45 protein-coding genes, 1 tRNA gene and 3 pseudogenes are annotated in these 52,783 nt (G+C 66.5%); 30 read left to right on the top strand and 19 right to left on the bottom strand.

All coding sequences use genetic code 11. The annotated features are described in order from the left end of the window. Positions 1-155: 155 nt before the first annotated feature. From ACRDTL_RS02530 to ACRDTL_RS02520, 3 genes are all read right to left on the bottom strand, one after another. Complete coding sequence (locus tag ACRDTL_RS02530; RefSeq protein ID WP_431505141.1) at positions 156-2,342, bottom strand: acyl-CoA dehydrogenase; 2,187 nt, start codon at positions 2,340-2,342, stop codon at positions 156-158. A 111-nt stretch (positions 2,343-2,453) separates the two neighbouring features. Further along, positions 2,454-3,575 (bottom strand): alpha/beta hydrolase, encoded by a 1,122-nt coding sequence (locus ACRDTL_RS02525; RefSeq protein ID WP_431505140.1) that lies wholly within the window; start codon positions 3,573-3,575, stop codon positions 2,454-2,456. A gap of 1 nt (position 3,576) precedes the next feature. Continuing rightward, the gene (locus ACRDTL_RS02520) at positions 3,577-4,215 is read right to left on the bottom strand and encodes a TetR/AcrR family transcriptional regulator (RefSeq protein WP_431505149.1); all 639 of its coding nucleotides are present in this window, start codon (positions 4,213-4,215) and stop codon (positions 3,577-3,579) included. A 128-nt stretch (positions 4,216-4,343) separates the two neighbouring features. On the opposite strand from ACRDTL_RS02520, the gene ACRDTL_RS02515 reads away from it, so the two are divergent. Continuing rightward, positions 4,344-4,928 (top strand): VOC family protein, encoded by a 585-nt coding sequence (locus ACRDTL_RS02515; protein WP_431505139.1) that lies wholly within the window; start codon positions 4,344-4,346, stop codon positions 4,926-4,928. Positions 4,929-4,932: 4 nt separating this feature from the next. On the opposite strand, the gene ACRDTL_RS02510 is transcribed toward ACRDTL_RS02515, so the two are convergent. Continuing rightward, entirely contained in the window at positions 4,933-5,571 is a 639-nt protein-coding gene (locus ACRDTL_RS02510; protein WP_431505138.1) for a TetR/AcrR family transcriptional regulator, read from the bottom strand. A gap of 81 nt (positions 5,572-5,652) precedes the next feature. Between ACRDTL_RS02510 and ACRDTL_RS02505 the strand changes: the two genes are divergently transcribed. After that, positions 5,653-6,543: an oxygenase MpaB family protein gene (locus ACRDTL_RS02505; protein ID WP_431505137.1), complete on the top strand. Its 891-nt coding sequence runs from the start codon at positions 5,653-5,655 to the stop codon at positions 6,541-6,543. On the opposite strand, the pseudogene ACRDTL_RS02500 reads toward ACRDTL_RS02505, so the two are convergent. From ACRDTL_RS02500 to ACRDTL_RS02490, 3 genes and pseudogenes are all read right to left on the bottom strand, one after another. Beyond that, positions 6,518-6,776: pseudogene (locus ACRDTL_RS02500) on the bottom strand (type II toxin-antitoxin system VapC family toxin); the annotation flags it as partial. The gene ACRDTL_RS02505 and the pseudogene ACRDTL_RS02500 overlap by 26 nt on opposite strands. Before the next feature lie 78 nt (positions 6,777-6,854). Continuing rightward, positions 6,855-7,112, bottom strand: a complete 258-nt coding sequence (locus tag ACRDTL_RS02495; RefSeq protein ID WP_431505136.1) for a ribbon-helix-helix protein, CopG family — start codon at positions 7,110-7,112, stop codon at positions 6,855-6,857. A gap of 35 nt (positions 7,113-7,147) precedes the next feature. Continuing rightward, positions 7,148-7,759: a TetR family transcriptional regulator gene (locus ACRDTL_RS02490; protein WP_431505135.1), complete on the bottom strand. Its 612-nt coding sequence runs from the start codon at positions 7,757-7,759 to the stop codon at positions 7,148-7,150. Positions 7,760-7,911: 152 nt separating this feature from the next. On the opposite strand from ACRDTL_RS02490, the gene ACRDTL_RS02485 reads away from it, so the two are divergent. From ACRDTL_RS02485 to eccE, 13 genes are all read left to right on the top strand, one after another. Continuing rightward, positions 7,912-8,163: a sigma factor-like helix-turn-helix DNA-binding protein gene (locus ACRDTL_RS02485; protein WP_431505134.1), complete on the top strand. Its 252-nt coding sequence runs from the start codon at positions 7,912-7,914 to the stop codon at positions 8,161-8,163. A 91-nt stretch (positions 8,164-8,254) separates the two neighbouring features. Then, positions 8,255-9,157, top strand: coding sequence for a class I SAM-dependent methyltransferase (locus tag ACRDTL_RS02480; RefSeq protein WP_431505133.1), 903 nt, complete (start codon positions 8,255-8,257; stop codon positions 9,155-9,157). Between the two features lie 558 nt (positions 9,158-9,715). Continuing rightward, entirely contained in the window at positions 9,716-11,536 is a 1,821-nt protein-coding gene (gene eccA / locus ACRDTL_RS02475; RefSeq protein WP_431505148.1) for a type VII secretion AAA-ATPase EccA, read from the top strand. Beyond that, positions 11,533-13,134: a type VII secretion protein EccB gene (gene eccB, locus ACRDTL_RS02470; RefSeq protein ID WP_431505132.1), complete on the top strand. Its 1,602-nt coding sequence runs from the start codon at positions 11,533-11,535 to the stop codon at positions 13,132-13,134. Before eccA ends, eccB begins: the two co-directional genes overlap by 4 nt. Beyond that, entirely contained in the window at positions 13,131-17,081 is a 3,951-nt protein-coding gene (eccCa, locus tag ACRDTL_RS02465) for a type VII secretion protein EccCa (protein ID WP_431505131.1), read from the top strand. The genes eccB and eccCa overlap by 4 nt, the downstream gene beginning before the upstream one ends. Positions 17,082-17,105: 24 nt before the next feature. Then, complete coding sequence (locus tag ACRDTL_RS02460) at positions 17,106-17,414, top strand: PE family protein (protein ID WP_431505130.1); 309 nt, start codon at positions 17,106-17,108, stop codon at positions 17,412-17,414. 3 nt (positions 17,415-17,417) lie between these two features. After that, positions 17,418-18,866, top strand: coding sequence for a PPE family protein (locus ACRDTL_RS02455; protein WP_431505129.1), 1,449 nt, complete (start codon positions 17,418-17,420; stop codon positions 18,864-18,866). A gap of 54 nt (positions 18,867-18,920) precedes the next feature. Beyond that, complete coding sequence (locus ACRDTL_RS02450; protein ID WP_431505147.1) at positions 18,921-19,214, top strand: type VII secretion protein EsxS; 294 nt, start codon at positions 18,921-18,923, stop codon at positions 19,212-19,214. Positions 19,215-19,229: 15 nt separating this feature from the next. Further along, positions 19,230-19,520 (top strand): WXG100 family type VII secretion target, encoded by a 291-nt coding sequence (locus tag ACRDTL_RS02445; RefSeq protein WP_431505146.1) that lies wholly within the window; start codon positions 19,230-19,232, stop codon positions 19,518-19,520. A gap of 17 nt (positions 19,521-19,537) precedes the next feature. Beyond that, on the top strand, positions 19,538-20,410 hold the full coding sequence (locus tag ACRDTL_RS02440) for an ESX secretion-associated protein EspG (protein WP_431505128.1): 873 nt from the start codon (positions 19,538-19,540) through the stop codon (positions 20,408-20,410). Between the two features lie 53 nt (positions 20,411-20,463). Continuing rightward, on the top strand, positions 20,464-21,900 hold the full coding sequence (eccD, locus tag ACRDTL_RS02435; protein WP_431505127.1) for a type VII secretion integral membrane protein EccD: 1,437 nt from the start codon (positions 20,464-20,466) through the stop codon (positions 21,898-21,900). After that, positions 21,897-23,282 carry a type VII secretion-associated serine protease mycosin gene (gene mycP, locus ACRDTL_RS02430; RefSeq protein ID WP_431505126.1) on the top strand — a complete coding sequence of 462 codons (1,386 nt, stop codon included), beginning with the start codon at positions 21,897-21,899 and terminating at the stop codon, positions 23,280-23,282. Before eccD ends, mycP begins: the two co-directional genes overlap by 4 nt. After that, entirely contained in the window at positions 23,279-24,262 is a 984-nt protein-coding gene (gene eccE, locus ACRDTL_RS02425; RefSeq protein WP_431505125.1) for a type VII secretion protein EccE, read from the top strand. Before mycP ends, eccE begins: the two co-directional genes overlap by 4 nt. 104 nt (positions 24,263-24,366) lie before the next feature. On the opposite strand, the gene ACRDTL_RS02420 is transcribed toward eccE, so the two are convergent. Next, complete coding sequence (locus ACRDTL_RS02420; protein WP_431505124.1) at positions 24,367-25,563, bottom strand: alpha/beta hydrolase family protein; 1,197 nt, start codon at positions 25,561-25,563, stop codon at positions 24,367-24,369. Continuing rightward, on the bottom strand, positions 25,538-26,491 hold the full coding sequence (locus ACRDTL_RS02415) for an amidohydrolase family protein (protein ID WP_431505123.1): 954 nt from the start codon (positions 26,489-26,491) through the stop codon (positions 25,538-25,540). Before ACRDTL_RS02415 ends, ACRDTL_RS02420 begins: the two co-directional genes overlap by 26 nt. 88 nt (positions 26,492-26,579) lie before the next feature. Between ACRDTL_RS02415 and ACRDTL_RS02410 the strand changes: the two genes are divergently transcribed. Continuing rightward, a complete protein-coding gene (locus tag ACRDTL_RS02410) occupies positions 26,580-27,347 on the top strand; it encodes a trans-aconitate 2-methyltransferase (RefSeq protein ID WP_431505122.1) in 768 nt (255 codons plus the stop codon). 2 nt (positions 27,348-27,349) lie between these two features. Here ACRDTL_RS02410 and stf0 read toward each other — a convergent pair whose 3' ends face one another. After that, on the bottom strand, positions 27,350-28,147 hold the full coding sequence (gene stf0 / locus ACRDTL_RS02405; protein ID WP_431505121.1) for a trehalose 2-sulfotransferase: 798 nt from the start codon (positions 28,145-28,147) through the stop codon (positions 27,350-27,352). Positions 28,148-28,182: 35 nt separating this feature from the next. Next, on the bottom strand, positions 28,183-29,550 hold the full coding sequence (locus tag ACRDTL_RS02400) for a sulfatase family protein (RefSeq protein ID WP_431505145.1): 1,368 nt from the start codon (positions 29,548-29,550) through the stop codon (positions 28,183-28,185). A 173-nt stretch (positions 29,551-29,723) separates the two neighbouring features. Here ACRDTL_RS02400 and ACRDTL_RS02395 point away from each other — a divergent pair. Both ACRDTL_RS02395 and tnpB read left to right on the top strand, forming a co-directional pair. Next, a pseudogene (locus ACRDTL_RS02395) lies at positions 29,724-30,307 on the top strand (IS607 family transposase). Further along, positions 30,307-31,686, top strand: a complete 1,380-nt coding sequence (gene tnpB / locus ACRDTL_RS02390) for an IS607 family element RNA-guided endonuclease TnpB (protein ID WP_431505120.1) — start codon at positions 30,307-30,309, stop codon at positions 31,684-31,686. Before ACRDTL_RS02395 ends, tnpB begins: the two are co-directional and overlap by 1 nt. Before the next feature lie 10 nt (positions 31,687-31,696). Here the strand turns inward: tnpB and bluB are convergent, their stop codons facing one another. The 3 genes from bluB to ACRDTL_RS02375 all read right to left on the bottom strand — a co-directional run bounded on the left by bluB (position 31,697) and on the right by ACRDTL_RS02375 (position 35,420). Beyond that, positions 31,697-32,359, bottom strand: coding sequence for a 5,6-dimethylbenzimidazole synthase (bluB, locus tag ACRDTL_RS02385; protein ID WP_431505119.1), 663 nt, complete (start codon positions 32,357-32,359; stop codon positions 31,697-31,699). 82 nt (positions 32,360-32,441) lie between these two features. Further along, on the bottom strand, positions 32,442-32,924 hold the full coding sequence (locus ACRDTL_RS02380; RefSeq protein WP_431505118.1) for a hypothetical protein: 483 nt from the start codon (positions 32,922-32,924) through the stop codon (positions 32,442-32,444). Between the two features lie 30 nt (positions 32,925-32,954). Beyond that, a complete protein-coding gene (locus tag ACRDTL_RS02375; RefSeq protein ID WP_431505117.1) occupies positions 32,955-35,420 on the bottom strand; it encodes an ATP-binding cassette domain-containing protein in 2,466 nt (821 codons plus the stop codon). A 196-nt stretch (positions 35,421-35,616) separates the two neighbouring features. On the opposite strand from ACRDTL_RS02375, the gene ACRDTL_RS02370 reads away from it, so the two are divergent. After that, complete coding sequence (locus ACRDTL_RS02370; RefSeq protein WP_431505116.1) at positions 35,617-36,282, top strand: L,D-transpeptidase family protein; 666 nt, start codon at positions 35,617-35,619, stop codon at positions 36,280-36,282. Between the two features lie 23 nt (positions 36,283-36,305). Here ACRDTL_RS02370 and ACRDTL_RS02365 read toward each other — a convergent pair whose 3' ends face one another. Further along, complete coding sequence (locus ACRDTL_RS02365; protein WP_431505115.1) at positions 36,306-36,779, bottom strand: nuclear transport factor 2 family protein; 474 nt, start codon at positions 36,777-36,779, stop codon at positions 36,306-36,308. A 67-nt stretch (positions 36,780-36,846) separates the two neighbouring features. Between ACRDTL_RS02365 and ACRDTL_RS02360 the strand changes: the two genes are divergently transcribed. The 5 genes from ACRDTL_RS02360 (at position 36,847) to ACRDTL_RS02340 (ending at position 42,855) form a co-directional block, all read left to right on the top strand. Next, entirely contained in the window at positions 36,847-38,076 is a 1,230-nt protein-coding gene (locus tag ACRDTL_RS02360; protein WP_431505114.1) for a hypothetical protein, read from the top strand. A 111-nt stretch (positions 38,077-38,187) separates the two neighbouring features. Further along, complete coding sequence (locus tag ACRDTL_RS02355) at positions 38,188-40,023, top strand: Hsp70 family protein (RefSeq protein ID WP_431505113.1); 1,836 nt, start codon at positions 38,188-38,190, stop codon at positions 40,021-40,023. A gap of 171 nt (positions 40,024-40,194) precedes the next feature. Continuing rightward, positions 40,195-41,559, top strand: coding sequence for a DUF7159 family protein (locus ACRDTL_RS02350; RefSeq protein WP_431505112.1), 1,365 nt, complete (start codon positions 40,195-40,197; stop codon positions 41,557-41,559). Positions 41,560-41,568: 9 nt separating this feature from the next. Next, positions 41,569-41,952 carry a hypothetical protein gene (locus tag ACRDTL_RS02345; RefSeq protein WP_431505111.1) on the top strand — a complete coding sequence of 128 codons (384 nt, stop codon included), beginning with the start codon at positions 41,569-41,571 and terminating at the stop codon, positions 41,950-41,952. 90 nt (positions 41,953-42,042) lie between these two features. Next, positions 42,043-42,855, top strand: coding sequence for a glycoside hydrolase family 16 protein (locus ACRDTL_RS02340; protein WP_431505144.1), 813 nt, complete (start codon positions 42,043-42,045; stop codon positions 42,853-42,855). Between the two features lie 3 nt (positions 42,856-42,858). Here ACRDTL_RS02340 and ACRDTL_RS02335 read toward each other — a convergent pair whose 3' ends face one another. Next, positions 42,859-44,355, bottom strand: a complete 1,497-nt coding sequence (locus ACRDTL_RS02335; protein ID WP_431505143.1) for a glycosyltransferase family 39 protein — start codon at positions 44,353-44,355, stop codon at positions 42,859-42,861. Between the two features lie 144 nt (positions 44,356-44,499). On the opposite strand from ACRDTL_RS02335, the gene ACRDTL_RS02330 reads away from it, so the two are divergent. Next, positions 44,500-45,345 carry a glycoside hydrolase family 16 protein gene (locus ACRDTL_RS02330; protein WP_431505142.1) on the top strand — a complete coding sequence of 282 codons (846 nt, stop codon included), beginning with the start codon at positions 44,500-44,502 and terminating at the stop codon, positions 45,343-45,345. 9 nt (positions 45,346-45,354) lie between these two features. On the opposite strand, the pseudogene ACRDTL_RS02325 reads toward ACRDTL_RS02330, so the two are convergent. Beyond that, positions 45,355-46,332: pseudogene (locus ACRDTL_RS02325) on the bottom strand (AMP-binding protein). A 174-nt stretch (positions 46,333-46,506) separates the two neighbouring features. On the opposite strand from ACRDTL_RS02325, the gene ACRDTL_RS02320 reads away from it, so the two are divergent. Both ACRDTL_RS02320 and ACRDTL_RS02315 read left to right on the top strand, forming a co-directional pair. Beyond that, positions 46,507-47,181: a hypothetical protein gene (locus ACRDTL_RS02320; protein WP_431505110.1), complete on the top strand. Its 675-nt coding sequence runs from the start codon at positions 46,507-46,509 to the stop codon at positions 47,179-47,181. A 186-nt stretch (positions 47,182-47,367) separates the two neighbouring features. Beyond that, complete coding sequence (locus ACRDTL_RS02315; RefSeq protein ID WP_431505109.1) at positions 47,368-47,931, top strand: hypothetical protein; 564 nt, start codon at positions 47,368-47,370, stop codon at positions 47,929-47,931. A gap of 139 nt (positions 47,932-48,070) precedes the next feature. On the opposite strand, the gene ACRDTL_RS02310 is transcribed toward ACRDTL_RS02315, so the two are convergent. Together ACRDTL_RS02310 and ACRDTL_RS02305 are read right to left on the bottom strand one after the other, a co-directional pair. Next, a complete protein-coding gene (locus ACRDTL_RS02310) occupies positions 48,071-48,877 on the bottom strand; it encodes a L,D-transpeptidase (RefSeq protein ID WP_431505108.1) in 807 nt (268 codons plus the stop codon). Between the two features lie 177 nt (positions 48,878-49,054). Further along, a tRNA-Gly gene (locus ACRDTL_RS02305) sits at positions 49,055-49,128 on the bottom strand. 83 nt (positions 49,129-49,211) lie between these two features. Here ACRDTL_RS02305 and dcd point away from each other — a divergent pair. The 3 genes from dcd to ACRDTL_RS02290 all read left to right on the top strand — a co-directional run. Next, the gene (gene dcd, locus ACRDTL_RS02300) at positions 49,212-49,784 is read left to right on the top strand and encodes a dCTP deaminase (RefSeq protein ID WP_431505107.1); all 573 of its coding nucleotides are present in this window, start codon (positions 49,212-49,214) and stop codon (positions 49,782-49,784) included. Between the two features lie 161 nt (positions 49,785-49,945). Continuing rightward, entirely contained in the window at positions 49,946-51,382 is a 1,437-nt protein-coding gene (locus ACRDTL_RS02295) for a DUF7159 family protein (RefSeq protein ID WP_431505106.1), read from the top strand. A gap of 90 nt (positions 51,383-51,472) precedes the next feature. Further along, a partial coding sequence (locus ACRDTL_RS02290; RefSeq protein WP_431505105.1) for a DUF7159 family protein occupies positions 51,473-52,783 on the top strand: 1,311 nt, incomplete at its 3' end.

The raw sequence follows: 52,783 nt of genomic DNA, 5'->3' as shown, positions 1-52,783 counted from the left end.
CCTTCCTCACCAAACTCGCTTGCACGCTGTCGGGGCACGTAGACCCCGCTTGGTGAACTACGTAGAGACGAGGAACGGGCAGGCCCCCCAACTCATTGACAAAAACCTCTTACGTTGGTGTCGGCCGGCGACACGCACGCTCGGCCGAGGGGGGTCTACGGGTCGCGGGGGAGACCCAGCAGCCGCTCGGCGATGATGTTGAGCTGCACCTCCGAGGTGCCACCGTAGATGGTGGTCGCGCGGCTGGCCAGCAGGTACTCTTCCCACTTGCCGGGCAGTTGCTCCGGATCGCCGATCGCGGCGTCGGTGCCGAACGTGGATACCGCGAACTCGGCGTAGCCCTGCCCGGTGCGCATCGACAACAGCTTCGAGATCGCCGCCGAAGGCATCGCGTCCCCGCCGGCGAGCGTCAACAGCGTCGAGCGCATGTTGAGCACCTTGGCGGCGTGGCCCTCGGCGATCAACTGTCCGGCCCGGTTCTGGGCGACCTGGTCGAACTTCCCGTCGCGGACGAACTCGACGAACTCGTCGAGGGTGGCCAGGAAGTTCGCGTCGCTGCCGCCGATCGAAACCCGTTCAGCGGTCAGCGTGTTGCGGCTGACTTCCCACCCCCGGTTCACCTCTCCCAGTACGAGGTCATCGGGCACGAAGACGTCGTCGATGAACACCGTGTTGAACATCGCGCCGCCGGTGAGCTCGCGCAACGGCTTCACTTCCACGCCCTCGCTGGTCATGTCCAGCAGGAAGTAGGTGATGCCGTTGTGTTTCGGGGCGTTCGGCTCCGTTCTGGCCAACAGCGCCCCCCACTGCGAGAACTGTGCGGCGGTGGTCCAGATCTTCTGGCCGGTGATCCGCCAGCCGCCGTCGACTCTGGTGGCCTTGGTGGTCAGCCCGGCCAGATCGGATCCCGCGCCCGGCTCGGAAAACAGCTGGCACCAGAATATTTCGCCGCGGAAGGTCGGCGGCAGGAAGCGTTGCTTTTGTTCCTCGGTGCCGAACGCAACGATCGACGGGACGATCCAGGCCGCGATGGCGATCTGCGGGCGGCGGACCCGTCCGGTGGTGAATTCCTGGGCGATGATGATCTGCTCGACCGGGCTGGCCGCCCGGCCCCACGGTGTGGGCAGATACGGCAGCACCCACCCGCCCTCGGCGATGGCGGTTTTGCGTTCCTCGCGGGGCATCGCCTTGAGTGCGGTGACCTCGTCGCGGATTTCGGCTCGTAGTTTTTCGGTTTCGGGGTCCAGGTCGATGTTGAGTTCGCGCATCCCGGCGCCGGTCGCGGTGTCGACCACCCGTTGGGGGTAGTCGGTGCGACGGCCAAAGGATGCGGCCAGGATCAATGCCCGCCGGTAGTAGACGTTCGTGTCGTGTTCCCAGGTGAAGCCGATACCGCCGTGCACCTGAATGCAATCCTGCGTGCAGCGCTGGGCGGCGGCCGGGGCCAGCGTCGCCGCCACCGCGGCAGCGAACTCGACCGCTGAACTTGCTCCGGTGCCGGCCTCGTCGATCGCGCGGGCGGCATCCCACACCGCGGCGGTGGCCCGCTCGGTGTCGGCGATCATCTCCGCGCACTTGTGCTTGATCGCCTGGAATTGCCCGATCGGCCTGCCGAACTGTTCGCGGATCTTGGCGTATCCCGACGCGGTGTCGGTGGCCCATCGTGCCACCCCGACGGCCTCGGCGGACAGCAGCGTGGACACCACGGCGTGTGCGGTGGTCATGGGCAGGCCGCTGAGCACGGCGTCGTCGCCGACCTCCACGGCGTTGGCACGCACATGGGCGATCGGCCGCAGCGGATCCACACTGCGGACCGGCTCGATCTCGAGTTGATCGGCGCGCAGCACAACCCACTCTTCACCGCTGTCGATCGCCACCGGCAGCACCAGCACCGAGGCCTGGCCCGCCGCGGGTACCGCCCGGGCTTCACCCCGGATCACCAGCGTGTCGCCATGCCGCGTCGCGGTCAGTCCGGACTCCAGGGCGTAGGCGGCGACCGACACGCCGGACGCCAGGTCGCCCAGCACTTTGGCTTGCTCGTCATGCGCGGCGATGAGCGCGCTGGCGATTGCCGACGGCACGAACGGCCCGGGCACCGCGCCGTAGCCGAACTCGGCGAGCACGATTGTCAGCTCGAGCATGCCGAAGCCTTGTCCCCCAACGGATTCAGCGAGATGCAACCCCTGCAGCCCTTGTTCCGCAGCGGCCTGCCAATAGGGCGGGGGATTGTCGATCGGTGTTTCCAGCGCGGCGTGCAAGACCTCCGACGGCGCTACCCGCGCCACCAGGGACCGCACCGACTCGGCCAGATCTTCATGCTCAGGAGTTATCGCGATCGGCATCGCTTGCCTTTCCTTGTCGCTGGTTCAGCCGGCCATCCCCAATCTAATAACCGGTCGGTTGGTTTACCACATGGGCCGCTCCGGACCCCGGGACGACGTGGGCGAGGACCCTCAGCGCCACCGCTTGGCAATCCACTTAGCGATCGTGTCGGCCTGCTCAGTGCGCGCTCCCGGGGTGGTGAAGTAGTGGTCGGTGTCGATCGCACACAGTGACTTGTCGATGGCGGCCACTGCGTCATAGATGCGTTGGGCGTCGGACGGGAAGACTCCGGTGTCGGCTTCGGCGTTGATCACCAGCGCCGGGCAGGTGATGCGCGCCAGGTGCGGCTCGGCCCGGGTCTGCGAGGTCCGCAGGCTCCACATCCCAAGCCAGTTGCGCAGGGTGCAGGCCGCCGCGATTCCATGCGCGGAGCGATTGGCCCCGGCCGGGACGCCGGCGTAGCACATATTGGGCTGACGCTTGGTCGGTTCGATCGTCGGGTCGACCATGCGCGGGTCGGCCCAGGTGCGCATCACCGTGAACGGTCGATCGGAAAACCCGGCGGCGCGAACACGTTTCAGTTCCTTTTCGGCCCAGTCTGTGATGGCCTGGTTGCGAGCAACCTGGGCCGATCGGTAACGCCTGACGAACTCTTCAGTGAACGGGGGGCCGTTGCTTTCGTGGAAGAGGTCAAGGTCGGGATCGGTTTCCACCGGGTCGTTTTCGTCGACGACGGCGGCGTCCATCCACGCGGTCAGCACGTCGGGGCGGCCGGGATGTGCCGCGCTGGCGACGTAGCCGTCGGCGGGGGGCAGGTCGGCCAGCCCGGCCGCCGGTCGCATACCCGACAGTGGTGTCACGTTCGGTTCTACTGCCTGTGACTGGTAGGCGGCCATCAATGATCCTCCGCCGGAATTACCCAGCAGCACAACTGTCTCCACCCCTTGTACTTCGCGCAGCCAGCGCACCCCGACGCCGATGTCGACCAGCGCGTGGTCGAGCAGAAAGCTGCTCTCAAAGCCTCGAAACCGGGTGTTCCAGCCCAGGAAGCCGATGCCGCGGGTAGCGACGTAGTCGGCGAGGTAATGCTCGGAGAAGTCGATTTGGTAATGGGTGGCGATCATCGCCACCTTCGGCTTACGTCCCACGCCGCGGTGATAAAGCCCCTGGCAGGGATGTCCGCCCGCGCCTGCACGCCGGGCAGTCGGTGATGGCAGTCCGATGAATTCGCGAATCACTCCAGGTGTGGCCACCTCAGCTGACCTCCTTGCAGTAAATGGCTCGGTAGAAGATGTTGGCCAGCGTGCCGATGCACGCCTCGTCATCGGGGTCACCGGTCACCTGCGACCGGGCACCGCTGAGCTGGATGTAACAGAACTGGTTGAACATCGCCACGATCGCCACTGCGATCAATTCCGGGTCGTCGCCGGCGCAGTAACCGTCGGCCTGGGCGCGTCGGACCGTTTCGGCGATGAAAGAAACCGGGATTGCGCATATTTCGGCCCAGTACTGCGCGAAGTCGTCGTTGACCATCGCCAGTTGCGACACACTGATCATCTCCGCGAGCCGGTTGCGGTAGCTGTGCCAGTGCGCGGACGCCGCCTCGTGAGCCCGCTCGCGATTAGACAGCCCGTGCCGGATGACGGTCGTGGCCCGCCGGTTGGCTTCGTCGCGAAACCGCAATGCCCACTGGCGAACCATTGCCTCTTTGGAGTCGTAGTAGTTGTAAAACGACGCCGTCGATCGCCCCGCCTCCGCGGCGATGTCGGCGATCGTGGCGGCCAGTATTCCTTTGCGGGCAATGACCGCCCGGGCGGCGGCGTCGATGGCGGCCTGCGTCCGTCGGCCGCGATGCGTCGGTAACTCCGCGCGCTGAGGGGGCTGTTCGGACACCGTCGACACCGACTTCGCCTCCTCTCGTCCGACCCGGTAACCCCTAGAAGAGAAGTGAACCTGATGTTAGATTCAGATCCAGATCTTCGCCACGGATCAGCGATACGGGTACGGACGGGAGCCGGGAGATGATCAAGCCGTACAACCCCAACACCGAGTTCGAACTCGGTGGGATCAACCATGTCGCGCTGGTGTGCTCGGACATGGCGCGAACGGTCGACTTCTACAGCAACGTCCTGGGCATGCCGTTGATCAAATCCCTCGATCTGCCGGGCGGGTCCGGGCAGCATTTCTTCTTCGACGCCGGCGACGGTGACTGCGTCGCGTTCTTCTGGTTCGCCGATGCACCCGAGAGGGTGCCGGGCATCTCGTCGCCCGCGGCCATCCCCGGCATCGGCGAAATCACCAGTGCGGTCAGCACGATGAACCATCTCGCCTTCCATGTCCCGGCCGAGAAATTCGATGCCTATCGACAGCGGCTCAAGGACAAGGGCGTTCGGGTCGGTCCTGTGCTCAACCACGACGAGAGCGAGATGCAGGTCTCGGCAACCGTGCATCCCGGCGTCTACGTGCGCTCGTTCTACTTCCAGGACCCCGACGGTATTACACTTGAATTCGCCTGCTGGGTAAAAGAATTCACTGATAGCGACACACAGGCTGTGCCCAAGACGGCGGCCGACCGGCGGGTGCCGGCCGACACGGTGAAGAGTTAGGCCGCTAATCCCGGTACAGCTCCGGGTCGGCCAGGTGGTCCAGGACCGACGTGAGCTGGCCGACTAGCTCCTCGGGGCCCAGCGACACGTCACCGGCCAGCCAGGCGCTGAGCGTTTGGCCGACACCCCCTACGGCGAAATGTGCCGCGGCCTTGATCCGGTCGTTTTGCCGAACCCGCAGGACACTCTCGACGTGCTGACCGGAGAGCATGGCGAACAGCGCACTGGACTCCCCGCGCTTGCGCACCAGCACCGGGTTGGCCGGTTGCGAGCTGAACAGCAGACGGCCGACGCGAGGGTCGGCGTCGATGGTCCGCACGATGTTGGCCATGCCGGCCCGCGTTTGCGCCACGGGCGCTGCCGCGGCCACGGCGGCCTGGGTGGTGGCGGCAAGGTCGGCGATTACCCAGTCGAAGACCGCGCCGACGAATTCGTCCTTGTTCGCAAAGCTCTCGTAGAAGTAGCGGGCGGCCACGCCGGCCCGGCTGCAGATGCCGCGGACGGTTAGCTCGGGGATCTCCTGCTGCTCGGCGCCCAGCAGATCCAGGCCCGCGGCCAGCAGGCGATTACGGCGTCCGGCCAGCCGGTCGGCGGGTCTCACGCCCCGATAGGGCCGCACATTCGTCGCCGCCACTGAACCCATGGGCACCATCTTGACATCCCGCGCCATTGCCGGGCAATATCAGGAAACAAGCGTTCTCACAATTAGCGAGCAGGTGTGGTGATGGCAGTCCAGCATGTCGAGCGTGCGGTAAGCGATCCGCCGATCCCCCGATTGGCGCGCCGCCGGCCGCGGCGCGCACCCAGCATCGACGACCAATTGATGGGTATGGCGCTGCTGCTCGGGCCGGCCAACGTGATCATGCAGTTGGCACTGCCGGGCGTGGGCTACGGCGTGCTGGAGAGCCGGGTGGAGAGCGGCCGGGTGGATCGTCATCCGATCAAGCGGGCCCGCACCACGTTCACCTACCTCGCAGTGGCCATGGCGGGCAGTGATGCCCAGAAAGCGGCGTTTCGCCGGGCGGTGAACCGCGTGCACGCCGAGGTCTTCTCGACCGACGACAGCCCGGTCAGCTACAACGCGTTCGACCCGGAGCTACAGCTGTGGGTGGCGGCATGCCTGTACAAGGGCGGCGTCGACTTCTATCGGATGTTCGTCGGCGAGATGGACGAGGACGACGCCGAACGGCATTACCGCGAGGCTGTGGTGCTCGGCACCACGCTGCAGGTGCCGCCGGAGATGTGGCCGGCGGATCGCGCGGCGTTCGACCGGTACTGGCAGGAGTCGCTGGACAAGGTCCACATCGACGACACGGTCCGCGATTATCTCTATCCGATCGCGGTGGGCCGGGTGCGTGGCCTGACGTTGCCCGGTCCACTGCAGCGGTTGGCGGACAAGCCCGGACTGCTGATAACCACCGGTTTTCTGCCGCAACGGTTCCGCGACGAGATGCACTTTCCGTGGGACGCGGCCAAGCAGCGGCGGTTCGACCGGCTGATCGCCGTGCTGCGCACGGTCAACAACCTGATGCCGCCCTTTGCTCGCCAGTTCCCGTTCAACCTGCTGCTGTGGGATCTGGACCGGCGCATCAGGACCGGTCGGCCGTTGGTCTAAACACGCGCACTGACGTGAACCGCGCGAAGTCTCGGTCCAGAGTTACGACTTCACAGTGGTGCTCGACGGCGATGGAACCAGGACAGCGTCGGGAATCAGGTCGCCGGACGCGTCGGCATTGTCGCAGACTGCCGCAACAGTGTGAGGTGTCGTGGGCCGGGGTTCGTCGGCAGATGGTGGGGTTGCGCGATGGTGGCGTCGAGGAACGCGAATGCATCGGCCCGGGTGGACGGCTTGGTGATTCGCATGGTCACGGCGGTGGACGGCCAGCAGCACGTTGACGTCTAGCAGAAACATTCCTTATTCAAAGCTCACTTGCGCGAGTTCAGGTCCATGCCCTCGTCGAGAACCTCATATAAGGGCCTGTTCGAGGTCAGGTCGACTCCCGGCTGGGGACCGGTGCCACCGTCGAACACGGGAACCGTAGGCCGCGCGTCCGCGTCGGGACGAGTAGCCAGTTCACGGCGAAGAGCATCCTCAATCACCGAGCCCAGCGATTGACCCCGCTCGCGAGCCCGACGCTTGGCCGCCGCGAGTAGCTCATCGGCGATCGACACGGTGGTGCGCATGATGCTGAGGGTATCGCGTCAACATCATCGCCCAGTCAAGCTGCCGCCGCGGCCTCAAATAACGCGCGCAGGGTTGTGGAGATCTGCTGGACGGCCTCATCGATGGTGCTCATGGGCTGCCACAGATGGCTGAATGTTAAGCGGAAGTCGACTTCGACGATCGACTTCAACTGCCGGTCGACTGGATCGGGAACATCGTAGAACTCCCGGACGGCTGTCGCGATTGTTTCCATCGCACCGCCCCAGATCGGCCGTGGTCCCGTGATCAGTAATGGAGTCAGGCCGACCTCCGCATCGCGTGCCCTGGCCAACATCGCTTTGACCAGGGCATCGTCGGCGCCGGCGCGCAAGGTGAAGGCTGCGCCGGCCGTAAGACCGGCCACCACGTCATCGGGGTGGGCCCGCATCGCGGAAATGACCCCGGTGATGAATCGGTCGGTCTCCCGTTGGACCAGGGCTTCGCCCAATGCCTGCTTCGCGCCGATCTCCTTGTACAGCACTTGTCGACTGATACCGACCGTGGCGGCGATCTGCGACATGTTCACCGCGCGCCAGCCCTCCGCACAGATGAGCGCGTACGCGGCATCCAAAACCCGGTCGCGCAATAACTGGCGCACCTCGGCCTGAAAATTCGGCGCATTCGACATACCCAGAGAGTACGACAGAGATATCGATGATGTCGGTATTGACACAAGTATCCCAATGTTGTATACAATCAGAACAACGATGGCAAAGTTGTAATCAGGAGCGGGTCGCGAGAGTCAATCGGGATGATGCGTGGAATCGGGACACGTGCGCCGTGAGGTGTCTAGAGGCGGAGATGGCGCGGCGGGCCCAGTGGCAAGCCGCTGACGGAAACCTGGTCAGAGATGCGGTAGCCAATCTGTCCCGCGAGCACCGCGCGATGATCTACCGGTCCTACTACCTCGGACAGACAACGACGCAAATTGCAGCCGAACTGCGTACCAAGGACGACATCGTCAAGCACGAACTGCACCGCGCGCTGCACGCGTTACGGGCGACCCTGCACGAGAGCGACATGCTCCGGTGACGGTGTCGCTGCGGCGCCGGTAGGCGCGTCCAGAACGTTGTCGATGTGCATGACGAGTTGCCACCAGACACCGTGGCGTAGCGTCGGTTACGTGCGTACTGAAGGTGACAACTGGGACATCACAACGAGTGTCGGAATGACCGCGTTGAACGTGGCAGCCGCGCGAGCATTGGAAGCACAAAAGGCCGACCCACTGGCCGTCGACCCGTTTGCCGAGGGGTTCTGCCGCGCGGTCGGCGGTGATTGGGCGGCCGTGCTCGACGGCGAGGCTCCCCGTCACCAGTTGGCGAGCGAATGGGGCCAGCATTTCGTCAACTTCCAAGGCGCCCGCACCCGGTATTTCGACGACTACTTTCGGCGGGCCGCCGGCGCCGGCGTCCGGCAGGTGGTCATCCTGGCGGCGGGTTTGGGCTCGCGGGCCTACCGGCTGCCGTGGCCCGACGGGACGACGATCTTCGAGTTGGACCGTCCGCAGGTCCTCGACTTCAAGCGTGAGGTGCTCGCAGGGCAGGGCGCCCAACCCAACGCCGAGCGCCGGGAGGTTGCCGTCGACCTGCGTGAGGACTGGCCACAAGCGTTGCGGGACGGCGGATTCGACCCCGCGAGACCGTCGGCCTGGATCGCCGAGGGTCTGCTGATTTATCTCCCGGCCGCCGCGCAGCAAAAGTTGTTCACCGGAATCGACTCGCTGGCCGCGCCCGGCAGCCATGTCGCCATTGAGGACGGCCAGCCGATGGCACCCAACGAGTTCACAGCCGCCGTCGAGGAAGAGCGCGCAGCGAATGCCCAGGGCGACCAGCGGCTGTTCTTCCAGCTGGTCTACAACGAACAGCACGCTCCGGCCGAGCAGTGGTTCGGCGAGCACGGCTGGACCACGTCCGCGACGCCGTTGGCCGATTATCTGCGTTCGGTTGGCAGGCCGGTGCCCGGGCCGGGCACCGAGGCCGGGCCGATGATCGCCCGCAACACGCTGGTCAGCGCCGTCAAGGCGTGATCCGGCGCGCGTAATCGGACCCGGCGCGCTGAGTGGTGCGTGATAGACCTGCAGTTCCGTAGATACGGATTGAATAGCCAGCCAACGTAGCTTTCGCGGAAACGTGCGATATTCAACTCCGCATTTGCAGATAGGATCTGATGCGTGCCAATCACCCGCGCTTCCCGAGGTGTGGAAGTGCTCATTCCCAGCGACGGCACCGCCGAAGCGATCGATTGGTGCCGCCACTCATGGAACCGATCCGCCCCCTCCGGCCGACTACTTGTCCGAAATCGGTCTACCTAATGACACCCATTTTCATTAGTAGCCGACCGGTGCGGTACTGTCCCGACGGAGCCGCATCGAAAATGATTTTCATTATGATCCGGAAAAGAGCCAGTAGGGAGGCTGCGATGCCCGCTCATCCGCGGCGGTTGGGTCCTGGCGTGGACGTGACCGAGGCCGGATATTGGCGCATCCCGTGTCTCGACACTTAGCTTATGCAATGCTAACTTCAGCCAAGTTAGGTAGCACTAACAAGAAGAGGAGACTGGGCGCGTGGACAGCGCTGATGCCGACATGCTCGTGACACGGCGCGTCACCCCGCGGGTGGACGACGACGTCGTCAGCCGATTCGCCACCTGCTGCCGGGCGCTCGGTCTGACGGTCTACGAGCGACGACGCCCGGCAGACCTGGCCGCCGCTCAATCCGGATTCGCCGCGCTCACCCGTATCGCGCACGATCAGTGCGATGCCTGGACCGGGCTGGCTGCCGCCGGTGACGTATCCGCCGTTGTGCTGGAAGCGGTTTGGCGCAACGCGGCCACCGCCGGCGTGCTGCAGCGCCACGTGGAGCTGGCACCCGGCGCCCTGGGTTTCCACTACGACACCGGACTGTATCTACGATTCCGGGCTACCGAGCCCGACGATTTCCACCTCGCGTATGCCGCGGCACTGGCCGCCGAGCGGCGCTACGCCGACGCATATCAACTGGTCTCCGACATCATTGGGCGCCGGCCGGGCTGGCGGGATGCCCGCTGGGTTGCGGCCGCGATCCAGTACCGCAGCCAGCGCTGGTCGGATGTCGTCAAGCTGCTGACCCCGATCGTCAACGATTCCGGCCTCGACGTCCTCTACGCGCACGCCGCGAAGATCACCCTGGGCATCGCGCTGGCCCGGCTGGGCATGTTCGCGCCGGCGTTGTCGTACCTCGAGGAGCCGGAGGGGCCGATCGCGGTCGCCGCGGTCGACGGCGCACTGGCCAAAGCGCTGGTGCTGCGCGCGCACGTCGACGAGGACAGCGCCGGTGAGGTCCTGCAGGATCTCTACGCGGCCAATCCCGAGAACGAGCAAGTCGAGCATGCGCTGACGGACTCCAGCTTCGGGATCGTCACCACCACCTCGGCCCGCATCGAAGCCCGCACCGATCCCTGGGATCCGGAGTCCGAACCCAGCGCTGAGGACTTCGTCGATCCCGAGGCGCGTGAGCGTAAGGCGATGCTGCTCACCGAGGCCGAACGTCAGCTGGCCGAGTTCATCGGTCTGGACCAGGTCAAAAACCAGGTGGCGCGGCTGAAGAGCTCGGTGGCCATGGAATTGGTGCGCAAGCAGCGCGGGCTGACGGTCGCGCAACGCACCCACCACTTGGTCTTCACCGGGCCGCCGGGGACGGGCAAGACCACCATTGCCCGGGTGGTCGCCAAAATCTATTGCGGTCTGGGCCTTTTGAAGAAGGAAAACATCAAAGAGGTGCACCGCGCCGACCTCATCGGCCAGCACATCGGCGAGACCGAGGCCAAAACCAATGCGATCATCGACAGCGCCCTGGACGGGGTGCTGTTCCTCGACGAGGCGTACGCGTTGGTGGCCACCGGCGCCAAGAACGACTTCGGTCTGGTAGCCATCGACACGTTGCTGGCCCGGATGGAAAACGACCGCGACAGGTTGGTGGTCATCGTCGCCGGCTACCGCGCCGACCTCGACAAGTTCCTCGACACCAACGAAGGCCTGCGCTCGCGTTTCACCCGCAGCATCGACTTCCCGTCCTACACACCGGCGGAATTGGTCGAGATTGCCCACAAGATGGCCGAGCAACGCGACAGCGCCTTCGAACAAGCGGCCCTCGATGATATGGAGGGGTTGTTCGGGCACTTGGCCGCAACATCGAAGCCCGACTTCAATGGCGTTTCGCGGCGCTGCCTGGATATCGCGGGCAACGGCCGGTTCGTCCGCAACCTCGTGGAAAAGTCCGAGGAGGAACGCGAATTCCGGTTGGATCACTCCGAGCAGGCCGGCACCGGTGAGTTCACCGACGACGAGTTGATCACGATCACCGCCGGTGATGTCGTCAACACTGTGGAGCCGCTGCTGAGTGGTCTCGGGCTGGAGGTCCCGGCATGACCGGTAATGAGCCGGACGACGAACGGCGCTCGTTCGCCTCCCGCACCCCGGTCAACGATAATCCCGACAAGGTCGTCTATCGCCGCGGTTTCGTCACCCGTCACCAGGTCAGCGGCTGGCGGTTCGTAATGCGCCGGATCGCCTCGGGGGTGGCGCTGCATGACACCCGGATGCTCGTCGAGCCGTTGCGCACCCAGACCCGCGCACTGTTGATGGGCGCGCTGATCGTGATTACCGCACTGGTGGGCTGTTTCGTGTTCTCGCTGATCCGGCCCAACGCGTCGGTGGCCAATAACGCCGTGCTGGCCGACCGGTCCACCGCCGCGCTGTACGTGCGGGTGGGCGAGCAGCTGCACCCGGTGCTCAACTTGACCTCGGCCCGGCTGATCGTCGGCCGACCGGTTAACCCGACCACAGTCAGAAGCAGTGAGCTGGACCAGTTTCCGCGCGGCAACCTGATCGGCATCCCGGGCGCGCCGCAGCGGATGATGCAGAGCACCGCCAAGGACGCCGACTGGACGGTATGCGACGCCGCAGCCGGCCTTGCGGTCGGCGTCACGGTAATCGCGGGCCGGCCCGACAGCAGCGGCGTGCGAGCCGCGCCGCTGGGCCACCAGGACGCGGTGCTGGTCGACGACGGCAAGAGCAGGTGGCTGCTGTGGGACGGCAAGCGCAGCCGGATCGACCTGGCCGACCGGGCCGTGACCAGCGCGCTGGGCTTCGGTAGCGAGGTGCCCGCAACGCGGCCGATCGCCGCAGGCCTGTTCAACGCGATTCCCGAAGCGCCGGCGTTGACTGTTCCGACCATTCCCGGCGCGGGCGACCCGCCGAAATTCAGCCTGCCGCTGTCCGCGCCGGTTGGAACTGTGGTCGTGGCGCACGCGTTAGCCGAAAACACCGCTGACACCATGCTGTACTACGCGGTGCTGCCCGATGGCCTGCAACCGATCTCGCCGGTGCTCGCCGCGATACTGCGCAATGCCGATTCCCACGGTTTCGAGCAGCCGCCGCGGCTGGCCGCCGATCAGATCGCCCGGCTGCCGGTGTCACGGTCCCTGGACACCGGCCGCTATCCCGAGCGGCGGATCAGCCTCATCGACGCCGGCCGCAATCCGGTCACCTGCGCGCTCTGGAGCAAACCGAACGGGGCAGCCATCAGCTCACTGACTCTGCTGTCCGGCTCGGCACTTCCGGTGTCCGATGGCGTACACACCGAAGATCTGGTCGGGGCGGGTGTCGGCGGCGTGGCGACCCGCGTCGCACTGCCGCCCGGCACCGGCTATTTCACTCAGACCGTCGGCCAAACTGCGACATCGCCGACCGCCGGTTCGCTGTTCTGGATCGCCGACACCGGCGTGCGCTACGGCATAGATAACGAAGCGGACACCACCGGGCACGGCAAAAGCGTTGAGGCCCTTGGCCTGAACCCACCTCCCACTCCAGTTCCGTGGTCGATGCTGTCGCTGTTCGCGCCCGGTCCGACGCTGTCGCGCGCCGATGCGCTGCTTGCCCACGATGGCCTGGCGCCCGACACCCGGCCCGGTCGCGCACCCTCAGCCCTAGGGGTAGCACCCGCTAGCGGGGGAGAGACCCGATGAGCCGACTGATCTTCGAAACGCGTCGCCGGCTGCCGTCGCCGGGGACGCGCAAGGGCACCATCACCATCGAAGCGCCCCCCGAGCTGCCCCGGGTGATTCCGCCGTCGTTTATGCAGCGTGCACTGCCCATCGTGATCGTCTTGCTGATCGTCGGCATGATCATCGCGATCGTTGCCGCCGGCGTGCGGCTGTTCTCACCGATGATGCTGTTTTTCCCGTTCGTCATCCTGTTGGCTGCCACCGGGCTTTACCGCGGCGGCGGCGACAAGAAAGCCCGCACCGTGGAGGTCGATGCCGAACGGGCGGACTACCTGCGTTACCTGTCGGTGGTGCGGGACAACATCCGGGCGCAGGCGGCCAGCCAACGCGCCACCGCGCAATGGTCGCATCCGGCGCCGGCCGACCTTGCCGCGATACCGGGCTCGCGGCGACAGTGGGAGCGTGACCCGCACGACGCCGACTTCCTGGTGGTGCGAGCCGGGCTGCATTCGGCCGCATTGGACGCCGCGTTGCGTGTCAGCGACACCGCTGACGAAATCGATCTGGAGCCGGTGTCACACAGCGCATTACGCAGCTTACTGGAGACCCAGCGCACCGTGCGCGAGGTGCCGACCGGTATCGATTTGACCAAGGTGTCGCGCATCACCGTGCTCGGCGAACCCGACGAGGTACGCGCTGCGCTGCGCGCCTGGATCGCTCAGGCAACCACCTGGCACGACCCGACGGTGCTCGGCGTCGCGACGGCCGCACCCGGGCTGGAGGCACCGCAGTGGTCATGGCTGAAGTGGTTGCCGCATGCCGATATTCCCGGCCGGCTCGACGGGGTCGGCCCGGCCCGCTACCTGACCACCAACCCCGACGAACTGGCCTCGTTACTCGGCCCGGCGCTGGCCGATCGCCCGGCATTCACCGGCGGGCCGGCCGACGCGCTGCGGCACTTGCTGGTTCTCGTTGACGACCCGGACTACGACCTGGCCGCCTCGCCGCTGGCCGTGGGCCGCGCGGGAGTCACCGTCGTGCAGCGTTCGACCACGCCGCCGCACCGCGAACAGTATTCGGATCCGGAACGACCGATCCTGCGCATCGCTGACGGCGCCATCGACCGCTGGCAGACCGGCGGATGGCAGCGGTACATCGACACCGCCGACCAGTTCGGGGCCGACGACGCCGCCCACCTCGCGAGGCGGCTGTCCCGCTGGGACTCCGACCCGACGCACAGCGGGTTGCAGTCGGCAGCCATTCGCGGTGCCACTTTCACTACCTTGCTGGGTATCCGGGATGCGTCTCAACTCGACGTGCCGACACTGTGGGCGACGCGACGCCGCGACGACGAATTGCGAGTCCCGATCGGGGTCACCGCAACCGGCGAGCCGCTGGTCTTCGACCTCAAGGACGAAGCCGAGGGCGGGATGGGCCCGCACGGCCTGATGATCGGTATGACGGGCTCCGGCAAGTCGCAGACCCTGATGTCGATGCTGTTGTCGCTGTTGACAACCCACTCCGCTGACCGGCTGATCGTAATCTACGCCGACTTCAAGGGTGAGGCCGGCGCCGACAGCTTCCGGCACTTCCCGCAGGTCGTCGCGGTGATCTCGAACATGGCCGAGAAGAAGTCGCTGGCGGACCGGTTCGCCGATACGTTACGCGGCGAGGTGGCCCGTCGCGAGGTGCTGCTGCGTGAGGCCGGCCGCCGGGTCCAGGGCAGCGCGTTCAACTCGGTGACCGAATACGAGAACGCGATCGCAGCCGGACATGACCTGGCGCCGATCCCGACGCTGTTCGTGGTTGCCGACGAGTTCACTCTGATGCTGGCCGATCACCCGGAATACGCGGAGCTGTTCGACTACGTTGCCCGTAAAGGCCGCTCGTTCCGCATCCACATCTTGTTCGCGTCCCAGACGCTGGACGTTGGAAAGATCAAGGACATCGACAAGAACACCTCCTACCGAATCGGTCTGAAGGTGGCCAGTCCCGCGGTTTCCCGCCAGATCATCGGTGTAGAAGACGCCTATCACATCGAGTCCGGTAAAGAACACAAGGGCGTGGGCTTTCTGGTGCCGGCCCCGGGTGCGGCGCCGATCAAGTTCCGTAGCACCTATGTCGACGGCATCTACGATCCGCCACGCTCAGCCAAAACACTTGTGGTGCAGTCGGTCCCCGAGCCGAAGCTGTTCAGTGCCGGGTGGGTGGAGCCTGATCAGAACACCATCGTCGCCGACAGTGACGAAGACGAACCGGCCGGTCCGCCACGCAAACTGGTCGCCACGGTTGGTGACCAGTTGGCCTCCTACGGTCCGCACGCCCCGGAACTGTGGCTGCCGCCGCTTGACGAGCCGATCCCGCTGGCTGCGGTGCTGGCACGCGCCGCGATCCCCCAACAGCAGCGGCGCTGGCCGCTTGGTGAAATCGACAAGCCTTTCGAGATGCGGCGCGATCAGCTGGTGTTCGATGCTCGGTCGGCAGCCGGCAACATGGTAATCCACGGCGGTACCAAGTCCGGTAAATCGTCGGCGCTGCAAGCGTTTATCCTGTCAGCAGCCAGCCTGCACTCACCCCGTGAGGTTAGTTTCTACTGCCTGGACTACGGTGGCGGACAGCTGCGGGCAACCGAAGATCTGGCCCATGTCGGCAGCGTGGCCACGCCGCTGGAACCGGAACGCATCCGTCGCACCTTCGGCGAGCTCGAGCAGCTGTTGCGGTCGCGTCAGCAGCGTGAGGTGTTCCGGGACCGGCAACTGTCCGATGACGGGTTCGGTGAGGTGTTTTTGGTCATCGATAATCTGTATGCCTTCAGCCGGGACAACACCGATCAGTTCAACACCCGAAACCCGTTGTTGGCCAAGGTCACCGAACTTGTCAACATCGGACTGGCCTACGGCATCCACGTGATCATCACCACCCCGAGCTGGCTGGAGGTGCCACTGGCGATGCGGGACGGCCTCGGGCTGCGATTGGAGCTCAAGCTGCACGACGCCCGCGACAGCAATGTGCGGCTGATCGGCGCGCTGCGGCGCCCGGCCGAGGCCGTGCCGGCGGACCAGCCCGGTCGTGGACTCACCATGGCCGCCGAGCACTTTCTGTTCGCGAAGCCCGACCTGAACCAGGTGGCGGCGATCAACGCCCGGCATGCCGGCGTGACCGCGCCGCCGGTGCGGTTGCTGCCCGCCAACCTTGCAGCGGCAGCGGTCGGCACCCTGTACCGGGGCCCCGACCGGGTCGTCATCGGGCAGCGCGAAGAGGACTTGGCGGCAGTCGAACTCAACTTGGCCGCCAACCCGTTGCTGATGGTGCTCGGTGACGGCAAGTCCGGTAAGACGACGTTGCTGCGCCACATCATCCGCACTATCCGGGACAACTCCAGCCCCGAGCGCGTGGCGTTCACCGTGCTGGACCGGCGGCTACACCTCGTCGACGAGCCGCTGTTCGCCGACAACGAATACACCGCGAACGTCGACCGCGTGATCCCGGCGATGCTCGGCCTGTCCGCACTGATCGAGAAGCGGCAACCGCCGGCCGGCCTGTCGGTGTCCGAACTTTCCGGATGGTCATACACCGGCCACACCCACTACCTGATCATCGACGACGTCGATCAGATCCCGGATACTCCGGCGATGACCGGTCCCTTCGTCGGACAGCGACCATGGTCCCCGCTGATCGGGTTGTTGGGGCAGGCCGGTGATCTGGGCCTGCGGGTGATCGTCACGGCACGTGCCAGCGGGTCGGCGCACGGGCTGATGACCAACCCGCTGCTGCGCCGGTTCAACGACCTGCAGGCGACCATGTTGATGCTGTCGGGCAATCCGGTCGACGGCGGCAAGATCCGCGGCCAGCGATTCGATCGGCTGCCGCCCGGGCGGGCGGTCTTGTTGGACGACAGCGATGGTCCGACGTACGTGCAATTGGTCAACCCCCTCGTCGACGAAGGTGTGACCGTCGATGGTCGATGAGGTTCAGCGAAAGGAGTATCTGTCATGACGCTGCGAGTTGTTCCCGAAGGCCTGGCCGCGACCAGCGCTGCGGTGGAAGGGATCACGGCCCGCCTGGCGGCCGCGCATGCGGGCGCAGCCCCATTGATCACGGCGGTCGTGCCGCCGGCGATTGATCCGGTGTCGCTGCAGACCGCGGTCGGGTTCAGCGCCCAGGGCAACGAGCACGCCGCAATGGCCGCCGAAGGTGTCGAAGAACTGGGCCGGTCCGGAATCGGAGTTGGCGAATCCGGCATCAGTTACGCCACCGGTGATGCTGCCGCGGCGTCGTCGTACCTGGTTGCCGGCGGCTGAGAAATGACCGCGCCGATCTGGATGGCCGCACCGCCGGAGCTGCATTCGGCGTTGCTGAGCAGTGGCCCGGGACCGGGACCGCTGCAGGCAGCCGCAGCGGCGTGGACGTCATTGAGCACCGAATATGCCTCGGCAGCAGGAGAACTCACCACCTTGCTCGGCGCAGTGCAGGCCGAAACCTGGGAGGGCCCGAGCGCGGAGCGCTACGTGGCCGCCCACGTGCCGTACCTGGCGTGGCTGACCCAGGCCAGCGCGAACAGCGCCGGAGTCGCGGCCCAGCACGAGACCGCGGCGGCGGCCTACACCACCGCGTTGGCCGCAATGCCGACGTTGGCCGAGTTGGCCGCCAACCACACCATTCACGCGGTGCTGATGGCAACGAATTTCTTTGGGATCAACACGATTCCGATTGCCGTCAACGAGGCCGACTATGCGCGGATGTGGACCCAGGCGGCCACCACGATGGCCACCTACCAGGTGATTTCCGGAACGGCGTTGGCGTCCGCACCGCGCACCGTGCCGGCGCCGCTGCTCACCAAACCCGGCGTGGGCGAGGCCGGTAATACCTCGGCCACCGCCGCGCAGACCATGGCGCACGCCCAGGCGGCCCAATCCGGCTCGTCGCAAAACCAGTCCGACCTGCTGTCGGAACTGCTGAGATTCTTCGGCGACATACTCGGCTTTTTACTGTTGAATCCGGTGGGGCTCCTGTTCTTCGTCAGCTATGAGGTGTTCTCGCCCATCGCCACGTACGGTCCCATGCTTTTGGCGTTGTCGCTCGCGTTACCGCTCGGCATCGCCGCGGCGCCGCCCTTGGCCACACCGGTCGAGCCGGTCGCCGTACCCGACGCCATCGGGGCCCCGGTAGCCGTGGCGGCCACCGCCCCCGAACAGTCCAGCGGATGGCCGGCCGCCGGACTGGCCCCGAATGTCGCCGCGCCGGCGGCGCCCACCGCGCCCGCAACCGGGGGAGCTGCCGCGACCGGTGCCGCGCCCGCGGCACCCGCGACGGCAGGTTTCGCCTACGCGGTGGGGGCTATCGGTTCAGACGAAGGGCCGGGGCCTACATTGATTGATCGTCGTGGGGCCAAGGCACCGGCTTCGCATATTCCCGCCGCGGCTGCGGTGGGGGTGTCGAGTCGGGAGAAGGCGCGGACACGGCGGCGTCGGCGGGCGGCCCTACACGATTACGGTGACGAGTTCGCTGATATGAACGTCGAGGTCGACCCGGACTGGGGCGCACCGGCGGGTGATGAGCCAGGCGCGTCCACGGTGACCTCGGAGCGAGGTGCGGGGCCATTGGGGTTCGCGGGCACAGTACGCAGCGAAGCCGTCGAGGCCGCCGGGCTGACCACGCTGGGCGGCGATGAGTTCGGTGGGGGACCGGCGGAACCGATGGTGCCGGGCACGTGGAGTGATGACGACGGAGGGGAGGCGGGTGCCGGGGAGTAAACGGCGGGATCAGAGGAATCGAGCAATCGGTCGCGAGATGAGAAAGGGATGGCAATGAGTATGTTGGACGCGCATATTGCGCAGTTGGTGGCGTCGCAGTCGGCGTTTGGGGCTAAGGCGGGGTTGTTGCGGTCGACGATCAGTCAGGCTGAGCAGGAGGCGGTTTCGGCGCAGGCCTTTCATGTGGGGGAGTCTGCGGCGGCGTTTCAGGCTGCCCATGCCCGGTTCGTGGAGGTGGCCGCGAAGATCAACACGTTGCTCGATATCGCTCAGCTGAATTTGGGCGATGCGGCGGGCACGTATGTGGCTGCCGATGCGGCCGCCGCGTCCGGTTACACCGGGTTCTAAACGAAGGGATTGATGATGTCGCAGATTATGTACAACTACCCGGCGATGCTGGCGCATGCCGGGGATATGTCGGGGTATGCCGCGACCATGCAGGGGTTGGGCGCCGATATCGCCAGTGAGCAGGCGGCGCTGTCGGGGGCTTGGCAGGGTGATACCGGGATGACCTATCAGGCCTGGCAGACGCAGTGGAATCAGGCAATGAGCGATCTGGTGCGTGCCTATCACGCGATGGCGCGCACCCATGAGGCCAACACGGTGTCGATGCTGGCCCGCGACCAAGCCGAAGCCGCCAAATGGGGCGGCTAACCACCGCGACCACGTAGATGGGCGCCGAGCCTAATGCCATTGAGCTGACCGTCGAGCAGGCGTGGTTTATCGCCGAAACCATTGGCGCGGGGACATTCCCGTGGGTATTGGCGATCACCACGCCCTACACCGACGCTCGGCAACGCGGCGCATTCGTCGATCAGCAGACCGCCGAGCTGACCAGGATGGGCCTGATGTCTGCCGACGGCACGATCAACTCGGCGGTCGCCGACTGGGTGCGGGTGGTGTGTTTCCCGGACCGATGGCTGGACTTGCGCTACGTGGGACCCGTGCAGGCCGCCGGCACCGCCGAACTACTCCGCGGCATCGTGGCGCGGCGCGGCGACCAAACCGTCGTCGCGCTGCGTAACGCGCAGTTGGTGACGTTGACATCGATGGATATCGACGACCCGCGAGCGCTGGTTCCGGTGCTCGGCGTCGGGCTGGCAGGTCGACCACCGGCGCGATTCGACGAGTTCAGCATGCCCGCCCGGGTCGGCACCAGGGCCGACGAACGGCTGCGCGCCGGTACGCCGGTCAGCGAAATCCTTGACTACCTTGGGATTCCACAATCGGCTCGGCTGGTGGTTGAGTCGGTGTTCACCGGTCCGCGCAGCTACGTGGAGGTCGTCGCGGGCTGCCGCAACGATGGGCAACACGCCACCACCGAAGTCGGGATGAGCATCGTGGACACCATCGCAGGCCGGGTGCTGGTCAGCCCGTCCCGCGCCTTCGACGGTGAATGGGTATCCACGTTCACCCCGGGCACTCCGTTCGCGATCGCCGTCGCAATCGACCAGCTGACCGCGGCCCTGCCCGACGGCCAATGGTTCCCGGGAACACGGTTGTTCCGAGATTTCAGTGCCGATTTCAGTGCCCAGACCAACTAGCACTGGCCCCGAAGAGAAAGTGAACCCATGTCCATACGTCTGAGGACCCGGTGATGTCCAGCGCCGTCATGCCGATCGTCCGGGTTGCCATCCTCGCGGACAGCCGGCTGACCGAGATGGCTCTGCCCGCCGGACTGCCGCTGCGCGAAATACTGCCCGCGGTTCAACGATTGGTGGTTCCAGTCGCCCGCGACGACGGGGCGGACACCGCGGCCGAAAACGACGGCACGGCCGACACCACCGCGACCCCGGTGCGGCTGTCCCTTGCGCCGATCGGCGGAGCGCCGTTCAGCCTGGACGCCTGCCTGGACACCGTCGGCGTTGTCGACGGCGACTTGCTCGCCTTGCAGCCCGTACCCGCTGGTCCGGCTGCGCCCGGCATCGTCGAGGACATCGCCGACGCCGCGGTGATCTTCTCGGCGTCCAGGTTGAAACAGTGGGGGGTCGCGCACATCCAGCGCGGGGCGGTGGCAGCGGTCATCGGATTAGTTTTCGCGGCAACCGGTTTGGCGGTCACTTACCGGGTGGTGACCGGGGCGCCGACCGGACTGATTGCGGTCGGCGTGATCGCGGCACTCACCGCGCTGGCCGGTTTGGCGGCCCGCTCCGCGCCGGTTGGCCTGGCGTTCTCGATCGCCGCGCTGGTGCCGATCGCCGCCGCGTTGACCTTGGCTGTACCGGGCGGCAACAGGGCAGCGCAGCTGATGCTGGGTGCTGCCGGCGTCACGGCGTGGTCGTTGCTCGGTATCATCCTTGCCCGCGGCGAGCGTGATCGCGCCGTCGGATTCTTCACCGGGGCAACCGTGGTCGGAGCTGGTGTGCTGGCGGCGGCCGCCGCCAAGTCGCTCTGGCAGTTGCCGATGCTCACTCTGGGCTGCGTGCTGATCGTGGCTGCATTGGTGTTCACCGTTGCGGCCCCCCAGTTATCGGCGTTGTGGGCGCGGTTCCCGCTGCCGGTCATCCCCGCGCCGGGGGACCCGACCCCGTCGGGGCCGTCGTTGCGGATGCTGGAGGACCTGCCGCGCCGGGTGCGGATCAGCGACGCACACCAAGCCGGGTTCATCGCGGCCGCGGTGTTGCTCAGCGTGCTCGGTTCGGTGGCGATCGCGTTACGGCCGGAAACGCTTTCGGCCTGGGGCTGGTACGTGGTGGGGGCTATCGCTGGGGCTTCTGTACTGCGGGCCCGGGTGTGGGACTCGACCGCCTGCAAGGCTTGGCTGTTGGCTCAGCCCTACCTGGTGGTCGGTGTGTTGTTGGTGCTCTACACCGCGACGGAACGCTATGTCGCGGCGTTGAGCGCGATGCCGGTACTCGCCGTGCTGGCGCTGGCCTGGGTGGTGGCGGCGTTGAATCCGCCGATCGTAGACCCCGACAGCTATTCGCTGCCGCTGCGCCGGTTACTGGGTTTCGCCGCGTCGGGCCTCGATGCCTCGCTGATTCCGGTGATGGCGTACCTGGTCGGGCTGTTCGCCTGGGTGCTCAATCGATGATTCGAGCCGGATTGGCTTGTCTGGCCGCGATCTTGGTGGCCGCCGTCTGGGCCGCCTCGCCGACCGCGGCGATCAGCCCGCCGACGGTCGATCCCGCAGCCGTGCCGCCGAGCGGTGCGCCGGGACCGGTGCAGCCGATGATGCCGAGCGGCGAGTGCAGCACCTCGGGAATCATCGCCGGCACCGATCCCCGCGTACCCACACTCAACCAACTTGTGATGGATCTGCCTGCGGCATGGCGGCTTTCCCGCGGTGACGGCCAGTTGGTGGCGGTCCTCGACACCGGGGTGCGGCCGGGACCGCGGCTGCCCGGTGTGGAACCGGGCGGCGACTATGTGGAATCGACCGACGGACTGACCGACTGCGACGGGCACGGAACCTTGGTCGCCGGCATCATCGCCGGTCAGCCCGGCGACGACGGGTTCGCCGGGGTTGCACCGGCGGCGCGGCTGCTGTCATTGCGGGTGACTTCCGGGAAGTTCTCCCCCCGAATGTCCGGCGGCGACCCGACACTCGCCCGCGCGTCCGTCGACGTGGAAGCACTGGCCCGCGCGATCGTGCACGCGGCCGATCTGGGCGCCCGGGTGATCAACATCTCGGCAGTCACCTGCCTGCCCGCCGACCGGAGCGTCGACCAGTCCGCCTTGGGTGCGGCGCTCCGCTACGCCGCCGTCGACAAAGACGCGCTCATCGTGGCCGCTGCGGGCAACAGCGGGGCCACCGGTTCGGTGGCCGGCGGGACGGCCTGCGAGTCCAACCCGCTCACGGATTTGAGCCATCCCAACGATCCCCGCAACTGGGCCGGTGTCACGTCGGTGTCGATTCCGTCGTGGTGGCAGCCCTACGTGCTGTCGGTGGCTGCGCTGGCGCCGGACAGCAAACCGTCGAAATTCAGCATGGCCGGCCCCTGGGTGGGCATTGCCGCTCCGGGTGAGAACATTGTGTCGGTGAGCAATCGTGACGACGGTGGCCTTGCCGACGGGCTGCCCAACGAACGTCAGCAACTGATTCCGTTGAGCGGCACCAGCTATGCGGCCGGGTATGTGTCGGGCGCTGCGGCGTTGGTGCGCAGCAAGTATCCCGAGTTGACTGCCGAGCAGGTAGTGCATCGCATCACCGCGACCGCGCACAACGGCGCCCGGGCGCCGTCCAACGTCGTCGGCGCCGGCACGCTGGATACCGTCGCCGCGCTGACATGGGATCTACCCGCCACTGGCAAAACTGATGCGGCACTGACGAAGCGGATCGCGGCACCGCCGGAACCGGCCCGGAAAGACCGTACGCCGCAGATCGTTGCGTTCGGTGGGACCGCGGCCCTCATCCTGGTCGTTGTGGTCGCCGCCGCGATCCGCGCGCGCCGACGAAAGGAGCTCACCTCATGAGGTCGCACCAAGCGATATCACCGCGTACCGGACGGCTCATAGTGGTGCTGCTCGCGGTCGTGGTGGCTGCCGTGGCCTATCCGTGGCAGTCGGTGCGGGAGCGCTGGGTGCTCGGCATCGCCGTGGCCGTGGTGATCGTGCTGTTGGCCTGGTGGCGGGGACTGTTCGTGACGACGATCCTGCGCCGCCGGGTGGCGATAATGCGCCGCAACCGCCGACGGCGGCCGGCCCGCGAATCCGGTATCGATGTGCGCACGACGGCGCTGCTGCACATCGCCCCGCCGGAGACCGAGTCCGACCTGCTGCCGCTGCCGCTGATCGCGCAGTACCTGGACCGCTACGGCATCCACGCCTACGCTCTCCGCGTCACCAGCCGAGCCGTCGAATCCGAGGTCGAGCGGCAGACCTGGATCGGGTTGACCGTGTCGGCTCTCGACAATCTCCCGGCGCTGCGAGCCCGCGCTCCGCGAATCCCGTTGCACGAGACCGCGGAGGTAGCGGTGCGCCGCCTCGCCGACCACCTCCGCGAGACTGGACGGGCGGCAAGCGTCGTCGGGCCCGACGACCTCCCTCAGCTCCGGCCTGCCCGGGAAACCTGGCGGGCAATACGCGACGAAGCCGACGATTACCTTGCGGCATACCGGGTTAAAGTCGATACCGCATTGTCCGAGACACTGGCGGCCATCGAGTCGTACCCGGCACGCGCAACGTGGACCGTACTCGAGATCGCCGACGACGGCACCGGCCAGACCGTGGCCGTTGGGTGCGCATTCCGCACCGCCGCCAAGCCGCGATCGGGCGGCCCACTGGCGGGGCTGGCGCCGCACTCCGGAAACCACCGGCCGGCGCTGATGACCTTGCATCCGCTGTCCACTCAGCGCCTCGACGGGCACAGCGCTGCGCCTGCCGACCTGTTGGTGCGGTTGCGCTGGCCCGGCGCGGCCGCGCGTCAGTCGAGGGCCCGGCACGCCGCGGTTTAGCCGAAGTCCCCACAACAGCTTCCGAGCGTAACGCCACGGTGGAAAATTGCGAGATTTTCCGCCACGCCGTTACAGTCGGCTTGGAAGAGGTTCGTAACTGCGAGCTAGCTGAACATCAGTCCCTGTAGGAAACGAGTCATCCGACGCAGGTATTCGAGCTGGCTGATATGCATGAGGTGACTCCCGGGGAACCAGTGCAGCGCGCAGCGATCCCAATGCTGCCATAGCATTTCGGCCTGATTCGGCGGCGCGAACCGATCGCCCAGGCCGGTGATGATCAGCCTGCGGTCCAGCGGCAGCAGTGGCCGGTGATTGAGCGGGCAGTGATAGGACAGCGCGACGGCCAGCTCGTCGCGGCTGATATCGCTCAACCGTAGTCCCAGTGCGACGAGCTTGCTGGCGGGGAACCACTCGTCGAACAGCGTAATCGGGGTGACGACCGGACAGTTGGGTATGACGGCCTCGAGCCGGTCGTCGACTGAGGCGATCAACGCGGACGTATAGCCGCCGAGAGATATACCGGTCAACGCGATCCGCTCAACACCGGTGTGGCGCAGGTAGTCGAGCAGCGAGCGGAAGTCGTGCACGGCCTGGGCCGTGGCCTCGGCGAATCCGGTCAGCCCGTGGGCGAAGTAGCCGTAACCGCTGAACGGCGAGTACTTTTCGGCTCGGCGTCCATGGAACGGCAAGGTGTACAGCAGAACGTCGTACCCGGACCGGTAGTAGTAGGGCAGCGTGAAGAACAACCCGTTGAGCAGATAGGACGATCCAAGGAAGCCGTGGATTACGCACAGCGTCGGTCGTGGGCCGTCGTCATGTCGCCAATGCTGCGCCCGTACGACGTTGTTGTGCCGCAATGCCCGCCACTGCCTGCGCATCGCGGGGTTGACCGCTTCGAAACTGCTGGCGAATGCGATGTTTTCGACGTTGCCGTGCGCAACCCACTCCGCGATGGGACTGGCCGGTCGTGACGACACCCGCGGCAAACTCGTCGGCGCCGGAAATGACTTCGCCGGCGCATGTTCTGCAGCCAGCTCGGCATAGAAGCGCAGGTTGTCACGCTCACGGTGGGATACATTGCGGCGCAGGACAGTAGCCAGTACCGGCGGCGTCATAGCCGCCGCCAACATGGTGGCGACCGCCGTCCGCAGCCCGACATCGCTGATCGCCGAGGCGTCGACGATCGCGCGCTGCCGCCATGGCAGGGCCGATCGGTCGGGTAGTCCGGCTGCACCGGCGTCGGCGCCCTGCACAGCGGGCAGCGAAGTCGGCGGATCAGCTCCGCTGGCGTCGGACGTCATCGTCGGCTCGCCTTTCTGATGCGGTCGGGTGGAAAAGTCTAGCCGCATTCTGATAAAACACGCCACGCAGCCAGTCGTCGTCGATGCCGGGCAATCGGATGAGTACTCGCATCGCGTCAGCGTATCCGTAGGGAATGTTGGGGAAGTCGCTGCCGAACAGAATCCGGTCTCCCAACTCTCGCAGCCGGGGTAGCTGTGCCGATGGGAACGGCATCAGTTCGTTGACAAATGGTGTGAAAGCCATTGTGGTGTCCAGCCGCACTTGCGCCGAACTCGCGCAGATGTCGAGAAACTCGCTGTATTCCGGCATCCCGAGATGCGCGATGATCAACCGCAGCCGCGGAAACCGGCGCAGCAGGCGGCGTATCGGCTCGGGCCCGGTGTAGTCACCGGGCACAGGCCCGGACCCGCAGTGAATGACCACCGGCACCGCGGCGTCTTCGAGGGTTCCCCAAACCGGGTCGAGCAGTGGGTCGTTCGGCTCGTACCGACCCACCTGGACGTGCGCCTTGAAGACTCGGGTTTCGTCGCGGATCGCCGCCTCGACGTACTCGCCGGCGTCGGGTTCGGGATAAAACGTCGCGGTGGCAAGGCAGTCCGGCGTGGACCTGGCGAACTCGAGCGCCCACTGGTTCAGCCAGGCCGCCATTCCCGGCTTATGCGGGTAGACCAGCGCGGTGAAACCGAGTACCCCGAACTGCCGGAGGATCTGCAGCCGCCGGGATTCTTCTGCGCGGTAAGTGATCGGCCAGTGGCGGCCGACCAGCGGACCGGCCGAATCGAAGTAATTCCACACCTTCTCCATCACCGGCTTCGGCATGAAATGGGTGTGCACGTCAATGACGCCGGGCAACCCGAGCGCGGACCAGATCTGCCGGACCGCGGCGACCTCGTCAAAGTCGCCCGCGGGCGCGTTGTCGTCGGTCATCGACCATCCTCGAACTTGTCCGGCATGCCTTCGGTAATACGGTTTGTCTATACCAGTCGGCTCGCAGCCTGTTGATGGGAGGACCAACATGTGGGATCCGGACATCTACCTGACATTCGCCGATCAGCGCGCGCGTCCGTTTTCCGACCTATTGTCGCGGATCGGCGCGGAGCAGCCACGCCGCGTGGTCGACCTCGGCTGCGGGCCCGGAAACCTGACCGCGCAGTTGGCACGCCGGTGGCCCGATGCGGTGATCGAGGCCCTGGACAGCTCACCGGAGATGGTCGCCGCCGCCCACGAGCGCGGCGTCGAGGCCGCCGTCGGCGACTTACGGACCTGGACGCCGCGCCGCGACACCGACGTGGTGCTCAGCAACTCCGCGGTGCACTGGGTGCCCGAGCACGCCGAGCTGATGGTGCGGTGGGCCGGTCAGCTGCCCGCCGGAGCGTGGATCGGTGTTCAGGTGCCCGGCGCATTCGACACTCCCTCGCACGCCGCGGTGCGCGCGGTGGCCCGTCGCGAACCCTACGCAAAGAAGCTGAGCGACATACCGTTTCGGGTGGGCACCGTGGTCGACACACCGGCGCATTATGCCGAGCAGCTGATCGACGCCGGCTGCACCGTCGACGCCTGGGAAACCACGTACCTGCACCAGCTGACCGGCGAGGAGCCGGTGCTGGACTGGATCAGCGGCACCGCGCTCCTGGCGGTGCGCGACCGGCTCGATGACGCGGGTTGGCAGCAGTTCCGCGAGGAGCTCATCCCGCTGCTGGCCGACGCCTACCCGGCCAGACCGGACGGGACCACGTTCTTCCCGTTCCGGCGGGTGTTCGTCGTCGCGCAGGTGGGCGAGTGACGCTACTGCGGTAGTCCGCGCTGCTGTGCCTCCGCGCGGTAGCGGTCCACCCACTCATCGGAGCGCTGGTCGGCCTGGCGTTCGGTCACCGGCGCGGGCGCCAATCGCCGATCCAGGCCGAGTGCTTCCAGCACGGTGCCGACGATCGCGGCCAGATTGCGCCACAGCACCGGGTACGCGACGTCGATCGGCGTAATGTGCTCTTGCGCGAACCAGTTGCGCCAGCCGTTCTCCTGCTCGCGAAGGATGGTGACGATGTGGGCGATCGCGTCGGCGTGATATACCGCCCGCGAATCGCGTTCGGGGTCCGGGCGGCCCCGCCACACCTGGGTTTGCAAGGCTCGCCAAAACGACACCGCCTGCGAGATCGCATCCGGCCGGTAGACGTGCACGTACACCGGTTCGCTGCCGATCACATCCCGGATCGCCGACCGCAAGTCATCACCGGAGCGGTCCGGTAGCCCCGCCGCCCACTGCCGCAGCAGCGGTGTCTGGTTCCACATCAGCTTGCCGCCCCAAACACCGTTGGGGGTTCGACCGGAACTGCGGATGTGCTCCCGGCGGGCCACCGGCGTCGCGGAGTCCGGTGTCCCCACCCGCAGCGGGTCGAGGAGCCGCAGGATCGACTCGTCGTCGACTCCGGAAAACCATTCCCGCGGTTGCGGCGCCATGCCGGTGGTCGGCAGATACTGAAAGAACTCCTGAGGCTCGCCGGCACATCCGGTGGCGCGTAACGATTCCACCAGCAGCGTGCTGCCGCTGCGCTGCGAAGCTAACACCAGGTACGCCGTAGCGGACACCACGTGAGCGTAATGGCAATCAGTGGTTGATCGGTTTATTTCTTCGCGTCGTTTTCGACGCCGCGCTCGGCGGCGATCGCCGAGCGGCTGGTCGGTACCTTGGCGTGAATCTGTAGGTACGTTTCGGTGTAGCGGGCCGCGATGCGGCTGCCGGCGAAGTCCGACGGTATGACATCGCCGGTCCGCTGACGCCAATTATCCAATTGCACAGCCAGATCGGCGGCGACGGCATCGGCTCGGCCGGTGTCGTCGCTGGCCAGCAGGTTGTCGGTCTCGCTGGGATCGGCTCGCAGATCGTAGAGTTCGCGGTCCGGCCGGGCCGCGGTAACCAGCGGTGCAACAGCATGCCCGGAGGGGCTTTCCTCGATGTCCCAGGGCAGATCGAGCAGTGGGCGGTGCACGTAATTCTCGATGTAGCTGTATTCCTTGGTGCGGATGGCCCGTATCGGGTCGAAGGCGTCGTGATAGGTCTTCGCGGTGTATACGCAATCCCGGACCGGGTCGGTATGCGCGTGGGGCGCCAGCAGCGCCTGGGCGTGCGAGATGCCCTCGATGTCGGCCGGCTCGTCGAGGCCCAAGAGACCCAGCAGTGTCGGCACCAGATCCACCCCGCTGAACAACTCGTCGTAAACCTTGGGCGGTAGCGCCATCTTGCCGGGCGGGCGGACGATCATCGCGATCCCGGTTCCCGCGTCGTACAGCGTCGATTTCGCCCGCGGGAACGCCGGGCCGTGATCGGTGAGGAACACCACCCAGGTGTCCCCGTCATGCCCGGTGGCGGCCAGCGTGTCCAGCAACCGGCCGACGGCCGCGTCCGCGGTTGCGATGGCTCCATAGAAGTCAGCCAGGTCCTGGCGGACTTCGGCGACGTCGGGCAGATAATCCGGCGGAGCGACCGTAGCGGTGTCGGCCGGCTCGTAGCGGTCGTGCGGATATGGCCGGTGGGTTTCGAAGAACCCGGCTGTCAACAAGAACGGTCGGCCGCCGTCGTAGTCGTTCAACCATTGCTGCGCCCGCTCGACCACGTACTCGCAGTAGGAGTTCGACACTTCGAACTCATCGAAGCCCAGCCGCGACGGGTAGGATGTCTCGTGCTGCATACCGAAAAGCGTTGAGTGCCAACCTGCATCGGATAGAATCTGGGGGAGGGTGCGGACGTCGGGACGGTACTCCCAGCCGTGATGGGCCAGGCCGACCAGCCCGTTGCTCTGCGGGTAGCGGCCGGTGAACAGTGATCCGCGCGACGGCGAGCACAGCGGCGCGGTGGCATGCGCCCTGGTGAACAGGATGCCCTCGCCGGCCAACTTGTCCAGCCGGGGGCTGGATACGTCAGGGTGGTCGTAGATACCGAGGTAGCGGCCCAGATCGTGCCAATGCACGAGCAGTACGTTTTGCGGCTGCACCGAGCGTTGCCGGTCCGTTTCGTCGCGGTCGCTGATGGCCGTCACCTCCTTGGGCCTGGCTGGCCCACTGGGCGACGGTATCGGCAGTGAAGATCTTTACCGACGGCGGGGTTGTCAGTTGTTGCGTTCTGAGTGGTCGTTAGTTGTCGGTCGTGTGCTGTAGGAACATGTGTATGAATCTGGCGGCGTGGGCTGAGTGCAACGGCGTTGCGCGGGTCACTGCGTATCGCTGGTTTCACGCTGGGCTGTTGCCCGTTCCGGCGCAACGAGTAGGTCGGCTGATCCTCGTGAACGATGCGGCAGCCGAGACGGCTCGGCGCGGGGGCGGACGGCGGTTTACGCGCGGGTATCCTCAACGGACCAGAAAGCTGATCTGGATCGCCAGGTGGCGCGGGTGACCGCGTGGGCTACGGCCGAACAGATCCCGGTCGACAAGGTCGTGACCGAGGTCGGGTCCGCGTTGAATGGGCATCGCCGCAAGTTCCTCGCGTTGCTGCGCGACCCGTCGGTGGGCCGGATCGTGGTGGAGCACTGGGATCGGTTCTGCCGGTTCGGCTCCGAATACGTCCAAGCCGCACTCGCTGCCCAGGGCCGCGAGTTGGTCGTGGTCGACTCGGCCGAGGTCGACGATGACCTCGTGCGCGATATGACAGAGATCCTCACCCGTATGTGCGCTCGGTTCTACCGAAAACGCGTTGCGCAGAACCGGGCCAAGCGTGCTGTTGCTGCTGCGACCGATGGCGCGGAGGCAGCTTGATGACCAGATTCGAGGTGCCCGACGGGCGGTGTGTGCAAGCGTTCCGGTTCACGCTGGATGCGACTGAGGACCAGGCCCGCGCGTTGGCGCGGCATTTCGGTGCTCGCCGTAAGGCCTACAACTGGACCGTCGCTGCGCTGAAAGCTGATATCCAGACGTGGCGTGAGACCGGCGTTGAGACGACGAAACCGTCGCTGCGGGTGCTGCGGAAGCGTTGGAACACCGTCAAGGACGAGGTGTGTGTCAACGCCGAAACCGGCGCGGTGTGGTGGCCGGAGTGCTCGAAAGAGGCCTACGCCGACGGCATCGCCGGCGCGGTCGACGCGTACTGGAACTGGCAGACCTCCCGTGCTGGTACACGCGCTGGCAAACGGGTCGGTTTCCTTCGGTTCAAGAAGAAGGGCCGGGACCAGGACCGGGTGACGTTCACAACTGGGGCGATGCGCGTCGAGCCTGATCGCCGCCACCTGACGCTGCCGGTCATTGGGACCGTTCGTACCCACGAGAACACGCGCCGTATCGAACGGCTCATCACCAAAGGCCGAGCTCGGGTGCTGGCAATCAGCGTGCGGCGCAACGGTACCCGGCTGGATGCGAGCGTGCGAGTGCTTGTTCAACGCCCTATCCGGCCTAACGTCTTGCTACCTGACTCTCGCGTCGGCGTCGATGTGGGTGTGCGCCGTCTGGCGACCGTCGCCACCGCTGACGGCGTCGTGATCGAGCAAGTGGAGAACCCGCGGCCACTGGCCGCGGCGCTGCGCGAGTTGCGGCACGTTTCCCGGGCCCGGTCGCGCTGTACGAAGGGCTCACGACGCTATCGTGAGCGCACCACAGAGATGTCCCGGCTGCATCGCCGGGTCAACGATGTCCGTACCCACCACCTCCACGTCCTGACCACACGATTGGCCAAAACTCACGGCCGCACCGTTGTCGAAGGATTGGACACGGCGGGGATGCTGCGGCAAAAAGGCTTACCGGGTGCTCGCGCTCGTCGGCGCGGCCTGTCCGATGCCGCACTGGGCGCACCGCGCCGACACCTGTCCTACAAGACAGGCTGGTACGGATCACAACTGGTGGTCGCTGACCGCTGGTTTCCGTCGAGCAAAACGTGTCATCGCTGTGGGCACGTTCAGAACATCGGGTGGGCCGAGCACTGGCAATGCGATGGGTGCTCGTCATCGCATCAGCGTGATGACTGCGCTGCCATCAACCTCGCACGCTACGAGGACACATCTAGCGTCGTCGGCCCAGTTGGGGCCGCCGTCAAGCGTGGAGCCGACCGTAAGACCCGGCTTAGCCGGGCAGGTGGCTGTGAAGCGCGGAAGAGACGCAGCCACCCGGCTGCCGAACAACCCCGAGACGGGGTGCAAGTCGCGTGACCACTAAAGATCACTCACTTGCAGCCGACGACGGTAGACCCCAGCCGTTCTCTGCGACGAACTCGGCAAGTGGCCGCGCGAACGCCCAGCCGTCCAATTCCAGCGCCGGGCGTCCTGGAAAGTCGGGTACCGGGCCCAGGCACAGTATCGCCACCGGCTCGGCGCCGGCGGGCATCGACAGCAGGCCGGCCAGTTGATCCGGATCGAACAGCGACACCCACCCCATCCCCAGGCCCTCGGATCGCGCCGCGAGCCAAAGGTTTTGGATCGCGCACGACACCGACGCCAGATCCATCTGCGGTAGGGTGCGGCGGCCGAAGACGTGCGCGTCTCGGCCGTCGCACAGCGAAACAACCAGCAGTTCCGCGCAATCGAGGATGCCCTCGACCTTCAGCGCGAGAAATTCCCGGGCCCGCCGGCCGAGCGCCGCAGCGGTGAGCCGACGTTCCTCGTCGACCAACGCATGAATGCGTAGCCGCAGCGACTGGTCGGTGATGCGGATGAACCGCCACGGCTGCATCAGCCCCACGCTGGGCGCCGCATGCGCGGCGTGCAGCAGGCGTGTCAGGACATCGACGGGCACCGTGCTGCCCGGCACAAAGCGGCGCATGTCTCGGCGTTCGGAGATCACGCGATAGACGGCCTGTCGCTCCTGCGGACTGAACGTGCTCACAGGGTCATCGTAGAAGCGGGGACCGTTCGCGAGCCGACACAGACTCGCGGAATTGCCGCCCGTCGTGGCCGGACCCGCGCAATTACGGTCGGTAACCGACACCGACCGCGCGGAAAATGTATTCCGGCGGCACGTCGAACCTCAGCTGTCGGCGCGGTAATCCGGTGAGCACGTCGCCGGGAATTTCTGCTTTGTAGTGCAACGACAGCTGACCGTGGAACGTCGGATCGACGCGGCCGATGTCGATGTCGACCTGCAGGCCCGTCGATGAGATGTGTGCGGTGGCGGCGCCCGTCTGCGGCGCGTCCCAAAACACGTCGACGGTGGGACCGGCCAGCTTGGGCAGCGAGGACAGCGTCGCCAGCACTCGCCGGGAGGTGAATACCAGCGATCCGACGTAGCTGGCGACACTGTGCCCAGAACGCAGACCCGGGATGGCGCCGCTGAACCGTCGGGTGATCGCGACGTAGTCGACGAGATAGCTGACTCCCTCCGCTTCGACCTCGGCGCGTAAGTCGGCGGGCAGCTTGCCGATGCCGAACAGTCTGCGGACAAAGACCGGCATCAGCCCAGTATGACCGCAGCGGTGCTCGGTCTAGCGCTGCGCCATGTGATGGAGCCGGAGCCGGACGCGGACGACGCCGGTGGCCACCGCGCCCAGCAGCGCCAGCATTCCCATGTCCAGCAACCAGGAGTGTGGCGAATGCAACCAGAACCGGTCGGCGGGCGAGGCCGGCACGATGGTGCGCAGGTCGACCGTCGACGCCGAAGCCGCGAAACCCCACCGCGCCGGCACCAGCCATGAGACCTGATCGAGGCCGACGCGTCCGGTCACCTGGATCAAGCCGCCGGCCAGCACCATTGACGCCATGATCGTCACCACCAGCATCGGCAATATCTGTTCGCTCGAGCGAGCCAGCGACGACAATGCCAGCCCCACCATCGCCGACACGATGGCGGTCAAGGCCAGCGTCACATACAGTTCCGCGGTGGCCGGCACGGTGCCGGCGCCGAACAGCGCCGCACCGCGGGTCGGCATGCCCTTTCCGGCTGACACAATCGCGGTGACGATGCCGGTTTGGATCAGCGCCGCGACGCTGTAGACAACGACCTTGGCGATCAGATAGGCCGACGCCGACAGGCCGACGGCCCGTTCCCGGCGGAAGATCAAGCGTTCCCCGATCAGATCCCGGATCGTCAGCGCGGTTCCCATGAACACCGCACCGAGGTTGAGCAGGACCAGGATGTCATTGGGTTCGCTGGGCTCGGACCCGCGCGGGTCGGCGTAACCGAACCCGGTATCGCCGGGGACTGCCAGTGACAGCACGCCCAGCACGAAGGGGAGCACCGCCAGGAAGGCGAAGTAGCCGCGGTCGGCGGCGATCAGCCGGGTTTGGCGGCGCGCCAGGGTGACGACCTGGCGCCACCGACTGGTGCGCGGTGGAGTGCCCAGCGGTGCCGCGCCTGCCGTCGGCGAAAGTCGCGGAGGTGCCGGGTGCCGCGCCAAAAACACCTGATGCACGCCGTCGGGGTCGGTGCTGACCCGGGCGAAGATGTCGGCCCAGTCGGTAGTTCCCATCGCCGGCCCGATTTCGGCCGGTGGGTCGGCGAATGCGGTCTTGCCGCCGGGCGCCAGCATCAGAATCTGGTCGCACACGTCGACGTAGGTCAACGAGTGCGTGACCACGATCACCACCCGGCCGGCGTCGGCGAGCCGACGCAGCATCGTCATCACCTGCCGGTCCAGTCCCGGGTCGAGCCCCGATGTCGGTTCGTCGAGGATCAGCAGCGACGGGCCGGTCAGTAGTTCCATCGCCACCGACGCGCGTTTGCGCTGCCCGCCGGACAGCTTGTCGACGCGCGTCTTCCGGTGTGGCGTCAACTCCAGTTCGTCGAGGACACGATTGACCACCTGACTACGGTCGGCGGCCGTGGTGTCCGGCGGTAGTCGCAATTCGGCGGCGTAGCCCAGGGCCTGTTCGACGGTGAGCTGGTGGTGTACGACGTCGTCTTGGGGCACCATTCCGATCCGGGAGCGCATCGAGGCATACGCGGCATGCACGTCGTGCCCGTCGAAGCCGACGACGCCGCCGGTCGGCGGCGTCGCACCGCTGATCAGCTTGACCAAGGTGGATTTGCCCGCGCCGGACGGCCCGATCACCGCGGTCAGCGTGCCGGGTTTGGCGGTGAACGATACGTCCTGTAGCAGTGGGTGGCCGTCGATTGTCAACGCCAGGCCGTGGGCGGTGAGCCCGCTGGCGTGTGCCGGTGCGGTTCGGGGCGCCAGGGTCTGGCCCGATACCACCAGGTCGGTGTTGCCGACGGAGACGATGTCGCCGTCGCGCAGCAAGGCGCGGGTGATCAGTGCACCGTTGACGAACGTGCCGTTGCTGCTGTTGTTGTCGTGGATCTCAAGGCCTGCCGGGGTGGGTTGCAGCACCGCGTGCACCCGGGACGCCAGCGCGTCGTCGATGACGATGCCATTGGTTTTGGCGCGGCCTACCGTGGTGGAGCCTTGGGCGGGTGCTGATTGTCGCAGCAGGCGCATCGTGTCGCCGAGGCGTTGCCGGGGTCGTGTTCGCCATGCCGGGCGTCGAATCGGCGCGGTAGGCGGGCTTGCCGGTCGTTCGAGCGGGGTCGTGGTCGTGTCGTCGCCGGTGGGCACCGTTGGGGGATCGCGCGGTTCGGCCGATGCCGTCGATTCGGCGGCGCGGAAGGTCAACTGCGGTCCGTGTGGGCTGCCCAGCGTGATGCTCTGCCCGTCACGGATGGGCACCAGGGCAACGGGGGCGCCGTCGACGAAGACACCGTTCTGGCTCTTGTCGATGACGACCCAGTGGGCTTCGTCGAGCCGCAGGATCGCGTGCACGCGGGAGATCAACGCGAGGTCGGCCGGTTTGCCGTCATGCAGACAGATGTCGCAGTCGCGATCCCGGCCAACGGTTACGTCACGGTCGCCGGGGAAGGTGTACATCGCCGAGCCGAGCCAGACGGTCAACGGTGGTGCGCTGACCTCGCTCAGCACGGCGAATCGGGTCGTTTGGCCATCCTCAGACGTCATCCCGCGCTCATATACCCCCGAGAATCTTTGGGTAATCAGGTGATTCGTTGTTACCGGGCAATGACACCCGGTGGCGATGATATAGGCCATCCGAGTGGTTTGCAGGTCGCGATGGCGCTGTTGCGGCCGCGCAGTGACCGGATTGACGCTAAACCTTTACTTGACGCTGAGATTACTCGGCGTTGACGATGAAACGGTGCGCCGACTGCTGGGCTTATTGTGCGCTGCGCTGTGCGCGGCGGTTTTCGCGCCGGCGGTCGCGCCGCTGAGTGCGGCGGTCGGCGCCCCATGGTTCGCGCGTTCGGTCGGTAACGCCAACCAGGTGGTTTCGGTTGTGGGAGTTGGCGGTTCGAACGCGAAGATGGATATCTATCAGCGCTCCGCGGCGGGCTGGCAGCCGGTTGGGGTTGGGATCCCGACGCATGTCGGGTCGGCGGGCCTGGCGCCCAAGGCCAAGAGCGGCTATCCGGCCACCCCGATGGGGGTCTATTCGCTCGACTCCGCGTTCGGCACCGCGCCCAATCCCGGCGGCGGGCTGCCGTACGTCCAGGTCGGGCCCAACCACTGGTGGAGCGGCGACGATAACAGCCCCACCTTCAACACCATGCAGGTGTGCCAGAAGGCTCAATGCCCGTTCGACACCTCCGCGAGCGAAAACCTCGACATCCCGCAGTACAAGCACGTAGTCGTGATGGGTGTCAACAAGGCACGTGTGCCAGGCGACGGCGCCGCGTTCTTCTTCCATACCACCGACGGCGGGCCGACCGCGGGTTGTGTGGCGATCGATGACGGCACGCTGGTGCAGATCATCAGGTGGCTGCGGCCCGGCGCGGTAATCGCGATTACAAAATCGGGCACCTAAGTTGCGGGTTCGGGGCCGCGCGCTCATGCCAATGCGCGACCGGGTTTCACCTTGAAATCGATGCCCGCCAACGACATTGTCGCCTCGTAGGTGCGGTCATACCCCGTCGCGCTGATCCTCCACCCGTCGGCGGTGCGGCGGTAGCGGTCCCGGTAGAACGCCGCACCGATCAGCATGAAGTTGAACTCGGCCGCGATGACGCGGTCCTGCAGATACCAGGTGCCCGTTGCCTCGTCGCCGGTCACGCTGATCTCCGGATGGGTCACCCGGTGCTCGGTGATGACGCCCGGGCCCATTGCCGAGCGCATGTAGTCCACCAGGTCGGTGCGGTTGGTGAAGTGCAACTCCTTACCGAGCGACGAGCCGTAGTCGCCGGCGACGTCGTCGGTGAGGGTGTCGGCGAACACATCCCAGTGTTTGGTGTCCAGCCCGCGCAGGTAGCGGTACTTGACCTGTTTGATCGCTTCGATGTCGACACTGGCGTCGCGTTGGTTCATCACGACATTGGAGCACATCCCGCGACGGCCCAGCGCTGCACCGCTGGCCTGCGGTAGTTTTTTAGACGTGAGCCAATCGCGATACGCGCGGCTATCCCGGCAAGAGCTTGCGGTTCTGGTCCCCGAGTTGCTGCTCATCGGGCACATGATCGACCGCTCCGGCATGGCCTGGTGCATCCAGTCGTTCGGTCGCGAAGAGATGCTGCAGATCGCGATCGAGGAGTGGGCCGGCGCCAGCCCCGTCTATACCCGGCGCATGCAGCGGGCCCTGAACTTCGTGGGCGACGACGTGCCCACCATCTTCAAGGGTCTGCAGCTCGACATCGGCGCCCCGCCGCAGTTCATGGACTTCCGTTACACCGTGCACGACCGCCGGCACGGGGAATTCGAGCTGGCATCCTGCGGTGCCCTGCTCGATGTGGAGCCGATGGGTGAGGACTACGTGTTCGGCATGTGCCACACCATCGAAGACCCGACGTTCGACGCCACCGCGGTCGCCACCAACCCGCGAGCGCAGTGCCGGCCCATCCACCGCCCGCCCCGCCAACCGGCCGACCGCCATCCGCATTGCGCATGGACAGTGATCATCGACGAGTCTTACCCGGCGGCAGAAGGTATCCCCGCACTGGATCTCGTTCGCCAAACCAAAGCCGCCACATGGGAACTCGACACGATCGACCGAGCCGGCGAGGGCCTGGCCGACTACTCGGGGCCGCTGCTGTCCGACATCGACTTCGACGCGTTCTCGCATTCGGCGCTGGTGCGGATGGCCGACGAGGTCTGCCTGCAGATGCACCTGCTGTATCTGTCCTTCGCGATCGCGGTGCGGGCGCGGAGCCGATCCGACGCCGAACTGGCCACCTCGGTGGGCACTCGGCAGCTGATCGGCCTGGCCGGGCTCGGCGCCGAGCGCATCCACCGTGCCCTGTCGTTGCCCGCCGGCATCGATGGCGTACTTCGGGTGTTGGAGCTGCATCCGCTGCTCAACCCCGTCGGGTACGTGCAGGCCGAGATCGTGGGAGGCCAGTTGGTGGTGCATCGGTCGCCGGCCCACGACGACGGGGCCTGGATCGCGCTGTGCTCGCCCGAGTCGGTGCAGCCGCTGCAGGCGATCGCCACCGCAGTGGACCCGCATCTCGAGGTGCAGGTCCGTGGGGCGAACACCGACTGGACCGCCGGGCTGGTCGAAACCGACTCCGCTGCAACGGAATTACCGGAAGTGTCAGTGGCCAAGGTCAGCGGCGGATCGACGTTTCAATTTCAGCCGCGACGATCCCTGCCACTTACGGTGGTGTAACACCGCCAATCTGCGCCCGCGGTGTGTCTGACCTTGACGTTCAGCTACGGCGGTTATCGTGTGCAGTTAGCCGCCGACCGCTTTCAATTCTCAATGCAAGGTATTCGCTATATGTACGACCCGGTGGGGTTGTCGATCGGGACCGCGAACCTGGTAGCGGTGCGTAACGGGAATCCGCCGGTGACGCGCCGCACTGTGTTGACCCTGTTTCCGCATCGCGCACCGGAAGTCGGTGTGCCCACGGAAAACGCCAACCTCAGCGAGACCGGCACGTTGCTGAGCGGCTTCGTCGAGCGGATCGGCAGCTCGGTGGCGTTGGTGTCCGCCGACGGATCCGCCCACGAGGCGGACCTCCTGCTGGTCGAGGCACTCGACGCTATGGTCACCGCGACCGGGGCGGACACGTCGACGTCGGAGATCGCGATCGCGGTGCCCGCGCACTGGGGCCCGAAAGCCGTGCAGGCGCTACGCGACGCGCTGCGCACCCATCCCGGGTTTGTCCGCAGCGGGGTGGCCCCGCAACTGGTGTCGGATGCTGTCGCCGCGTTGTTTGCGTTGAACTCCGATGCGCGCCTACCTACCCGCGGCGTGGTGGGGTTGCTGGACTTCGGCGGCGGCGGGACCAGCATCACGCTGGCCGATGCCGGATCGGGTTTTCGGCCGATCGGTGAAACACTGCGTTACCCGGAGTTTTCCGGCGACCACATCGATCAAGCGCTACTGGTTCATGTTCTGGACAGCATCGACCGCACCGACACCATTGATCCGGCCGGCACCGCAGCCGTCGGGCAGTTCGGCCGGCTACGGGAAGAGTGCCGCCAGGCCAAAGAGCGGTTGTCCACCGCGACGACCACCGAATTGGCCGTCGACCTTCCGGGACACCGCTCGACCATCCAGGTGAGTCGCGCAGAGCTGGAAAGCCTGATCGAAGAGCCACTGAGCGGTGTGCTGTCCGGATTCGACGGTCTGCTGGATCGCAACAAGGTGACGCGCGGCGACCTCGTGGCGGTGGCGGCGGCCGGCGGCGGTGCCAGCATCCCGCTTGTCACCCAACGCCTTTCGTCGCACACACGGGTAGCCCTGGTGACCGCGACGCGTCCCGCGCTGTGTATGGCAATCGGTGCTGCGATGTTCGCTTCCCGAGAGCCCGCCGAGCAGGAGCAGGGCGAGGTCGCGGCCCCGACGGCGATGGCCGCGGTCGCCGGCGCGACGACCGGCATCCTCGGATTGTCCTCCGGTGACGGATCTGCCGACGGGGACGGGTCGTCGACGCTTCGGGAGTTGGCCTGGTCGCAGGCCGACGATGCTGATGAGCCGCTGCTCTACACCGGCGAGCCGTACAGCGAGCCCTATGGCGAGCCCTATAGCGACGAAGACGACGACGCCCCGCCGTCGCGGTATCTCCCAGTGGGCGAGGAGCGACGCCGGCCCGGCTATCGCCTGCCGCAGTTCCTGGTCGGGTTGGCCGCCCTGGTCGCGATGATCGCGATCGGCGGCGTGGCATACACCTTGGTGAGCAGCACCGGTCACAAAGCGCCGCCGGCGCCCACCAGCAGCGTGGTGGTGCCCCCGCCACCAGTCAGCTCCCCGCCCGCGTCGCCAGCCCCGCCGCCGCCACCGCCGCCCAGCGCAGCGCCCACGCCCAGCGTCGCATCGCCGCCACCCCCCAGCGCTGCACCGCCACCGCCCCCACCGCCGGTGACCACGGCCTATCAGCCGCCGCCGACCACCACACAGCAGCCGACGACTACCACGACCACGACGACGACCACCACAACGACAACGACGACTCCGCCGCCGACCACCACGACCACCACGACGACGGTGCCGATGACCACCGACTACCTGAGGATCCCGTTGGTGCCGGTCCCGATACCGGTTCAGGTGCCGGAGAATCAGCCGCCTCCACCGCAGAACCCGTTCTTCAACCCCGGCGGCGGCTACTAAGCTGTCCTATCCATCCCGGTCTTTTTTTGACACCTGACGAGTAGGGTGGGGATGTTACGGGCCGGCGGGGAAGTAACGCCGCACGATACAACGGCGACGAAACGTGTAGATGGCCTTCCGCGGCGCACTCCTCCGCCCAAGACCGTGGCCAGCAAGGATGTTGGAGGAGCAGTGGACATCGTACTTGGCGTGTCGATGACACCCACGGATGTCCGCATGATGCTGGTCGAAGGCGAAAACGCGGACGGCGTCACGGTCGAGGAAGACGTTTTCGAGGTCATCGCGGCTGGCGGTTCGGCAACCTCCAGCGCGCCCGAGCAGGTGATCGCCGCGATCCTCGGCACCCGGCAGGGCGCCGCCGAAGGCGGCTACCGCCTGGTGTCGACCGGCGTGACCTGGACGGATCCCGGCGAGGTCGCTGCGCTGCGCGACGTATTGGCCGGCCGCGACATCCACAACGTCATGCTGGTCTCCCCACTGCTGGCGGCGGCGGCATTGGCTCAGACCGTCGGCCAGGCCCTGGACTACGAGTGCACCGCGCTGCTGTTCGTCGAACCGGAAAGCGCGACCCTGGCCGTGGTCGAGACCGCCGACGGCTCGATCGTCGATCTGCACCGTGAGGTGCTGGCTGAGGACGACGACGAGGCGATGGCCCAGGTGGTCGCGATGCTCGCTGCCCCGGATGGACCGGAATCCCGTGTCGACGGTGCGTTCCTGGTCGGTTGCGGCGTCGACATCGTCGCGGTCAAGCAGCAACTGGACGCAGCGGTCTCGTTGCCGGTGAGCGCACCCGAGGAGCCGGAGATGGCGCTTGCCCGGGGCGCAGCACTGGCCTCGGCGGGCGCGCCGTTGTTCGTGTCGTCGACCGCCGCGGTGGCCTACGCGCAAGATCCGGGCACCGGTGAAGTTGATCCCGACATGCCCGGCGAGGCGCTTGCCTACAGCGCTGTTACCGACGAGGACAACGAGATACCGCGGCGCCGGCCGGGCCTGCTGGTCGCCAGCAGTGTGGCGGCGGTCGTCGCTATCGGTGCTGTGGCGCTGGTGATTTCGCTGGCCGCCGATGTCCGCCCGACGGGCGGGCATGAAACCGACGGGAACGCGGGCATCGTGCCGACCCAGCAGGCGCCGCCGGCCGGGCACCCGCCCGCTGCTGCCGCGCCGGCACCGCCCGCAGCATCACCACCCGCACCGCCGCCCACAGCATTGCCACCCGCACCGCCGCCATCGGCCGCACCCGCACCACCGCCGCAGACCATCCCGGCGCCCGCGCCGGTGGTACAGCAGTCGCCGCAGCGGGCTGTGGTCCCGCCGGCCCCGGTCCACAAAGCTCCGGCACCGCAAGCACCGGCCTATGTGCCACCCGCCCCGCAAGAAGCGCCAGCGCCGCCGCCGGCCGCACCGCCACCTCCGCCGGCAGCGCCTCCGCCGCCTCCCGCTCCGCAGCTGCCGCCGATGGTGATGTACTTGCACCTGCCATTCGTCACGGTGCCGATTCCGATCAACCCGCCGCCACCCCCGCCGCCGGGGCCGTAGGGCGCTGCTGTGGGTGAGAACGGTCGGTTCGGATTCGATCCGGAAGATTTGGATCGCATAATGCGCGAGGCGGGTGAGGGCCTGCGCGACGCCTTTGAGCGGTTCAGCCGGTTCCTCACGGTGCCGGGTGACCGCGCGGGATGGTCGACGCTTTTCGAGGACCTGGCGCGGCGGTCGCGCACCGGGCCGGAAACCGCCGGTGAAGCCGGTGACGGCGTCTGGGCGATCTATACCGTCGACGCCACCGGCGGCGCGCGCGTCGAAGAGGTGTACGCGACGGAGCTCGATGCGCTACGTGCGAACAAAAACAACACCGACCCGACGCGCAAGGTCCGGTTTCTGCCGTACGGTATCGCGGCTACCGTTCTCGACGATTCTGACGAGACGACGTAATCGCACGTCGACGGCCGAAGGTGCGGCACACCGCCGGATTTAGATGCGCACCCCCTGCATCGCATGGTTGTATTCGTAGTCGTGCCTGAGATGAATCGACGCAACATCATGCTGACGATGGGGATCGGCGCGCTGGCCGCCGCGGCCCGTCTTCCACAGGCCGGGGCTTACCCGTCACCGCCTGCCGCGCCGTCCGGTGCTCCCGGGAACTACATTTTCTCCGACGAGTTCGACGGCCCGGCCGGCCAAGGCCCCGATTTGAGCAAGTGGACCGTGCAGACGTGGCAGGACGATGTGTTCCCGCCGGTCGAGGGGATATACCGTGCCCAAAACGTGTTCCTCGACGGCAATTCCAATCTCGTCCTCCGCGCCAACCAAGAAAACGGCCAATACTTCAGCGGCAAACTGCGAGGCAACTGGCGGGGCCTTATCGGCACCACCTGGGAAGCACGGATAAAGCTGGACTGCTTGTTCCCCGGCCTTTGGCCCTCGTACTGGGCCGTCAACGAAGATCCTGAGCCAGACGGCGAGATCGACATTTTCGAGTGGTACGGCAACGGCCAGTGGCCCCCGGGAACCACGGTCCACGCGGCGTCCAACGGGAAAACATGGGAAGGGAAATCGATTCCCGGCTTGGTTGACGGTGCTTGGCACACCTGGCAAATGCGTTGGGCTGAGGATGGTTTCAAATTTTCGCGAGACGGCGCAGAATACTTCAGTGTTCCGCCGAAGCCGGTCCACGTCGCCGGCGGCCCGCCTGAAGACATGCGGTGGCCGTTCAACAATCCCGGCTATTGGCTGTCTCCCATGTTTACCCTTGCGGTCGGTGGGCCGGGTGGCGGTGATCCCGCCCTGGGTACCTTCCCGTCGCAAATGCTCATCGACTACATCCGGGTCTGGTGAGTGTTATCGCCCCGGTTTCTCGGCCTTGATCACCTGAACCAGGTTGAACTGCCAGCGCTCGACCAGCTGGAAGCCCAGGTCGCGCGGAACCGAGAAGGCGGGAGTTCGTCCGAAGCGTGTGCCGGGCGGGAGCATTGAAGCTTGCTCGTGATCGGGCACCGCCTCGTCGGCTTCGGTGATGATCCACACCACTCGACAGTGACTTAACGGCTTGGCGACAACCTCCGGTATGAGGTTGGTATCGAAGACGTCGTTGCTGTCCGTCGCTGGTTGCCAAAGGGTGAGGTCGATCAGCTTTCGGTAGGCATCCGGCCGCGCAGCCATCAATGGGCGCATCGGAGCGGGCATGAACGTCACCGTGTCGTTCACCAGCAAGCAATCACCCGGCGCTGCCTTCGCGGTGATCAGATCGGCCACTTGGCTGTAGTCCATCCCGTATTTGGCATACGGGTTGCGTTGTGCCCGAATATAATTCGGTGCTGCGACAACAGCGAAAAGGCAAACCAGAACTGCTACCGCCCACGGTTTGACCGCCAATGCGCCGATACAGATGCCCAGGATCAGCGCCATCGCGGGTGCGGTGAAGCACAGGTAGCGCGGCGTGTAAATCGGGTGCACCAATGCCGACCAGGTGACGATCAGGCCGGTCGGTATCACAAGCCATCCGAGCGCCAAGGTCAACAGCTGCCGATCTGACTCCGCGAGTTGCGTTGATTCGCAGAGCCACAAGACGATAGCCGTCGCTATCACCAGGGCGGACACAATCGCGAATGGGGGGCTCCTTTCGAAATATTGTTGAATGGTCACATCTTCGAGCGTCCGGCGCCCGATCGGTGCGATCCAGCTGATCTGATGCGCTTGGCCCATGACTATCGCCATAAACGGCGCCACGGCACCACCCGCCAGAACCGACGTAATGACGAAGCGCAGCAGGACTTTTCGCCTGCGCTGGAAGACACACATGAAAGCGACGTGCACGAAAGACAACAGCACGAGATACACGTCGAGAAGAATCGACATCGCCAGGGCGATCCCATAGCACAACCAGACCCACCCCTGGTCACGACGTGCGGCGTAAACCAGCAGTACCGTCAGCCACACGGCGGCCATCATCGAAACGGCATACGGGCGAGCCTCGATTCCGGCCCACGTTGATCGCGGCAAGATCGCGCACAGAACTCCGGAGGCCACCGCGACGGTGCGAGACGAGAACTGCTTGCCCAGCACCACTACTCCGGCCGCGGCGCCGCCAACCGCCAGACCGCTTGGCACGCGAGACCAGAACTCCGTGGGCGGGAAGATTTGAAACCAGCCGTGCATGAGCAGGTAGTACAGGCCGTGGACGGCGTCGACGTCGCTCACCATCCGCCACAACTCACCCAGGGAACGACTGTATGCGGCCGAAATGGTGGCCGCCTCGTCGTACCAGAACGACGGACGGCCCGCGCCACCCAGACTCGCGGCGGCGGCCAGGACGCCGACTGTCAGCGGGTCTAGCACAGCTCCCGGCGGTGTCCGCTGGTCACCGCGAAGCACACCGAGGTGACGCCGCAACCCACCGCTGAACACGCCGCTATGTTGCCAGAATCTCCCATTCCGGCACACCAAGCGGTGGGCTGCTATCGTCCCTTGGTTGTGACTGAGATGAGCCGACGCAGCATCATGTTGACGATGGGGATCGGCGCGCTGGCAGCCGCGACCCCTGCGCCCAAAGCCCGGGCCTACCCGCCGCGACCGGAGGCCCCGGCGCCGGGTGCCGCCACCGGCGGTTTCCTCTTCCACGACGAGTTCGACGGCCCGGCGGGCTCGGCGCCCAATCCGGCGAACTGGACGGTGTCGAACCACCGGACGCCCATCAAGGACCCGCGGGGATTCGACAGACCAGAGTTTTGGGGGGATTACCGGGACAGTCGGCAAAACGTATTCCTGGACGGCAATTCCAATCTCGTCCTGCGGGCCACCCGAGAGCCCAGCACCTACTTCGGCGGCCTGGTCAGCGGTAACTGGCGGGGCGGCATCGGGACCACGTGGGAAGCGCGCATCAAACTCAACTGCCTCACCGCGGGTTGCTGGCCGGCCTGGTGGTTGTCCAATGACTTCCCCGATCGGGAGGGCGAAGTGGACCTGCTCGAGTGGTACGGCAACGGGGAGTGGCCTTCTGGAACCACCGTCCACGCGGATCCATTCGGCACAGCATTCGAGACCCATCCGATCGGGGTGGACGGCGGGTGGCATACCTGGCGAGTCACGTGGAATCAGACCGGTTTCTACTTCTGGGAAGACTACGTCGACGGTGCCGAACCGTACTTCAGCGTTCCGGCGACCGGCATCGAAGACTTGAACGATCCGATCCGCAAGTGGCCATTCAACGACCCGGACTACACGATGTTTCCGGTCTTGAATCTCGCGGTCGGTGGTTCGGGTGGCGGCGATCCCGCGTCGGGTTCTTATCCGGCGGATATGCTCATCGACTGGGTGCGGGTCTTCTGACAACCGGCTTTAGACGGTGGCCCGGTCGCTGCCCTGCCAATATTGTTGGCGCAGTTCTCTTTTCAGTACTTTCCCGGTTGGGTTCCGCGGTAGCTCCTCCTTGATGTCCACGGTCTTCGGACACTTGTAGCCACCCCGGATGTTCGGCCAGCACCCGCTCGACTTCGATCGAGTAGATGTTCTCGCTGCCGGAAATGATCATGTCCTTGAGCCGGTCCTCGACGAAGATGTAGCCGTCGTCGTCGACCCAGCCGATGTCGCCGGCGGCTGGTTGCGTTGAGTGTGTGGGTTATGTACGCGATTTCCCGAATTCTTCGCTCACAACCCCCACACTCAACGCAACCGGCGGTGACCGCGTCGGCGGTCGCCTCCGGCCTGTTTAGATAGCCTTTCATCAATTGTGGTGTGCGGAACCACAATTCGCCGGGCTGACCGGTCGGCACATCTGTGAGGGCAACCACTCACACCGCAACAGCTGACAGCCCCTTCGGGCGACCGGTGGTGCCGGACGAATACATCACCATGCACACGTCGCCGGGTTCGACGTCGGCGCCCCGCTGGGTGGGCGTCGCCCCGGCGAGCAGCGCCTCGTACTCGTCGCCGTCGCCGCCGCCGGGCGTGACCTCGATGATGTGCTCGACGTTGGTGAGCCTGTCGCGGAGCTTCTCGATCGCCGGCCGCAGTCGTTGATGACGTAGTCCAGCTCGTCGGCGGCGAGCCGGAAGTTGATGATCGCGTTGGCCGCGCCGGTCGACGCCGCGGCAATCGTCAACTCGACGCACGCCGGGCGGTTCTTGTCGAGGAACGCGACCACGTCGTCGCGCGCCACGGCCCGCTTGCGTCGTCGCCAGCCGCCGCGCCCGGTCGCTCCATTTCCGCCACGCCCACGTGCTCGAGGTAGCTGAAGGCCTCCGCGTCCGGCTTGGTGGCGGCCCAGTGGGTCAACCGGTCATCGAGAAGGCGAGGCTGGGGTGGCTGCTCGGTCATGCTCCGAGGGTGCCATCTGTTGTCCAGCCGGGGGAATTCGCTGGTCGATGTTTCGGTGTGGGCGGCGGCGAGCACGTCGCTGCCGAGCATCCTGACGGAGGGGCAAACCCGCCGTCACTTGCGGATCTTTATGAAATTGTGATTTTTCCGTGATTTGCTCGTAAGGTGCTTGCCGTGGGCCGGCACCGATTACCCAGCAGGCGGCGACGGCCATCGGTGGTCGTGGCTGCGGTTTGCGCCCCGGCCGCCGTGTTGTTCGCCGTCGGCGGAAGCGCCCCTCCGCTCGGTGCCGGCTGCGGTGCCGATTCGTTTGCCGACGAGGTTGCGGCGTCTCACCTGCAGATCGTCGCGGCGGCGCCGGGCGCATTGTCGGCGGCCCGCTCCGGCGGGCAACCGGGCATCGGCCCCGATCCCGGCCAGATGGTCTCGGCATCACGATGGCGGGCGGTCGGCCGAGATAGCCCGCGGCTGTTACCGATTGGCGTCGCCGCAGAGCAGGGTCTGCAGGTCAGGACGATCTTGACCGCTCGGAGTATCAGCGCGGCGTTCCCGGAGATCCACAGTATCGGCGGCGTTCGACCGGACGCGCTGAGATGGCATCCCAACGGTATGGCGCTCGATGTCATGATCCCCGACCCCGGCACCGCCGCGGGCATAGCGCTGGGAAACCAGATCGTGGCGTTCGCGCTCGAGAACGCACAGCGATTCGGGTTGCAAGATGCCATCTGGCGCGGCACTTACTACACCCCGGACGGCCCCAAGGGACGTGGGTATGGCCACTACGACCACGTCCACATCACCACCACCGGCGGCGGATACCCCACCGGCGAGGAAATCTACGTCCGCTGAGCGCACCGATCAGCGCACGTCTTGAGGGACCAGCGCCGGCCGAACGTCACCATTTGGAAACGGCGCGGCGCGGCGGGACTCGTGTTCCACATCCACTCAATAACAATTGAGCCGGTCGTGCGAACACGACCTCGGTACGGCTATGCGGGTCGGAAGTATCTGAGCGTGAATAAGGAGTTGACGTTGATGACGATCTTCGATCGATTCAACATCACCGTAGTTGCTGTCGGGGCTGGGTTGTGCGGGGCCGCAATAGCGTTGAGCCCGGGCGCGGCGGCCGCCCCGCTGAAAACGGGCGGGTCCGCGTGCATGCAGGGGACGGCGGGCGACGTTGGAGCGCCGGCAGCCAGCGGACCGTTGGCAGCCGCCGGCGGACCTTTGGCCGCGGACGTGTGCAGCGCTGCACTCACCGACATGGCGGGTATTCCGTTGGTTGCACCGGGGCCGGTCGTGGCGCCAGTGGGTGCGCCGGTGCCGGTGGGCGCCCCGGTGCCCGTTGGTGCTCCGCTGCCGGTGGGTGCGCCGCTGCCCCTTGGCGCTCCGGTGGGTGCGCCGCTGCCGGTGGTGCCGGCTGGCGCTCCGCTGATTGCACTGGGGCCGGTGGCTGCGGCACTGCCGGATGGCGCTCCACTCATTGACATGTCCGGTACCTATGGGGGTAAGGGTGCCCCGACTGGTCCGGCACCGGCCGGCGGGCCCGTGTCTGGTCAGCCGGTTCCGCCCGGTCCTGCGGCCGCGGGCGCGAACTGAGGCTGATTCTCTTCCGGATTGCGGACCCGCTGGGTTGCTATCAGCGGGTCAAACCCTGTCGAGGACAACGGCTTGACGCGCGTGCACCCGCACATCATCTAGGTGCGGAGCATCCTGAAACCGGCGGCTGACGCCGCCGTTATTCCTGCACGATGACCGGGTCGCCAATGTGGACCGTGTTGTAGTACCACTCTGCGTCCGTGGGGCTTAGCCCGATGCAGCCGTGGCTGACATTCTCACGCCCGAGTGAATTGACAGCCCACGGGGCTGAATGCACGAAGAGGCCACGGCCGCTGATACGGACGGCGTAATCCACCGGGATCCGGTAACCCTCGGGATCGTTGACGGGGATGCCGACGCTGCTCGAATCCATAATCACCGAGCGTTCCTTGGACATGACGGTGTAGGAGCCGACCGGCGTCGGGAAGTGCGGCCTACCCATCGAGGCCGGCATCACCCCCGGTATTCCCCAGTTAGGTCGGTGGTGTGGTGCTGGTAGTGCAGGCGGTGGTCCCGCCTCGACTCCGTTGATACTCACGGTGAACGTGTGCTCCGAGATATTGGCAACACCGACGACCGCGGGACCCGTTTTGAAGTCCGTGGACAGGCCGCCCACCGAAAGCGCCACCGTGCTGTGCGCCGGCCAGAACCGGTCCGGAACCCACTGCACAACATTGTTGTCGAGCCATTCGAACGTGCCGGTCATCGCGGGCGCCGATTTGACGTCAATACCACGCTGGGCCGCATGCCGGTTGGCGACGGGCGCGCTGAACCTCACCACCACGGGGTGCGCCACACCCACCACCTCGCCGCGCGTTGGTAGCACCGATGCGATGGCGGACATATCCGACTGGTTCGCCGCCGCCAGGCTTACGCCGGCCGGTCCCGCAACCACTGTCGTGGCGATCCCGACGACGACAACAACGCACCGAGCAACCGCACGCATGATTCCAATTCCCTTTAACTGACAGAGTTGTAATAGTGATGGTAACGGTGCTGTGACAAGTGGAAATGCAAGGGCGCGTTAGCGATTCGGTCAAGTCTTTGTCACGTTTTGGCATCAGCGAGCGAATCCGGCAACTTGAGGCGGTCGAGGTGAGGCGCTCAGGATCGGTGATCACACTGGAGCCGATGACGGGAATCGAACCCGCGTATTCAGCTTGGGAAGCTGATGTTCTGCCATTGAACTACATCGGCGCGGCCGCACGCGAAGGCTAGCACCCGACGCCGCGCCGTTCATCACCAACGCGGCCGCAGCCACGTGCGGATACGCTCGTTGGGTGCTGCTTTCCGATCGTGACCTCAGGGCCGAAATCGCCGCCGGCAGGTTGGGCATCGACCCGTTCGACGACACGCTGGTCCAGCCATCTAGCGTCGACGTTCGCCTCGACAGCCTGTTTCGGGTCTTCAACAACACCCGCTACACCCACATCGACCCGGCGCAGCAGCAAGACGAGCTGACCACTCTGGTGGAGCCGGCCAACGGAGAACCCTTCGTGCTGCACCCCGGGGAGTTCGTGCTCGGCTCGACGTTGGAGCTGTGCACTTTGCCGGACGACCTGGCCGGCCGGCTGGAGGGCAAATCGTCGCTGGGGCGGCTGGGGCTGTTGACGCACTCGACCGCCGGCTTCATCGATCCCGGTTTCAGTGGGCACATCACGCTGGAGCTCTCCAACGTCGCGAACTTACCGATCACACTGTGGCCGGGCATGAAGATCGGCCAGTTGTGCATCCTGCGGTTGACCAGTCCGGCCGAGCATCCCTACGGTAGTGCGCGGGCCGGGTCGAAGTACCAGGGTCAGCGCGGGCCGACGCCGTCGCGGTCCTACCAGAATTTCATCAAGTCCAGCTAAGCCCGGCAGACGGCGAGCGGCCCTTCCGCAGTGCGCCAGGTATGGTCGAAAGACAGGGGCCAGCGGGGGCCCACGCCGCTCCAGAACTTCATAGAATTTGTCGCCGCGCCAACGGTGCGGCGATGAAGTGCGAGCGGCCCGCAAACTACTGTGGAGGGGTAGTGGAGACCGTACTGGGTGTGTCGATGGCGCCGTCGACGGTCCGCATGGTGCTCGTCGAGGGGGAAAACGCCGACGGTGTCGTGGTCGACCAGGACGATTTCGAGATCACTCCCGACGGTGAATCAGCAAACTCTACGACCGCCGATCAAGTAGTCGCGGCGATCCTCGGTACCCGCGAAGGCGCCGCCGAGGGCGGCTACCACCTGGCGGCGACCGGGGTGACCTGGACCGACCAGCTCGAGGCGGGTGCGCTGCGTGACGCCCTGGGCGCCCGCAAGATCGAAAACGTCATGCTGATCTCGGCGTTTTTGGCGGCCGCCGCGCTGGCGCAGGAGGTCGGCAACGCCACCAATTACGCGCAGACGGCACTGCTGTTCGTCGAGCCGGACAGCGCCACCTTGGCCGTGGTCGACTCCGCCGACGGTTCGGTCTCCGATGTGCACCGGCTGAACCTCCCCGAGGACGATGACCGGGCCGTCGCCGAACTGACCGAGCTGGTCTCCATGGCCGATGCGCTGGAAGCCCGCCCCGACGGCCTGTTCGTCGTCGGCGGCTCCGGCGTCGACGTCCCGCTGATCAAGCCGGCGTTGGAGGCCGCGACGTCGCTCCCGGTGAGCACGCCCGCGGAAGCGGACATCGCGCTCGCCCGCGGCGCGGCGCTGGCGTCCGCGAACGCGCCGCTGTTCGTCTCGTCGACCGCCGCCCTGGCCTATGCGCAGGACCCCGGCACCGGTGCGATCGACCCGGACGCGGTCGCACCCGGTTACCTCTCCGTTCCCGACGATGCCGATCCCGGCGAGGAGGCCCTGGCCTACAGCGCTGTTCCCGACGAGGAAGCCGAGGCCTATACACAAGAAGGCCCCGACGCCTATTCCGACGCCGCAGACGACGAAGAGCTGCTGGACTCCGGCATGCTCGACTTCCGGGTCGCACCGGCCGAAGAGCCCAGTCGCAAACCATTCCTGACCGCGATGAGCGTTCTGAGCATATTCGTCGTCGGCGTTGTGGCACTGGTGATTTCGCTGGCAGTCAGCATCCGACCGTCGGTCAATCAGCGGCCCAACCTCGGCCAGAACGCCGTCGTACCGACCAAGCAGGCGCCGCCGCCCCCGAAGGCGCAAGTGCCCGCCCCGGCTACGGCCCCGCCCAAGACGGCTGCGCCCGCTCCCGCGCCGGCTCCCGCCCCGGCCCCTGCGCGTGCACCCGCTCCTGCGCCGGCACCCGCCCCCGCGCCTCCTCCTCCACCGCCGATCCCGCCGGTGCTGCCGCAACTCGGGCAGGTTTTGGCGCCGCCCGCGCCGGGGCCGCCGGTTCGACCCTGGGGCGGCGATCACGGCGGCGGTGGCTGGGGCCACGGCGGCGGTGGTGGGTTCGGCGGCCCGGGCATCAAAGTCCCGCTGCCGGTTCCGGGCCTCCATCTCGGCATCGGGTTCTAAGAGCCCGAGCCGCGGCCATACCGTGCCGAGCGCGGCGAAACGGGGTACTCCCCACCCACAGGCTGACTGCCTGCGGAGACCTTTGGAGGAGTGTTGGACACGGTACTAGGTGTATCGATGGCGCCCTCGACAGTGCGCATGGTGCTGGTCGAAGGGGAAAACGGCGACGGCGTCACCGTCGAGGAGGACACCGTCGACATCGCTGGTGACGATTCGGCGCCACCCACCGCACCGGAGCAGGTGATCGCGGCGATCCTGGGTACCCGCGAAGGCGCCGCGGAGGGCGGTTACCAGCTGACATCGACGGGGGTGACCTGGAGCGACCAAGCGGAAGCCGCCGCGCTACGCGACGCGTTGACTGCCCACAAGATCGAAAACGTCATGCTGGTCTCGGCGTTTTTGGCCGCGGCGGCGCTGGCGCAGGAGGTTGGCAGCTCGGTCGGCTATCGCCGTACCGGGTTGTTGTTCGTCGAGCCCGATACCGTGACACTCGCTGTTGTCGATTCCGCCGACGGATCGGTCGCCGAGATGCGCCACGAGCCGCTCAACAGCGGTGACACTGCCACTGAGCTTGCCGCACTGGTCACCGACATGCAGACCCTCGAGTCGTACCCCGATGGTCTGTTCATGGTCGGCTCCGGTGTCGACATCGCCGCGCTCAAGCCTCGGCTGGAGGCGGCCACCTCGCTTCCGGTGAGCGCGCCGGAGGAGCCGGACATGGCGCTGGCGCGTGGGGCGGCGCTGGCCTCGGCGAACGCGCCGCTGTTCGCGTCGTCGACGATGGCGCTGGCCTATGCCCAGGATCCGGGCACCGGTGCGATCGACCCCTATGCGGTGACTCCCGGATATCGTGTCGACGCGCCGGCAAACGCAGCGCCGGGCGACCGCCCGCTGGCCTACAGTGCGGTCGCTGCCGACGAAGGTGATGCGGCCACCGTCGCCGCCAACCAGCAGAGCCCGCGTACCGGCGCGTTCACCGCCGTCGATGGCCAGGATCAGCGCCAGCACAAGCGCCGGCCCACGGTGCTGGTGGCGAGCGCAGTGGCTGCGGTCTTCGTCGTCGGGGTGATCGCGCTGGTGGTTGCGCTGGTGATGACGATGCACCCGACGATCGGTGAGCAACCCAATCCCGGTCAGAAGATGGCCCCGAGCAAGCAGGCGCCGCCCGGCCCGCCTCCGCCGTCCGCTCCGGCCGCCCCGGCACCCGCGCCGGCGGCTCCGGCGCCTGCACCTGCGGCTCCCGCTCCCGCGCCGGCGGCTCCGGCGCCTGCACCTGCGGCTCCGGCACCCGCGCCGGCGGCTCCGGCGCCTGCACCTAGGGCTCCGGCACCCGCGCCGGCGGCTCCGCCACCCCCGGTCATGCCGCAAGTGCCGCCGATCTTCGGCCCTCCGGGCCAGGGA

The sequence above is a fragment of the Mycobacterium sp. genome, assembly GCF_050700595.1.
GTDB lineage: Bacteria > Actinomycetota > Actinomycetes > Mycobacteriales > Mycobacteriaceae > Mycobacterium.
This window is presented reverse-complemented; position numbering and strand designations above follow the sequence as displayed.

Coding starts and splice junctions, on each gene's coding strand:
- ACRDTL_RS02505 (WP_431505137.1), top strand. CDS start 5,653: ATGGCAGTCCAGCATGTCGAGCGTGCGGTAAGCGATCCGCCGATCCCC.
- eccE (WP_431505125.1), top strand. CDS start 23,279: ATGAGGTCGCACCAAGCGATATCACCGCGTACCGGACGGCTCATAGTG.
- ACRDTL_RS02490 (WP_431505135.1), bottom strand. CDS start 7,759: ATGTCGAATGCGCCGAATTTTCAGGCCGAGGTGCGCCAGTTATTGCGC.
- ACRDTL_RS02375 (WP_431505117.1), bottom strand. CDS start 35,420: ATGACGTCTGAGGATGGCCAAACGACCCGATTCGCCGTGCTGAGCGAG.
- ACRDTL_RS02315 (WP_431505109.1), top strand. CDS start 47,368: ATGACGATCTTCGATCGATTCAACATCACCGTAGTTGCTGTCGGGGCT.
- ACRDTL_RS02495 (WP_431505136.1), bottom strand. CDS start 7,112: ATGCGCACCACCGTGTCGATCGCCGATGAGCTACTCGCGGCGGCCAAG.
- ACRDTL_RS02415 (WP_431505123.1), bottom strand. CDS start 26,491: ATGACCGACGACAACGCGCCCGCGGGCGACTTTGACGAGGTCGCCGCG.
- ACRDTL_RS02445 (WP_431505146.1), top strand. CDS start 19,230: ATGTCGCAGATTATGTACAACTACCCGGCGATGCTGGCGCATGCCGGG.
- ACRDTL_RS02530 (WP_431505141.1), bottom strand. CDS start 2,342: ATGCCGATCGCGATAACTCCTGAGCATGAAGATCTGGCCGAGTCGGTG.
- tnpB (WP_431505120.1), top strand. CDS start 30,307: ATGACCAGATTCGAGGTGCCCGACGGGCGGTGTGTGCAAGCGTTCCGG.
- ACRDTL_RS02460 (WP_431505130.1), top strand. CDS start 17,106: ATGACGCTGCGAGTTGTTCCCGAAGGCCTGGCCGCGACCAGCGCTGCG.
- eccCa (WP_431505131.1), top strand. CDS start 13,131: ATGAGCCGACTGATCTTCGAAACGCGTCGCCGGCTGCCGTCGCCGGGG.
- ACRDTL_RS02410 (WP_431505122.1), top strand. CDS start 26,580: ATGTGGGATCCGGACATCTACCTGACATTCGCCGATCAGCGCGCGCGT.
- ACRDTL_RS02450 (WP_431505147.1), top strand. CDS start 18,921: ATGAGTATGTTGGACGCGCATATTGCGCAGTTGGTGGCGTCGCAGTCG.
- ACRDTL_RS02510 (WP_431505138.1), bottom strand. CDS start 5,571: ATGGGTTCAGTGGCGGCGACGAATGTGCGGCCCTATCGGGGCGTGAGA.
- eccB (WP_431505132.1), top strand. CDS start 11,533: ATGACCGGTAATGAGCCGGACGACGAACGGCGCTCGTTCGCCTCCCGC.
- ACRDTL_RS02515 (WP_431505139.1), top strand. CDS start 4,344: ATGATCAAGCCGTACAACCCCAACACCGAGTTCGAACTCGGTGGGATC.
- ACRDTL_RS02340 (WP_431505144.1), top strand. CDS start 42,043: ATGAATCGACGCAACATCATGCTGACGATGGGGATCGGCGCGCTGGCC.
- eccD (WP_431505127.1), top strand. CDS start 20,464: ATGTCCAGCGCCGTCATGCCGATCGTCCGGGTTGCCATCCTCGCGGAC.
- ACRDTL_RS02440 (WP_431505128.1), top strand. CDS start 19,538: ATGGGCGCCGAGCCTAATGCCATTGAGCTGACCGTCGAGCAGGCGTGG.
- ACRDTL_RS02355 (WP_431505113.1), top strand. CDS start 38,188: ATGTACGACCCGGTGGGGTTGTCGATCGGGACCGCGAACCTGGTAGCG.
- ACRDTL_RS02330 (WP_431505142.1), top strand. CDS start 44,500: ATGAGCCGACGCAGCATCATGTTGACGATGGGGATCGGCGCGCTGGCA.
- ACRDTL_RS02380 (WP_431505118.1), bottom strand. CDS start 32,924: ATGCCGGTCTTTGTCCGCAGACTGTTCGGCATCGGCAAGCTGCCCGCC.
- ACRDTL_RS02365 (WP_431505115.1), bottom strand. CDS start 36,779: ATGAACCAACGCGACGCCAGTGTCGACATCGAAGCGATCAAACAGGTC.
- eccA (WP_431505148.1), top strand. CDS start 9,716: ATGCTCGTGACACGGCGCGTCACCCCGCGGGTGGACGACGACGTCGTC.
- ACRDTL_RS02420 (WP_431505124.1), bottom strand. CDS start 25,563: ATGACGTCCGACGCCAGCGGAGCTGATCCGCCGACTTCGCTGCCCGCT.
- ACRDTL_RS02310 (WP_431505108.1), bottom strand. CDS start 48,877: ATGCGTGCGGTTGCTCGGTGCGTTGTTGTCGTCGTCGGGATCGCCACG.
- mycP (WP_431505126.1), top strand. CDS start 21,897: ATGATTCGAGCCGGATTGGCTTGTCTGGCCGCGATCTTGGTGGCCGCC.
- ACRDTL_RS02455 (WP_431505129.1), top strand. CDS start 17,418: ATGACCGCGCCGATCTGGATGGCCGCACCGCCGGAGCTGCATTCGGCG.